Source organism: Bradyrhizobium sp. UNPA324, from assembly GCF_006658635.1.
Classification (GTDB): Bacteria; Pseudomonadota; Alphaproteobacteria; order Rhizobiales; family Xanthobacteraceae; genus Bradyrhizobium; species Bradyrhizobium nanningense.
Genome location: NZ_LFJD01000004.1, coordinates 6,145,640 through 6,203,310, shown reverse-complemented (window position 1 = coordinate 6,203,310; position 57,671 = coordinate 6,145,640). Strand labels below are relative to the sequence as shown.

At 64.4% G+C, this 57,671-nt stretch carries 48 protein-coding genes and 1 pseudogene (1 of these 49 cut by a window edge); 25 read left to right on the top strand and 24 right to left on the bottom strand.

What is annotated here, in order from left to right; all coding sequences use genetic code 11:
- From fliD to UNPA324_RS29655, 3 genes are all read left to right on the top strand, one after another.
- Nucleotides 1-1,010: the 3' portion of a flagellar filament capping protein FliD gene (gene fliD / locus UNPA324_RS29665; protein ID WP_181769562.1), read on the top strand. 673 nt of this gene lie to the left of the window's left edge; only the last 1,010 of its 1,683 coding nucleotides appear in the window; its start codon lies off the left edge, out of view; its stop codon occupies nt 1,008-1,010.
- Nucleotides 1,011-1,031: 21 nt separating this feature from the next.
- Entirely contained in the window at nt 1,032-1,460 is a 429-nt protein-coding gene (locus UNPA324_RS29660) for a flagellar export chaperone FliS (protein ID WP_128920171.1), read from the top strand.
- Between the two features lie 170 nt (nt 1,461-1,630).
- The gene (locus UNPA324_RS29655) at nt 1,631-1,903 is read left to right on the top strand and encodes a hypothetical protein (RefSeq protein WP_128920170.1); all 273 of its coding nucleotides are present in this window, start codon (nt 1,631-1,633) and stop codon (nt 1,901-1,903) included.
- A 313-nt stretch (nt 1,904-2,216) separates the two neighbouring features.
- Here the strand turns inward: UNPA324_RS29655 and UNPA324_RS36000 are convergent, their stop codons facing one another.
- Nucleotides 2,217-2,351 (bottom strand): hypothetical protein, encoded by a 135-nt coding sequence (locus tag UNPA324_RS36000; protein WP_283810280.1) that lies wholly within the window; start codon nt 2,349-2,351, stop codon nt 2,217-2,219.
- Between the two features lie 36 nt (nt 2,352-2,387).
- Here UNPA324_RS36000 and UNPA324_RS29650 point away from each other — a divergent pair, with 36 nt between their 5' ends.
- The 6 genes from UNPA324_RS29650 to UNPA324_RS29625 are packed head-to-tail and all read left to right on the top strand — an operon-like array spanning nt 2,388 to nt 7,841.
- The gene (locus tag UNPA324_RS29650) at nt 2,388-3,050 is read left to right on the top strand and encodes a flagellar hook assembly protein FlgD (RefSeq protein ID WP_128920169.1); all 663 of its coding nucleotides are present in this window, start codon (nt 2,388-2,390) and stop codon (nt 3,048-3,050) included.
- 31 nt (nt 3,051-3,081) lie between these two features.
- Complete coding sequence (gene flgE / locus UNPA324_RS29645) at nt 3,082-4,347, top strand: flagellar hook protein FlgE (RefSeq protein WP_128920168.1); 1,266 nt, start codon at nt 3,082-3,084, stop codon at nt 4,345-4,347.
- 3 nt (nt 4,348-4,350) lie between these two features.
- Entirely contained in the window at nt 4,351-4,611 is a 261-nt protein-coding gene (locus tag UNPA324_RS29640; protein WP_141937456.1) for a hypothetical protein, read from the top strand.
- A gap of 9 nt (nt 4,612-4,620) precedes the next feature.
- Entirely contained in the window at nt 4,621-5,118 is a 498-nt protein-coding gene (locus UNPA324_RS29635) for a flagellar protein FlgN (RefSeq protein ID WP_128920166.1), read from the top strand.
- A gap of 18 nt (nt 5,119-5,136) precedes the next feature.
- The gene (flgK, locus tag UNPA324_RS29630; RefSeq protein ID WP_141937454.1) at nt 5,137-6,912 is read left to right on the top strand and encodes a flagellar hook-associated protein FlgK; all 1,776 of its coding nucleotides are present in this window, start codon (nt 5,137-5,139) and stop codon (nt 6,910-6,912) included.
- A gap of 17 nt (nt 6,913-6,929) precedes the next feature.
- Entirely contained in the window at nt 6,930-7,841 is a 912-nt protein-coding gene (locus UNPA324_RS29625; RefSeq protein WP_141937452.1) for a flagellin, read from the top strand.
- A 1-nt stretch (nt 7,842) separates the two neighbouring features.
- Here UNPA324_RS29625 and UNPA324_RS29620 read toward each other — a convergent pair whose 3' ends face one another.
- Complete coding sequence (locus tag UNPA324_RS29620; RefSeq protein WP_141937450.1) at nt 7,843-9,423, bottom strand: AMP-binding protein; 1,581 nt, start codon at nt 9,421-9,423, stop codon at nt 7,843-7,845.
- A 33-nt stretch (nt 9,424-9,456) separates the two neighbouring features.
- A complete protein-coding gene (upp, locus tag UNPA324_RS29615; protein ID WP_128920162.1) occupies nt 9,457-10,092 on the bottom strand; it encodes a uracil phosphoribosyltransferase in 636 nt (211 codons plus the stop codon).
- 164 nt (nt 10,093-10,256) lie between these two features.
- On the opposite strand from upp, the gene UNPA324_RS35995 reads away from it, so the two are divergent.
- Entirely contained in the window at nt 10,257-10,379 is a 123-nt protein-coding gene (locus tag UNPA324_RS35995; protein WP_283810279.1) for a hypothetical protein, read from the top strand.
- Here the strand turns inward: UNPA324_RS35995 and UNPA324_RS35990 are convergent.
- The 3 genes from UNPA324_RS35990 to UNPA324_RS29595 are packed head-to-tail and all read right to left on the bottom strand — an operon-like array spanning nt 10,376 to nt 11,202.
- Nucleotides 10,376-10,504, bottom strand: a complete 129-nt coding sequence (locus UNPA324_RS35990; protein ID WP_283810278.1) for a hypothetical protein — start codon at nt 10,502-10,504, stop codon at nt 10,376-10,378. The genes UNPA324_RS35995 and UNPA324_RS35990 overlap by 4 nt on opposite strands.
- Nucleotides 10,505-10,519: 15 nt before the next feature.
- Nucleotides 10,520-10,711, bottom strand: coding sequence for a hypothetical protein (locus UNPA324_RS29600; RefSeq protein WP_128920161.1), 192 nt, complete (start codon nt 10,709-10,711; stop codon nt 10,520-10,522).
- Between the two features lie 23 nt (nt 10,712-10,734).
- Entirely contained in the window at nt 10,735-11,202 is a 468-nt protein-coding gene (locus tag UNPA324_RS29595) for a hypothetical protein (protein ID WP_128920160.1), read from the bottom strand.
- A gap of 332 nt (nt 11,203-11,534) precedes the next feature.
- Here UNPA324_RS29595 and UNPA324_RS35395 point away from each other — a divergent pair, with 332 nt between their 5' ends.
- The 7 genes from UNPA324_RS35395 (at nt 11,535) to UNPA324_RS29565 (ending at nt 19,986) form a co-directional block, all read left to right on the top strand.
- Complete coding sequence (locus tag UNPA324_RS35395) at nt 11,535-11,696, top strand: hypothetical protein (protein WP_181769561.1); 162 nt, start codon at nt 11,535-11,537, stop codon at nt 11,694-11,696.
- 11 nt (nt 11,697-11,707) lie between these two features.
- Complete coding sequence (locus UNPA324_RS29590) at nt 11,708-11,797, top strand: K(+)-transporting ATPase subunit F (protein ID WP_091879689.1); 90 nt, start codon at nt 11,708-11,710, stop codon at nt 11,795-11,797.
- A gap of 112 nt (nt 11,798-11,909) precedes the next feature.
- Nucleotides 11,910-13,613 carry a potassium-transporting ATPase subunit KdpA gene (gene kdpA / locus UNPA324_RS29585; protein WP_141937448.1) on the top strand — a complete coding sequence of 568 codons (1,704 nt, stop codon included), beginning with the start codon at nt 11,910-11,912 and terminating at the stop codon, nt 13,611-13,613.
- 18 nt (nt 13,614-13,631) lie between these two features.
- The gene (gene kdpB, locus UNPA324_RS29580; RefSeq protein ID WP_128920158.1) at nt 13,632-15,746 is read left to right on the top strand and encodes a potassium-transporting ATPase subunit KdpB; all 2,115 of its coding nucleotides are present in this window, start codon (nt 13,632-13,634) and stop codon (nt 15,744-15,746) included.
- 184 nt (nt 15,747-15,930) lie between these two features.
- Complete coding sequence (locus UNPA324_RS29575) at nt 15,931-16,536, top strand: K(+)-transporting ATPase subunit C (RefSeq protein WP_128920157.1); 606 nt, start codon at nt 15,931-15,933, stop codon at nt 16,534-16,536.
- Between the two features lie 40 nt (nt 16,537-16,576).
- Nucleotides 16,577-19,300 carry a DUF4118 domain-containing protein gene (locus tag UNPA324_RS29570; protein ID WP_128920156.1) on the top strand — a complete coding sequence of 908 codons (2,724 nt, stop codon included), beginning with the start codon at nt 16,577-16,579 and terminating at the stop codon, nt 19,298-19,300.
- On the top strand, nt 19,297-19,986 hold the full coding sequence (locus tag UNPA324_RS29565; protein WP_128920155.1) for a response regulator transcription factor: 690 nt from the start codon (nt 19,297-19,299) through the stop codon (nt 19,984-19,986). Before UNPA324_RS29570 ends, UNPA324_RS29565 begins: the two co-directional genes overlap by 4 nt.
- Before the next feature lie 98 nt (nt 19,987-20,084).
- On the opposite strand, the gene ku is transcribed toward UNPA324_RS29565, so the two are convergent.
- A complete protein-coding gene (ku, locus tag UNPA324_RS29560; protein WP_128920154.1) occupies nt 20,085-20,969 on the bottom strand; it encodes a non-homologous end joining protein Ku in 885 nt (294 codons plus the stop codon).
- A gap of 118 nt (nt 20,970-21,087) precedes the next feature.
- On the opposite strand from ku, the gene ligD reads away from it, so the two are divergent.
- Nucleotides 21,088-23,769 (top strand): DNA ligase D, encoded by a 2,682-nt coding sequence (gene ligD / locus UNPA324_RS29555; protein WP_128920153.1) that lies wholly within the window; start codon nt 21,088-21,090, stop codon nt 23,767-23,769.
- Nucleotides 23,770-23,888: 119 nt separating this feature from the next.
- Here ligD and UNPA324_RS29550 read toward each other — a convergent pair whose 3' ends face one another.
- Entirely contained in the window at nt 23,889-24,053 is a 165-nt protein-coding gene (locus UNPA324_RS29550) for a DUF3309 family protein (protein ID WP_106945843.1), read from the bottom strand.
- Between the two features lie 182 nt (nt 24,054-24,235).
- Here UNPA324_RS29550 and UNPA324_RS29545 point away from each other — a divergent pair, with 182 nt between their 5' ends.
- The gene (locus tag UNPA324_RS29545; RefSeq protein ID WP_128920152.1) at nt 24,236-24,553 is read left to right on the top strand and encodes a polyhydroxyalkanoic acid system family protein; all 318 of its coding nucleotides are present in this window, start codon (nt 24,236-24,238) and stop codon (nt 24,551-24,553) included.
- A 2-nt stretch (nt 24,554-24,555) separates the two neighbouring features.
- On the opposite strand, the gene treY is transcribed toward UNPA324_RS29545, so the two are convergent.
- From treY to UNPA324_RS29515, 6 genes are read right to left on the bottom strand one after another with little or no spacing between them, the layout of a single operon-like run.
- Nucleotides 24,556-27,342: a malto-oligosyltrehalose synthase gene (treY, locus tag UNPA324_RS29540; protein WP_141937446.1), complete on the bottom strand. Its 2,787-nt coding sequence runs from the start codon at nt 27,340-27,342 to the stop codon at nt 24,556-24,558.
- 1 nt (nt 27,343) lies between these two features.
- Nucleotides 27,344-29,095, bottom strand: coding sequence for a malto-oligosyltrehalose trehalohydrolase (treZ, locus tag UNPA324_RS29535; protein ID WP_141937443.1), 1,752 nt, complete (start codon nt 29,093-29,095; stop codon nt 27,344-27,346).
- Entirely contained in the window at nt 29,092-31,170 is a 2,079-nt protein-coding gene (gene glgX / locus UNPA324_RS29530; protein ID WP_128920149.1) for a glycogen debranching protein GlgX, read from the bottom strand. The genes treZ and glgX overlap by 4 nt, the downstream gene beginning before the upstream one ends.
- A gap of 3 nt (nt 31,171-31,173) precedes the next feature.
- Nucleotides 31,174-33,321 (bottom strand): 1,4-alpha-glucan branching protein GlgB, encoded by a 2,148-nt coding sequence (gene glgB, locus UNPA324_RS29525; protein WP_141937441.1) that lies wholly within the window; start codon nt 33,319-33,321, stop codon nt 31,174-31,176.
- Nucleotides 33,314-36,607 (bottom strand): maltose alpha-D-glucosyltransferase, encoded by a 3,294-nt coding sequence (gene treS, locus UNPA324_RS29520; RefSeq protein WP_141937439.1) that lies wholly within the window; start codon nt 36,605-36,607, stop codon nt 33,314-33,316. Before treS ends, glgB begins: the two co-directional genes overlap by 8 nt.
- 11 nt (nt 36,608-36,618) lie before the next feature.
- Nucleotides 36,619-38,565, bottom strand: coding sequence for a maltotransferase domain-containing protein (locus tag UNPA324_RS29515; RefSeq protein WP_141937437.1), 1,947 nt, complete (start codon nt 38,563-38,565; stop codon nt 36,619-36,621).
- 205 nt (nt 38,566-38,770) lie between these two features.
- Here UNPA324_RS29515 and malQ point away from each other — a divergent pair, with 205 nt between their 5' ends.
- Together malQ and UNPA324_RS29505 are read left to right on the top strand one after the other, a co-directional pair.
- Nucleotides 38,771-40,732 carry a 4-alpha-glucanotransferase gene (gene malQ / locus UNPA324_RS29510; RefSeq protein ID WP_141937436.1) on the top strand — a complete coding sequence of 654 codons (1,962 nt, stop codon included), beginning with the start codon at nt 38,771-38,773 and terminating at the stop codon, nt 40,730-40,732.
- A 30-nt stretch (nt 40,733-40,762) separates the two neighbouring features.
- Nucleotides 40,763-42,565, top strand: coding sequence for a glycoside hydrolase family 15 protein (locus UNPA324_RS29505; RefSeq protein WP_141937434.1), 1,803 nt, complete (start codon nt 40,763-40,765; stop codon nt 42,563-42,565).
- Nucleotides 42,566-42,767: 202 nt separating this feature from the next.
- Here UNPA324_RS29505 and UNPA324_RS29495 read toward each other — a convergent pair whose 3' ends face one another.
- From UNPA324_RS29495 to UNPA324_RS29470, 6 genes are read right to left on the bottom strand one after another with little or no spacing between them, the layout of a single operon-like run.
- Nucleotides 42,768-43,580: an HAD family hydrolase gene (locus UNPA324_RS29495; RefSeq protein ID WP_141937432.1), complete on the bottom strand. Its 813-nt coding sequence runs from the start codon at nt 43,578-43,580 to the stop codon at nt 42,768-42,770.
- A 22-nt stretch (nt 43,581-43,602) separates the two neighbouring features.
- Nucleotides 43,603-44,133, bottom strand: a complete 531-nt coding sequence (locus UNPA324_RS29490; RefSeq protein ID WP_141937430.1) for a gluconokinase — start codon at nt 44,131-44,133, stop codon at nt 43,603-43,605.
- Complete coding sequence (gene pgl, locus UNPA324_RS29485; RefSeq protein WP_181769686.1) at nt 44,120-44,869, bottom strand: 6-phosphogluconolactonase; 750 nt, start codon at nt 44,867-44,869, stop codon at nt 44,120-44,122. Before pgl ends, UNPA324_RS29490 begins: the two co-directional genes overlap by 14 nt.
- Nucleotides 44,869-46,380, bottom strand: coding sequence for a glucose-6-phosphate dehydrogenase (gene zwf, locus UNPA324_RS29480; RefSeq protein WP_128920140.1), 1,512 nt, complete (start codon nt 46,378-46,380; stop codon nt 44,869-44,871). Before zwf ends, pgl begins: the two co-directional genes overlap by 1 nt.
- A 27-nt stretch (nt 46,381-46,407) precedes the next feature.
- Nucleotides 46,408-47,406, bottom strand: a complete 999-nt coding sequence (gene gnd / locus UNPA324_RS29475; RefSeq protein WP_128920139.1) for a phosphogluconate dehydrogenase (NAD(+)-dependent, decarboxylating) — start codon at nt 47,404-47,406, stop codon at nt 46,408-46,410.
- Nucleotides 47,407-47,418: 12 nt separating this feature from the next.
- Complete coding sequence (locus UNPA324_RS29470; protein WP_141937426.1) at nt 47,419-50,268, bottom strand: bifunctional transaldolase/phosoglucose isomerase; 2,850 nt, start codon at nt 50,266-50,268, stop codon at nt 47,419-47,421.
- A gap of 217 nt (nt 50,269-50,485) precedes the next feature.
- Here UNPA324_RS29470 and UNPA324_RS35845 point away from each other — a divergent pair.
- From UNPA324_RS35845 to UNPA324_RS29450, 4 genes and pseudogenes are all read left to right on the top strand, one after another.
- Nucleotides 50,486-50,747 (top strand): annotated as a pseudogene (locus UNPA324_RS35845) (hypothetical protein); the annotation flags it as partial.
- Between the two features lie 296 nt (nt 50,748-51,043).
- On the top strand, nt 51,044-52,987 hold the full coding sequence (locus UNPA324_RS29460) for a PrkA family serine protein kinase (protein WP_128920137.1): 1,944 nt from the start codon (nt 51,044-51,046) through the stop codon (nt 52,985-52,987).
- Between the two features lie 30 nt (nt 52,988-53,017).
- A complete protein-coding gene (locus UNPA324_RS29455; RefSeq protein WP_181769685.1) occupies nt 53,018-54,295 on the top strand; it encodes a YeaH/YhbH family protein in 1,278 nt (425 codons plus the stop codon).
- A complete protein-coding gene (locus UNPA324_RS29450; RefSeq protein WP_128920135.1) occupies nt 54,292-55,830 on the top strand; it encodes a SpoVR family protein in 1,539 nt (512 codons plus the stop codon). Before UNPA324_RS29455 ends, UNPA324_RS29450 begins: the two co-directional genes overlap by 4 nt.
- A gap of 255 nt (nt 55,831-56,085) precedes the next feature.
- On the opposite strand, the gene UNPA324_RS29445 is transcribed toward UNPA324_RS29450, so the two are convergent.
- Genes UNPA324_RS29445 through UNPA324_RS29430 form a run of 4 tightly spaced genes read right to left on the bottom strand, consistent with a single transcriptional unit; the run spans nt 56,086 to nt 57,552 of the window.
- Entirely contained in the window at nt 56,086-56,529 is a 444-nt protein-coding gene (locus UNPA324_RS29445) for a DUF1801 domain-containing protein (RefSeq protein WP_128920134.1), read from the bottom strand.
- Nucleotides 56,526-56,750: a hypothetical protein gene (locus UNPA324_RS29440; protein ID WP_246667243.1), complete on the bottom strand. Its 225-nt coding sequence runs from the start codon at nt 56,748-56,750 to the stop codon at nt 56,526-56,528. The genes UNPA324_RS29445 and UNPA324_RS29440 overlap by 4 nt, the downstream gene beginning before the upstream one ends.
- 50 nt (nt 56,751-56,800) lie before the next feature.
- Nucleotides 56,801-57,232, bottom strand: a complete 432-nt coding sequence (locus tag UNPA324_RS29435; protein WP_141937422.1) for an SRPBCC family protein — start codon at nt 57,230-57,232, stop codon at nt 56,801-56,803.
- Entirely contained in the window at nt 57,229-57,552 is a 324-nt protein-coding gene (locus UNPA324_RS29430; RefSeq protein ID WP_128920132.1) for an ArsR/SmtB family transcription factor, read from the bottom strand. The genes UNPA324_RS29435 and UNPA324_RS29430 overlap by 4 nt, the downstream gene beginning before the upstream one ends.
- Nucleotides 57,553-57,671: the final 119 nt, after the last annotated feature.

Sequence of the window (57,671 nt, the reverse complement as noted above, 5' to 3'; positions counted from 1 at the left end):
ACATCATGAACCAACTGGGTGTGACCGACAGCTCGGGAAGCTTCTCCGACGTCATCCAGGAGGCGCAGTCGGCCGAATTTACGCTCGACGGCATCTCGATGACCCGCGATACCAACGACGTCACCGACGTGCTGACCGGGGTCACCTTCAGCCTGCTCCAGGCGACGCCGGACGGAACGTCGCTGAACATCAGCATCGAGACCGATACCAGCCAGATCCAATCGGCTCTGGAGACGTTCGTCACCAATTACAACGCCTTTCGCGACGAGGTCGTCGCCCAGCAGGCGACCGCAACCGACGGCACGGCGGATTCGAGCGCGGTCTTGTTTGGCGACGGAACGATGCGCAACATCATGGATGCGCTCCAGAATGCCCTGAACAGCACGGTCGGCGGCATGACCATGGCCGATCTCGGTCTGTCGTTCAACGAGAGCAACGAGCTGGAGCTCGACACCTCGACACTGTCGGACATCCTGAGCACGAATCTGAGCGGCGTGACCAAGCTGTTGTCGGCACAGACGACGACCTCGTCGAGCCAGCTCAGCGTCGTCAACACGGGGACGTCGCCGCAATCCTTCACCCTGGATCTGACGGTCGATTCCGACGGCAACCTCGCCTCGGCATCGGTCGGCGGCGATTCGACGCTGTTCACGGTCAGCGGTACCACGATCATCGGCGCCGCCGGTTCGATCTACGCCGGCATGGCCTTCACCTACAGCGGGTCGACCTCCCAATCGATCACCGTGACATCGACCTCGGGCATTGCGACGCAGCTCTACCAGATCGCGAAGGATTACTCGTCCTCGACCGGCGTGCTGCAGACGCTGATCACCAATCTGACGACGCGCGATGACGATCTTCAGCAGAAGGTCGACGACATCAACAGTGCGGCCGCGACGCTGCAGTCGCAGCTCCAGACCCAATATGCAAAGTACCAGGCGGCGATCGAGAGCGCCAACAGCACGCTGACCTACCTCAAGGCACTGCTGAACAGCTCCTCGAGCAATTGATCGTGTGAGACAGAGTGATCGATGATGCATAAACAGATGGCGTACATGGCCAACCAGGCCTATCGGGGCGCGGCAACGAGCGTGCCGCCACTCAAGGCGATTTCGATGCTGCTCGGCGGAGCGATCACCTTTCTCCATAAGTCGCTGGCCGCGCAGGAAGCGCGCCGCTTCGAGGAAGGGCACGAACACCTGATGAGGGCGACCGCAATCCTGCGCGGGCTGAGCCACAATCTCGACTTCGCCAAGGGCGGCGCGGTGGCGGAACAGGTGTTCCAGACCTACAACGCGATGATCCTGGCAAGCCTCAAGGCGTTCGGCCGCCCGCATGCGCGTGCGAGTTTCGGGCGTATCATCGCAGGGCTCGCCGAGCTTCGGGAGGCCTGGGAATTCGTCGACACGACGGCGCGTGGCGGGATGGCTGCGCGGGCCGATTCGGCGCGCAGGGGCTGAGGCGGTGGTTTCTCTCCGATGCGGGGAGGGCGGCCGACGACGTCTTCCGTCCGTTTCGTTGGTTTCCGTAGTGGTCCGGGCCCTTTTGGCGCCAAAGCGGGTCCGAAACCGGTTTCCGACGCACGCGCAATGCTTTATGACGGGCCGGACCAAGGCGGGACCGGCAGACGATGGACGTCACCGAGTTTGAGGAACTGATCGACCGGCTGGGCGAGGATCTCTCGCTCTGGCCCGACGATCGGCGTGCGCCCGCCGAAGAGCTGCTGGCATGCTCGCCCGCCGCGCAGGCCGTGCTGGACGAGGCGCGCACCTTGCGCCGTGCGCTCGCATCGCCGCCGGTCCGCGCACCCGCTGGCCTTGCCGACCGCATCGTCGCCGCTGCCGCCAAAATGAAGGGCGAGGCCGCCGAGCCCCGCACGGAAGGCGAGACGGCCGAGAGCTGACGGCTCTTACCGAGATCGTTGCTTCCTTCGCCTCGCCCCGCTTGCGGCGGGGCAATCGCACATGGGAGCGATCTCGCCTGTGGCCATCCTTCGAGACGCCCGCCGTTGGCGGGCCCTCAGGATGGGGACCGGGTGCGCGGCGCCAGTATCAGCGAGGACCAATGCTGCTGAGCCTCCTCCTGATGAGACCGCGAAGCGGTCGTCTCGAAGGACGAGGCGCGCGCTCATGTCGCGCTGAGCGCCATGTGCGATTGCCCTGCGCTTGCGGGGCGAGGGGAGTGCACTGCCGCCGCGGCTTCAAACCAGCTTCACATCATTGCTCTTGTCGTAGGTGCACGCGGCAGATTTTGCCGTGTCGAAAGCCGTTCTCGCGCGCGCGAATCGCCGCCTGAATCCGCGCGTCCAGCCGTTTCATCAGCACACAGATTTCAAGCGCGCCGACCAACATCAAGTCGCCGGCAGCGCAGGGAAGCCGGAGTTTCTGATGACCGTTTCCGCCACGAGTTCCGCGACGACTGCGACGATGACGTCATCGTCGAGCACGTCGTCCTCGTCGACACTGACGTCCAGCGACTTCCTGAACCTGCTGGTCAACGAGCTTCAGAACCAGGATCCGCTGAATGCGACTTCGACGACCGACCTCGTCAATCAGCTCACCTCCTACGCCAATTTCACCTCCCAGCAGTCAATCAACTCCAGTCTCACTTCGCTCGCGGGTTCGTTCTCGAGCCTCGTGACGCTCAACTCGGTGAACTATATCGGCCACACTGTCGAGGCGAAGACCGATACGTCAACCTTGAGCAACGGCTCGGCGACCTTCGGCTACTCGCTGTCATCGGCCGCCTCGAACGTCTCGGTCAGCATCTCGGATTCCTCCGGCAACGTTGTCTACACCGGCACCGGCACCGGAAATTCCGGCTCCAACAGCTTCACCTGGGACGGCAAGGACTCCAGCGGCAACCAGCTCTCGGATGGCGGCCAGTACACCATCTCGGTGACCGCGACCGATTCCGCCGGCAACTCGGTCCTCAATTACACGACCGTCACCGGCACGGTGACCGGCATCGACACCTCGACCTCCACGCCCTCGCTGACGGTGAACGGCGTCTCCGTCAGCGCCGCCAACATCCTCGGCGTCACGTCCTGATCTCTCGTCCCGATTTCCTTGGAGTTTCATCATGAGTCTCACCGGTGCATTGTCCTCGGCGATCTCGGCGCTGAGCGCCCAGAGCCAGTCCTTGTCGATGATCAGCGACAACATCGCCAACTCCGATACGACCGGCTACAAGACGACCTCGGGGATGTTCGACGCGCTGGTGACGGCCTCCAGCAACACGACATCTTACGCCTCGGGCGGCGTCACAGTTTCGGGCCGCGCCAACATCACCCAGCAGGGTCTGCTCGCGGCAACCTCCAACGCCACCGATGTCGCGATCCAGGGCTCGGGCTTCTTCGTGGTGACCGACGCCACGTCGGGCGGCACCGTCGCCTATAGCCGCAACGGCGCCTTCACGATCAACAATGCCGGCTATATCGAGAACAACGGTTACTACCTCGAGGGCTGGCGTACCGACGCGGACGGCAACGTCGTCGGCAGTGAATCGGCGAGCAATCTCGAAGCGATCAACACTCAGGTCGCCTCGACCAGCGGCAGCGCCACCACCAAGACCACGATCGCGGCGAACCTGCCGTCGGATGCCGCGACCGGCGATACCTATACCAGCTCGATGACGGTCTACGATTCGCTCGGTGCCGCGAACACGATGCAGATCACGTGGAGCAAGACCGGCACCAACACCTGGAGTGCCAGTTTCGCCAATCCGACGTCGGCCTCGGACACGACGACTGCGACCGGCACGGCTTCGGGCACGATCGACATCACCTTCAACAGCGACGGATCGCTCGCCAGCACGAGCCCGGATCCCGCGACCGTTGCCGTGACCGGCTGGACCGACGGCGCCGCCGACAGCGCGATCACACTCGATCTCGGCACCGTCGGAGGGACCGACGGCCTGACCCAATACGCCTCTGGTGAGACCACACCGTCGGTCAACGTCACCAGCATCGATTCGGACGGTCTATCCTATGGCAAGCTGTCCAGCATCTCGATCGGCAAGAACGGCGTCGTCGACGCCACCTATTCCAACGGCCAGACGATCGCGATCTACAAGATCGCGGTCGCGACCTTCGCCGATCCCAACGGGCTGGCCCCGTCCAGCAACGGCATTTATTCGGCGACAGTGACGTCAGGCAACGCTGCGTTACAGGCCTCCGGCGAGAATGGCGCGGGCACGATCTACGGCAGCGAGCTGGAGTCCTCGACCACCGACACCTCCAGCCAGTTCTCGAGCATGATCTCGGCGCAGCAGGCCTATTCCGCAGCGTCCCAGGTCATCTCCACCGTCAACAAGATGTACGACACCCTGATCTCGGCCATGAGGTGATCGATGCACGGTGAAAGCGCGAGCGCTGCCGGAGAAGCGTGGCTGCGCCGGTTGCGGCGGTTGGTGGCGCGAGCCGCAACGGTTGGGAGTAGCGACCGCAAGCAGCTGCTCGCGCTAATCGACGATTTCGAGATGGTCCGCCGCGGCCTCCTGCGCGAATGCGCGGAGATCGAAGGGCAGATGAAGCAGGCAACCGCCAGGACGACCGCGATCGGCGCCTATTTGCGCAGCTCACAGGCCGGCCGCGGCAAACCGCATAATTAGAAGAAGGCGATGACGATGACCGCAGCCCAGACCAAGAGCAAAGCCAAGAATCAGGCCAAGAATCCGGCCAAGAGCCAAGTCACCGGGACGAGCGATGCGCGGATCGAGTCGCTGATCACGCTGATCGATACGCTGACCGCGCTGGTCGCGGCGGAGAATGCAGAGCTCGCCAAGGGCCTGCCCGCCTCGCGCCTGAAACAGGTCGACGAGAAGAACCGCCTGGCGGAGATGTTCGAGCGCACGGTGGCCGAATGCGCGGCGGGCAACACGAGCCTGAACGTCAGGGACCGGATCCTGCGCGAACAGCTGCTGGAGCGGATTCTGAATCTGCGCGCCGCGATGGACGAGAACCTGCTGCGCCTGCGGGCAGCGATCGAGGCCAGCAACCGCCGGATCGAGGCCGTCATGCAGGCGATCCGCGAGCAGATCGCGGCGGTGTCGCCCTATGGCGCCTCCGGCCGGCTTGCCGCTCGCGCGGTTTCCAGCGGCACCAGCCGCAGCGCCTGACGAGCCGAGGAGCCAGCCGTGTCACTCGATATCGCGCGATCCATCGCCTTCAGCGGGCTATCGGCCACGTCCGTGCAGATCAGCGTGACGTCGTCGAACATCTCGAATGCCGACACGAGGGGCTATACCGCGAAGACCGCGAACCAGTCGAGCAGCGTGACCAACGGCGTCGGCACCGGCGTCACGGTGACGGGCATCACCTCGACCGTCGACAAGCTGCTGCTGAAATCGCTGATCGCCGCGACCTCAGAGCTCGGATCGGCCGATACCACGAATACCTACCTGACTTCGCTCGGAAACCTCTATGGCTCGACCAGCAGCAGTGACAGTTCGTCAACCGGCACCTCGCTCGCCAACAATATCGCCTCGCTCGAATCGGCGGTGTCGTCGCTGGCGAGCTCGCCGAGCAGCGCCTCGCTGCAGTCCAACGTCGTCAGCGCACTCGACGATGTCGCAAGCCAATTGCGGGAGACGTCGAGCGGCATCCAGAAGCTGCGCGCCGACGCCGACCAAGACATCTCGTCCGCGGTCGACGACGTCAATACCGACCTGCAGCAGATCTCGGATCTGAACGCCCAGATCAAGCAGACGGCGGCGGCGGGCCAGTCGACCGCGGACCTCGAGGACCAGCGCAACACCGCGCTGCAGGACCTCGCCTCGAAGATGAACATCAACTACTTCACCGCATCGAACGGCGATATCCAGATCTACACCAAGTCCGGCCAGGCGCTGGTCGACAGCTCCGCGCATACGATCAGCTATACGGCCGCTTCCAATGTGACGGCGTCGACGACGTACACTGCCGGTTCCTCGTCGAGCGGCGGCTTCAGCGCGATCACAGTGAACGGCGTCGACATCACCTCGCAGATATCGGGCGGAGACATCGGTGCGCTCATTACGCTCCGCGACGAGACGCTGCCGGACGCGCAGTCCCAGCTCGACCAGCTGGCCCAGCAGCTCGCATCAGTGATGAACAGCGTCTCGAACAGCGCGTCCGCGGTGCCGGCGCCGACGAGCCTCACCGGGACGACCAGCGTCAGCAGCGGCACGGCGCTGTCCGCCACCGGAACGGTGCGCATCGCCGTCACTGACCAGAGCGGCAATCTGGTCTCATACGGCGATCTCGACCTGTCGTCCTATTCCACGGTCGGCGATCTCGTCACCGCCATCAACGGCATTTCCGGATTGTCGGCATCGGTCGACGCAGATGGCCATCTCTCGATCGCGGCGACCGGCTCGGGCAATGGTGTCGCCGTCAACGAGATGACGAGCTCGGTCGGAGCTTTGGGCGAAGGGTTTTCGGACTATTTCGGTCTCAATGATCTCGTGACCGGAACGAGCGCGGCGGATATCGCGGTCAACGCCAAGATCCTGTCCGGGACGAACGAGATCCAGCTCGCGACGCTGGATTCCTCGTCGACCCTGGCCGTTGGCAGCAGCGTGCTGTCGTCCGGCTCGGCCGCAGTGGTCAACGCTTTCTACGATGCGCTGACGGGGTCTCGGACCTTCGCATCCACCGGCGGCCTTGCGGCCACCACCGGCTCCCTGGCCGACTATGCCTCGACCATCGTGTCGGACGTGGCCAGCAAGGCGTCGCATGCGTCTGCCACCTACACGGCGAAGGAAACCGCGCAGTCGACCTATGCCAGTTCGTTGTCCTCGCAATCCGGCGTCAACCTCGACGAGGAATCCGCCAAGCTCAGCACGCTTCAGAACAAGTACACGGCGGCGTCCGCGCTGATCCAGGCCATCAACACCATGTATTCGGCGCTGTTGTCCGCCGTTCAGTCGTAACGGCCGGAGGCACGCTCATGGTCGCGATGCGGGTCGCCACCTTCGCGCAGTCGAACAGGATGATCGCCGACGCGATGCGCGTGGAGTCGGTCATGGCCAACAAGCAGATCCAGGAATCGACGGGCGTGATCGCGACCGATTTCGGCGGTTACGGCTCGGACGCGCAGCATGTCGTCAACTTGCAGGTCTCGGTCACGCGCGCGCAGTCCTATGTCGATGCCGCGACGCTCGCCGACAGCAAGATCCAGGTGATGTATTCGGCCATCGGCTCGATGACCGACATTCTCACGCAGCTCCGGTCCCAGCTCAGCGCGGCCTCGACCGGCAGCTCGACCGAGACCAATTCGGTGATTACCACCGCCCAGCAGATGCTGCAGGAGATGGGCTCGCTGATGAACACGCAATATGACGGCCAGTACGTCTTTGCCGGCGGCAAGACCGATACGGCGCCGGTCGATCTGACCAGCTTCTCGTCCGGCGTGGGATCCACCACCGCGGCCGACACCAGCTACTACAAGGGAGACGACGAGATCGCCTCCGTCCGCGTTGCCTCGGACGAGACGGTATCGTACGGCGTCACCGCCGACAATTCGGCGTTCGAGGAGGTGATGCGCGTATTGAAGTTCGTCGCGAACAGCACCACGCTGTCGTCCTCGGACATTTCCAGCGCGCTCGATCTTGCCGGCACGGCACTCGACGACACCGCGGCGGTGCAAGCGAGGCTCTCGAACGCGGCATCCTCGATCGAGACGGCGAGCGCCCGCCAGACCGACTACAAGAGCTATGCCGAAACGCTGTCGAATGACCTCACCGGCGTCGACGTCGCCGCCATCACGGCACAGCTCTCGACTTACCAGGCGCAGCTCACCGCGTCCTACTCGGCCCTCGCCAAGATCCTGAGCATCAATCTCGCGAGCTACCTGAAATAGATCAGGCTATTTCGGCGGCGATCCGCTCCGTCGCCATCGCGCGCAGCCTTGCGCGCTGGATCTTCACGCCGTTGGCGCTATCGGTGACGGGAAAGGCGTCCACGAGATAGATTCGTGCCGGGACCTTGTAGCCGGCGAGCCGCTCGCGCAGATGCGCGATCAGCGTCTCCTGCATCGGCGGCTCCCTTGCCGGAATCACGAACGCCACGCAGCGCGTCTGGCCGTTCAGGTCGACCGCAACCACCTGGGCGTCGGCTACGCCGGCATAGGATTTGAGCTCGTCCTCGATCTCGCCGGGCGCGACGAGGAAACCGCCGAGCCGCATGGCATCGCCCGCGCGGGTCTCGTAGACGAAGGAACCGTCGCCGCGCAGCCGGCCGATATCGCCGGTGCGGAAGAACCCGTCCGCAGTGATCGCATCGCGCGTTGCATCCGGGTTGTGGAAATACCCGAGGAAGCGTGACGGCGCGCTGATCTCGATCTCGCCGGAGACGCCACTGGCTGCAAGCTCGCCGGTCTCGGTGTCGCGGACGCGCACTCTTGCGTCAGGTGACATCGGCCAGCCGCCGCCCTCGATACGATCGGCGAAGGCATCGGCAGGCTGCGCGATCGCGAACAGGGCTTGGACCTCGCTCGACCCATAGAGGCCGAACAGCGGCAGGCCGCGCGCCTCGGCTTCCGCGGCCAGCTCGCGCCAGCCGGGCTGGAACGCGGCGAAGCCGCAGACTTCCAGATGCGGGAACGGGCGCGGCGCATCGGTGAGGGCGAGAATGCGTCGGAACATCTCGTCGGAGCCGAAGGCGTGCGTGATCCTGTGCTCGCTGAGGATATTCAGCGCCGGTGCCGCCTCGAAGGCGTCGAGCACATGAACGGTCGCACCCGCCGCGACGAAGCCAAGCAGGCTCGTCATGCCAAAGGTGCCGCAGAACGGCAGCATGGCCAGCAGCGAATGACGATCCGGATCAAGTTGCAGCGCTCGGGCGACGGAGGTGGCGTGCGTGGTCAGCGTCCGCTGCGAATGCGCCACGAGCTTCGGCCCCTTGGTGGTGCCCGAGGTCGTGTAGAGCAGCACCGGCAGGTCGATGTCGTCCTGGGCCGGCGGGGCGGGAGGATAGAACCTGTCGAAGGCGTCGAAGCGCACGCAGGGCCAGTGCGCCGGGATCGCATCCGCGCCGACCACCGCGAGCCGTTGCAGTGCGGGGACTTCGTGCTTGGCGATGCCGTCGAGGATCGCCGCAAAATCGATCGAGCGGAATGCGGCCTCGACCACCATCAGCCTGGCGCCGGACAAACGAAGCAGATGCGCGACTTCGGCACTGCGGTAGCGCGTATTGACGGCGGCGACGATCGCACCACATCGGGCGGCGGCGAACAGCAGGGCGATCCATTCGATCCGGTTGACCAGCCAGACCGCGACCACGTCGCCCTGGCCGATGCCTTGCGCCGCGAGCCAGGCGGCGGTCTGCTCGATCTTTCTCTCGAATTCCGCGCGCGAGACCGGCGTGCCGTCGAATACGAAGGCGGGATCGGCGGCGGCCTCTGTCCGGAGCAGCGATTGCAGGGAAAACGCGTTGGCACTCATGGCTAGCGGAGTAACCCGATCGTGCAGACCTGTCTACTTGGTGCCGAACATCCGGTCGCCGGCATCGCCCAGGCCCGGCACGATGTAGCCGTGGTCGTTGAGCCGCTCGTCGATCGCGGCGGTCCAGATCGGCACGTCGGGATGCTCGGTCTGGAATTGCGCGATGCCCTCAGGCGCCGCCAGAAGGCAGACGAAGCGGATGTCGCGGGCGCCGCGGGCCTTGAGCAGGGAGGCGCCGGCACAGGCCGAGTTGCCGGTCGCCAGCATCGGGTCCATCAGGATCACGGTGCGGTCGGACAGGTCCTGCGGCGCCTTGAAGTAATATTCCACGGCTTGCAATGTGTCGGGGTCGCGGTAGAGCCCGATATGGGCGATGCGCGCCGAGGGCATCAGCGCCAGCATGCCGTCGAGGAAGCCGACGCCGGCGCGCAGGATCGGCGCCAGCGTGAGCTTCTTGCCGGCGATCTTGGGCGCCTGCATCGGCGCGATCGGCGTCTCGATCTCGACCAGCTCCAGCGGCAAATCGCGCGTCACCTCGTAAGCGAGCAGCATCCCGATCTCGTTCAGGATCTCGCGAAAGCTCTTGGTCGAGCGGTCCTTCTCCCGCATCAGGGAGAGCTTGTGCTGGACCAGGGGGTGGACGACGACGTTGACTTTGCCTGTGCTCATGAAACCGCTCTACACGTTTCCCCAGAATTGCGCCAGATCGGCGGGGCTTTTCGGAGGGGGCAGGTGGCCTCAACCGGGCATCGCCACTGCGCTGCGGGCGCGGTTGCTTGCGGCGTAGGCAGCCCTGGTCAATTCACGGTCGATCGCTGCGCGCATCGCTTGCCGTGCTCTGCAGGTCGGCGCTCCAGGGCGCCCTGATCCAGGCCCGCGTCGAGCGCAGCGGCCGGCCGATCGAGGTCGCGGCGGCGGAATTGGCGCGGCTGATCGAGAGGGAAGCGAGGAGCTAGGCGCCCAGCCCGCGCGCCACCAGCGTGATCACGAGCGTCAGGATCGCGCCCCAGATCAGGCCCAGCGTCATGGTCAGGATGGTCACGGTGACCACCTGCTCGAGATTTCCCTTGAAGAGCGGCATGCGGGCCAGTCCCCTTTAGGCGTGGAGATGCCAGAGATAGATGGCGGCTCTCAGCGCGATCAGGGCCGTGAGCACGCTGCCCATCGAGAGCACGGTCAGCCCATGCAGCGCGAGGCGCTTGAGCTGGGCCCTGCGCGGCTTCGATAGGCGTGGCTCGCGTTCGGTCCAGCGCAGCAATTGTTCAAAGCCATGTGTCAACGTCGGCATTTCTGGAATCCTTTCAGGTGGCCCTAGCCGAAATTGTCGCAGGCGAGCGGCTCGTAAAGCGGATCCGGCAGGGGGCGAACGGAAGGCACGCTCGGCCGCGTCGCGTCTACTGCCAATGCTCGGACCTCGACGAGGGCCGACAGCAGAGCCAGCGCGAGGTCGGCGTGGTGCGCTTCGACCGCGGCATCCAGCCACTCCGGCAGTTCGCGCTGGCGCGACAGCGCACAATGCCACTCGCCCTCGTCATAGGCGATGCGCCGGACCTGCCACATCGGCAGTTCGAGCTCCAGCAGGGCCAGCGCCGCGTCGGCCCAGCCTTCGGCATCGATCAGGCGCATGAGGCGTGAGGTGCGTTCGCTCTGGCCGAGCGAGTGGACGCGTCGGCAAGCCTTGTCGATGACGTCGAACATCAACGGGCGTGTCATCCCCGGGGCTGCGCGAAGCTGCTGTCTGAGGGAAGGCGGGTCGAGGCGTCGAAGAATGGCGGTCATGTCAGGCCTCCTGGAGATGGCGTCGGTCAGTCGGCCGGCATCGCCAGGATGGCCTCAAAGGCATTTGAAAACGAGAGGAGGATCGGACGAGAGATATAGGGATTTCATAAGTGTTGGGGTGGAGGAAAGTGAGGGGTGCGTCATCAGCCGCTGTCGTCCCGGACAAGCGCGCCTCAGCGCGCGCCGATCAGGGACGACAGCGTGGTTGCCTCGCGAGCATCGCCGCGAGCCTTTATGAGATTCCTATAACATCGCCGTGGCCCTCGTCTCGAAAACCTATGCCGGCGCTGGCACTTCAGCACGGTCAATAGTCCCGGCTGTTATCCGTGGAAATGCGTTCCACTTCCTTACGGGCGGGTCATCGAGAGAAAGTTGCGTCGGACTTAAGGGACGCAACGAGGAGCTATCCCATGATGGACATTCTGATGCTGGCGCTGGGCTTCGGCTTCTTCGCGCTTGCGATCGGCTACACCTACGCCTGCGAACGGCTGTGACGGAGCGGACCATGATCTTCGATTATGCGCTCGCCGGTGCCGTCTCGTTCGGCCTGCTGATGTATCTCACCTACGCGCTGCTGCGGCCCGAGCGGTTCTGACCGGTGCTGCTGCTTGTCGAATTGCTGCTGGCCGACGCCGTGCTCGTCGCCTGCTTGCTGACGGTGCTTCTGCCGCTCTTGCGCCGGGCACCAAGCCTGAAGGGTTAATTCCATGACTATGATCGGTTGGTTCCAGATCATTCTGTTCGGCGTCGTCATCGTTGCGCTGACCAAGCCGCTCGGCTGGTACATGACGCGGGTGTTTGGCGGCGAACGGACCTTCCTGTCGCCGCTGCTGCGCCCCATCGAGGCCGGCATCTATCGGATATCCGGCGTCGACGAGAGGCGCGAGCAGCACTGGCTGACCTACACAATCGCCGTGCTGCTGTTCCACGTCGGCGGCTTCCTCGTCATCTACGGCGTGATGCGGCTCCAGGCCGCGCTGCCGTTCAATCCGGCCGGGCAGGGCGCCGTTGCGGAAGATCTCTCCTTCAACACGGCAATGTCGTTCATCACTAACACCAACTGGCAGAACTACGGCGGCGAAAGCACGCTGTCCTATCTGACCCAGATGGTCGGCCTGACGCACCAGAACTTCCTGTCAGCCGCAACCGGCATCGCTCTGGCGATGGCACTGATCCGAGGTTTCTCGCGCGCCTCGATGCGCACTGTCGGCAATTTCTGGGTCGACGTCACGCGCTGCACGCTCTACGTACTGCTGCCGATTTGCGTCGTCTATACGCTGTTCCTGGTCTGGCAAGGCATGCCGCAGACGCTCGGGGACTATGTCGAGGCGACCACGCTCGAAGGCGCCAAGCAGACCATCGCGGTCGGCCCGGTCGCCTCCCAGGTCGCGATCAAGATGCTGGGCACCAATGGCGGCGGATTCTTCAACGCCAACGCCGCGCATCCCTTCGAAAATCCCACTGCGCTGTCGAATTTCGTGCAGATGCTGTCGATCTTCGCGCTTGGCGCCGCGCTCACCAACGTGTTCGGCCGCATGGTCGGCAACCAGCGCCAGGGCTGGGCTATCCTCTCCGTCATGGGCGTGCTGTTTCTGGCCGGCGTCGCCGTCACCTACTGGGCCGAAGCGAACGGCACCTCGACGCTCCAGGCGCTGGGCCTGAGCGGCGGCAACATGGAAGGCAAGGAGGTCCGCTTCGGCATCGTCGCGTCCTCGCTGTTCGCAGTGATCACCACCGCTGCCTCGTGCGGCGCCGTCAACGCCATGCATGACAGCTTCACCGCGCTCGGCGGCATGATCCCGCTGATCAACATCGAGCTCGGCGAGATCATCGTCGGCGGCGTCGGCGCCGGCATGTACGGCATGCTGCTGTTCGTCATCCTCGCGATCTTCGTCGCAGGCTTGATGGTCGGGCGCACCCCGGAATATGTCGGCAAGAAGATCGAGGCGCGCGAAGTCAAGATGGCGATGCTGGCCATCCTGGTTCTGCCGCTGATGATCCTCGGCTGGACCGCCGTCGCTGTGGTCTACCCGGCGGCGGTCGCCTCCATGGCCAATGCCGGACCGCACGGCTTCACCGAAGTGCTCTACGCCTACACTTCGGCGGCCGGCAACAACGGCTCCGCCTTCGCGGGCCTCACCGGCAACACCTTCTTCTACAACCTGACCCTCGCCAGCGCGATGTTCGTCGGCCGTTTCTTCATGATCGTCCCGGCCATGGCGATCGCGGGATCGCTCGCCGCCAAGAAGTCGATCCCGCCGTCCCTGGGTACGTTCCCGACCACCGGAGGCCTGTTCATCGGCCTAGTCGTCGGCGTCATCCTGATCATAGGCGGCCTGACCTTCTTCCCGGCACTCGCCCTCGGCCCGATCGTCGAGCATCTGGCGATGAACGCCGGCAACCTGTTCTGATTGTCTGGAGTGGCCTCCATGGATACGACCAAACTGCAAAAACGTGCTGCCGTCTCGGCAATGCTCGATCCCAAGATCGTGATGCCGGCGATCCGCGCTTCCTTCACCAAGCTCGATCCGCGGCTGATGATCAAGAACCCCGTGATGTTCGTGGTCGAGATCGTCGCTGCGCTGACCACCGTGATCTTCCTGCGCGACCTCGTCACCGGCGGCGCTGGCCTCGGTTTCACCTTCCAGATCATCGTCTGGCTCTGGTTCACGGTGCTGTTCGCCAATTTCGCCGAGGCGGTGGCCGAAGGCCGCGGCAAGGCGCAAGCCGAGACGCTGCGCAAGACCCGTACCGAGAGCCAGGCCAAGCTCCTGAGCGGCGCGGGCCGCGACTACAAGCTCGTGCCCGGCACGAGCCTGACGGTCGGCGATCTCGTGCTGGTCGAGGCAGGCGACACGATTCCCTCGGACGGTGAGGTGGTCGAGGGCGTCGCTTCGGTCAACGAGGCGGCCATCACCGGCGAGTCCGCCCCCGTCATCCGCGAGTCCGGCGGTGACCGTTCCGCGGTGACCGGAGGCACGCAGGTGCTGTCCGACTGGATTCGCGTCCGCATCACCGCGGCCCAGGGCTCGACCTTCATCGACCGCATGATCAAGCTGGTCGAGGGCGCCGAGCGGCAGAAGACGCCGAACGAGATCGCGCTCAACATCCTGCTCGCCGGCCTCACCATCATCTTCGTGTTCGCCACCGTCACCATCCCGAGCTACGCCGTCTATGCCGGCGGCTCGATCTCGGTGATTGTGCTGGTCGCGCTGTTCGTGACGCTGATCCCGACGACGATCGGCGCGCTGTTGTCCGCAATCGGCATCGCCGGCATGGACCGTCTGGTGCGTTTCAACGTGCTGGCGATGTCCGGCCGCGCCGTCGAGGCCGCCGGTGACGTCGACACTCTGCTGCTCGACAAGACCGGCACCATCACCCTCGGCAACCGGCAGGCCACCGCGTTCCGCCCGGTGCGCGGGGTGACCGAGCAGGAGCTCGCCGATGCCGCCCAGCTCGCCTCGCTCGCCGACGAGACGCCGGAAGGCCGCTCCATCGTCGTGCTGGCGAAGGAGAAACACGGCATCCGCGGCCGTGACATGGCCGAGCTCGGGGCGACCTTCATCCCATTCACGGCGCAGACCCGTATGAGCGGCGTCGATGCCGGCGGCTCGTCGGTGCGCAAAGGTGCGGTCGATGCCATGCTGAACTACATCGGCGGGGGCGCTCCGGCCGCTGTCGCTTCCGGCAACACCGCGCGGGCGATGCAGCCTGCCGCGCTTTCCGAGCTTGGCCGCGAGATCCAGGCCATTGCGGACGACGTGTCGAAGTCCGGCGGCACGCCGCTGGCTGTCGCCAGGGACGGCAAGCTGCTCGGGATCGTCCAGCTCAAGGACATCGTCAAGGGCGGCATTCGCGAGCGCTTCGCAGAGCTGCGCCGCATGGGCATCCGCACCATCATGATCACCGGCGACAACCCGATGACGGCGGCCGCGATCGCGGCGGAAGCCGGCGTCGACGATTTTCTGGCGCAGGCCACTCCCGAGGACAAGCTCAAGCTGATCCGCGACGAGCAGGCCAAGGGCAAGCTGGTGGCGATGTGCGGCGACGGCACCAACGACGCGCCTGCGCTGGCACAGGCCGACGTCGGTGTCGCCATGAACACCGGAACGCAAGCCGCCCGCGAGGCCGGCAATATGGTGGACCTCGACTCCAACCCGACCAAGCTGATCGAGGTCGTCGAGATCGGAAAACAGCTCTTGATGACGCGCGGTGCGCTGACGACCTTCTCGATCGCCAACGACGTCGCAAAATACTTTGCGATCATTCCCGCGATGTTTCTGGCGTTCTACCCCCAGCTCAACGTGCTCAACGTCATGAACCTGTCGAGCCCGCAAAGCGCCATCCTGTCGGCGATCATCTTCAACGCGCTTGTCATCATCGCTCTGATCCCGCTGGCGCTGAAGGGCGTCGCCTACCGCGCGGTCGGTGCCGGCGCACTGCTCCGGCGCAACCTCCTGATCTACGGGCTCGGCGGCATCGTCATTCCCTTCATCGGCATCAAGGCGATCGACCTCGTCGTTGTCGCCTTGCACCTGGCTTAACATGTCAACGCGAGCGACGAGGCGATCCTGCCAGACCCTCATCCTGAGGAGCGTGGAACGCGCGTCTCGAAGGATGAAGGCCCGGCTGGTGGCCTCGCCCTTCGAGACGCCGTGCAGGCGCGGCTCCTCAGGGTGATGGTCTGGCTTCCTCGCTCGCAATGACGGAAGACATAGGAGACCCAACATGTTCAGAGAAATTCGCCCCGCCATCGTCCTCCTGCTGGTGCTCACAGCCATCACCGGGCTCGCCTATCCGCTGGCGATGACGGCCATCGCCGAAGCGCTCTTTCCCGTGCAGGCGCAGGGCAGCCTGATCGGGAAGGACGGCAAGGTCGTCGGCTCCGCCCTGATCGGGCAGGAATTCAAGGATGACAAGTACTTCCACGGCCGCCCGTCGGCGACATCAGCGCCGGACCCGAGCGAGTCGACCAAGACGGTGCCGGCGCCCTACAACGCCGCCAATTCGGGCGGCTCCAATCTCGGCCCGACCAGCAAGGCTCTGGCCGACCGGCTGAAGGAGGACGTCGACAAGCTCAAGGCCGAAAACCCGAACGCCGACGTTCCGGTCGACCTCGTGACGACCTCGGCCAGCGGCCTCGATCCGAATATTTCGCCCGAAGCCGCGCAATTCCAGGTGCCGCGGGTGGCGAAGGCGCGGAATCTGCCGGAGGAAGCGGTCAAGCAGCTCGTTGCTGCGAACACCGAGGGTCGGCTGCTCGGCTTGCTCGGCGAACCCAGGGTTAACGTATTGGCACTGAATCTCGCGCTCGATCGGGCGGCGGCGAAGTAGCAGGCTAGGCCCGCAATGCACAGATGATTATATTGGGAGCATGGTCCGAGAGCGCCGCGATACCGAACAACGTCCGTCCCCGGAGGCGCTGCTGGAGGCAGCACGCCGGGAGGAGAGCGTCAGCGGCAAGCTGAAGATCTTCGTCGGCGCCGCGCCCGGCGTTGGCAAGACCTATGAGATGCTGCAAAGCGCCCACGCCAAGCGCAAGGCCGGTATCGATGTCGTGGTCGGCTTCGTCGAGACCCACGGCCGCGCCGAGACCGAGGCGCTGATGCGCGGGCTCGAAATGGTCCCGCGCAAGAGGCTCGATTACCGGGGCCAGATCGTCGAGGAGATGGATCTCGACGCCGTGATCGCGCGGCGGCCGCAAATCGCGCTGGTCGACGAGCTCGCTCACACCAACGCCGCCGGCAGCCGCCATCCCAAGCGTTATCTCGATGTCGAGGAACTGCTGTCCCACGGCATCGACGTCTACACCGCGGTCAACATCCAGCACATCGAGAGCCTGAACGACGTCGTCGCCCAGATCACCCATGTCCGGGTGCGCGAGACGGTGCCCGATTCCGTGTTCGATCGCGCCGATGCGATCGAGCTGATCGACCTCACGCCCGACGATCTGATTCAGCGCCTGAAGGAGGGCAAGGTCTATGTGCCGAGGCAGGCCGAGCGGGCGCTGGAGCACTATTTCTCACCGGGCAATCTCACCGCTTTGCGCGAGCTCGCCTTGCGGCGCACCGCCGAGCGGGTCGACGAGCAACTGCTCACCCACATGCAGGCGAATGCGATTCCCGGACCCTGGGCCGCGGGCGAGCGCATCCTGGTCTGCGTCAGCGAGGATCCGCGCGCGGCCGGCCTCGTGCGCTACACCAAGCGGCTGGCCGACCGGCTGCATGCGCCGTTCACCGCGCTCTCGATCGAGACGCGGCGCTCGCTCCAATTGACCGATGAGCAGCGCGATCGATTGGCCGATACGCTGCGGCTCGCGGAATCGCTCGGCGGCGAGGCGCTGACCATTCCCGCGGTCGGCCGTCGCATCGCCGACGACGTCGTCAATTTCGCCCAAGGCAACAACGTCACCCAGATCGTGATCGGCAAGTCGACCCGCTCGCGCTGGTTCGAATTGACGCGCGGCTCGGTCGTGCATGATCTGGTTCGCCGCGCGGGCAATATCAGCGTTCACGTCATCCCCGGCGACGAACCGCCGGCCGAGGATGCGGCCAAGACGGCGATACAGACCGCTGCGCGATCCGAGCCGTTCAATCCGCTGCCCTATGTCAAAACTCTCGGGATCGTGCTGATCGGGCTTGGTGCCGCCGAGTTGATCCGGCCCTATTTCGGCATCGAGAACGTCGATCTCGTGCTGCTGACCTCGGTCGTGGCAGTTGCGGTGCGCTATGGCCTGTGGCCATCGCTGCTGGCGACGGTCGCGGCGTCGCTCTGCTACAATTTCTTCTTCATCCCCCCGATCTACACTTTCACGATCACCGATCCGACCAACGTCGCCGCGTTCTTCTTGTTCATGGTGGTGGCCATGCTCGTCTCCAACGTCGCCGCGCGCGTGCGTATCCAGGCCGACGCCGCCATCGGCCGGATCAGGATGTCCGAGCAGCTCTACGCTTTCAGCCGCAAGCTCGCCGGCACCGCGACGCTCGACGACGTGCTGTGGGCGACGGCCTACCAGATCGCGTTGATGCTGAAGGTCCGCGTCGTGCTTCTGCTACCGGAAGAAGGCTTGCTCACGGTGAAATCCGGCTACCCGCCCGAAGACGATCTCGACCAGGCCGATCTCGCCGCGGCCAACTGGGCCTGGAGCAATGACCGCCCCGCCGGCCGTGGCTCGGATACGCTGCCGGGCGCAAAGCGGCTGTTCCTGCCGATGCGTACCGGCCGCGGCCCGATCGGGGTGATCGGCATCGACGATGATCGCACCGGGCCGCTGCTGACGCCGGACCAGCGCCGGCTGCTCGACGCGCTGGTCGACCAGGGCGCGCTGGCGATCGAGCGCGTGCTGCTGGTCGAGGACATGGACCGCGTCAAGCGCACCGTCGAATCCGAGCGGCTGCGTTCGGCGCTGCTGACCTCGATCTCGCACGATTTGAAGACGCCGCTCGCCTCGGTGCTGGGAGCAGCCTCGACCCTGCGCGATCTCGCCCCGGCCTTGGCCGACACGGAGAAGCGCGACCTGCTCGCCACCGTCATCGACGAATCCGAACGGCTCAACCGCTTCATCGCCAATCTGCTCGACATGACCAAGCTCGAATCCGGCGCCATCGTCCCCAACACGGCGCTGCACGATCTCGGCGAGATCGTGGGCAGCGCGCTGCGGCGCGCTAGCAAAATCCTTGGCGGCCACAGGGTCGAGCTGGTGCTGGCCGCCGATCTGCCGATGCTCCAGCTCGATGCCGTGTTGTTCGAGCAGGTGCTGTTCAACCTGCTCGACAACGCCGCCAAATATTCGCCGCCCGACACGACGGTCTCGATCCGCAGCCGGCGCGACGGCGATCATGTCCTGCTTGAGATCGTGGACGAGGGAGCCGGGATTCCGCCTGAGGAGCTCGAGAGCGTGTTCGACAAGTTCTACCGCGTGCAGAAGGGCGATCATGTCCGCCCCGGCACCGGGCTCGGCCTCGCCATCTCCCGCGGCTTCGTCGAGGCGATGCGCGGTACGATCTCGGCCGCCAACCGCAGCGACCGGCGCGGCGCTGTCCTCACCGTCCGTCTTCCCGTTCCGGCAGAGAGCCGCACATTGGATACCGCCGCATGAACGCTGCGCCGATCAAGGTCCTGGTCATCGACGACGAGCCGCCGATCCGCAAATTGCTGCGGATGGGGCTGACGACGCAAGGCTACGAAATCCTGGAAGCGTCGAACGGCAAGATCGCGCTGGAGAAGCTTGAGGAAGCGCCGGCGCTGATCATTCTCGATCTCGGCCTGCCCGACATTCAGGGGCACGAATTGCTGCGCACCATCCGCGCCCGCAACGAGGGGGTGCCGATCGTGGTGCTGTCGAGCCGCGGCGACGAAGCCGGCAAGGTGCAGGCGCTCGATCTCGGCGCCGACGATTATCTGACCAAGCCGTTCGGTATGGACGAGCTTTTGGCCCGCCTGCGCGCCGCGCTGCGCCACCAGCTCCAGGTCAAGGGCGAGCGTCCGGTGTTCCGCACCGGAGATCTCTCGGTCGATCTCGTGCGCCGCATCGTCAAGGTCGGCGAGCGCGAGGTGAAGCTGTCGCCAAAGGAATACGATCTTCTGCGCGTGCTGGTGCAGCACGCCGGCAAGGTGCTCACGCACCGGTTCCTGCTCAAGGAGCTCTGGGACGAATTGACCGACGCGCAATACTTACGCGTCTATGTCCGCCAGCTCCGCCAGAAAATCGAGGCCGATCCGGAGCGACCGCAATACGTGCTGACCGAGACGGGGATCGGGTACCGGTTGAAAGCGGGGGATTGATCCCCACTGTCATTCCGGGGCGATGCGAAGCATCGAACCCGGAACCTCGAGATTCCGGGGTTCGCCTCTTCGAGGCGCCCGGAATGACGGTGGGGTTGCTACCCCGCCTTCCTGTGCCGCGCCGTCGACCGGTGCGTTTTCCTCGCCACGCGCTGCCGCCCGGTCGCACGCCGCGCGTGCGACTTCGCTGCCGCCTTCTTCCCGCCACGCCCTTTCAGGCTCTGCTTCAACGCGTCCATCAGGCTGACGACATTGCTCGGCCGCTCCTCGGGCTCCGGCAGCTCGATTGTCTTGCCGCTGGCCTTGCGCTTCACCAGCGCCTTCAGCGCCGTTTCATAGTCGTCCTTGAACTTGCCGGGATCGAAATGCGCCGCCTTTGTCCGCAGGATGTGGCCGGCGAGCTCGACCATGTCCTTGGTGATCTTCGGGCTCTTGATGTCGTCGAAGAACTGGTCCTCCTCGCGCAGCTCGTAAGGAAAGCGTAGCGTGGTGCCGAGCAGGCCCTTGCCGAGCGGTTCGATCGCGATGATATGCTCGCGGTTGGTGAGCACGATCTTGGCGAGCGCGACGCGGTCCTGGTCCTTCATGGCGTCGCGGATCACCGCGAAGGCGTCGACCGCGGCCTTGCCGTCGGGCGCGATGTAATAGGGATGGTTGAGGTAGCGCTGGTCGATCTCCTCGCTCGGCACGAAGCTCTCGATGTCGATGGTGTGGTTGCTCTCGATCTGGACCGCCTCGAGCTCCTCCGGCTCGATCTCGACATATTTGCCCTTGCGTAGTTCGTAGCCGCGGCCCTTCTGGTCACTCTCGACGACGGCGCCGGTCTCGGAATCGATCATCTGCTGCTTGAGCCGGTTGCCGGTCTCGCGGTTGATCAGGTGAAACCGCGTCTTCTCGGCCGCCGTGGTCGCCGGATAAAGCACGACCGGGCAACTGACCAGCGACAGCTTCAACGTTCCCTTCCAATAGGCGCGCGGGGCCATTCCATTCTCCAGCGTTTTCAAGGTATTTTGGAACCCCAACCCTGCCACAGGGTTTTGGTTCCGGATGGGACTTTGGCCGTGTTAGGCTTGAATCCCCGAAAGAGAAGCGGGACCGGTCGTGCTGCAAAAACTCTCCACTTACCGACAGAAGCGTGACTTCGAGAAGACACCCGAGCCATCGGGCAAGACCGCGGTAGCGCCATCGAAGCAGCGGCGCTTCGTGATCCAGAAACACGATGCGTCACGGTTGCACTACGACCTCCGGCTGGAATTCGACGGCGTGTTCAAGTCCTGGGCCGTAACGAAGGGGCCCTCGCTCGATCCCCATGACAAGCGCCTGGCGGTCGAGGTGGAGGATCATCCGCTCGATTACGGCGATTTCGAAGGCACGATTCCGGAAGGACAGTATGGCGGCGGCACCGTGATGCTGTGGGACCGCGGCACCTGGGAATCGGACGATCCGGAAGCCGGCTTTAGGAAGGGCGATCTGAAGTTCACCCTGCACGGCGACAAGCTGCACGGCAGCTGGGTGCTGGTGCGGATGCGCAACCGCGGTGGCGAAAAGCGCACCAACTGGCTGCTGATCAAGCATCGCGACGAATATGTCCGCGAGGGCAAGGACAACGACATTCTCGACGAGGACAAGTCGGTCGCCTCCGGCCGTGCGATGGAGCAGATCGCCGAAGGCAAGGGCCGCGCGCCAAAGCCGTTCATGCTGGCGAAGGGCGCCAAGGCCAAAGCTGACGCCGTCTGGCAATCCAACCGTGCCGAGGAAGCGAAGGGTCGTACGGTCAAGCCGGCACCGCGCACGGCGTTGAAGGCCGACAAGATCCCCAAGACCAAGGCGGCGAAGAAGAAAGCCACGACAGCCACCAGCGCGAAGAAGGTCGCGGAGATGCCGGACTTCGTGGCGCCGCAACTCTGCACGCTGGTCGAGCGGCCGCCGGCTGGAGAGGGCTGGTGCCACGAGATCAAGTTCGATGGCTACCGCGTGCAGCTCCGGGTCGAGGACGGCGAGGTGGTGCTGAAGACGCGCAAGGGTCTCGACTGGACCGGCAAGTTCGGCGCCATCGCCAAGGAGGCGGCCGCGCTGCCGGACGTGATGATCGACGGCGAGATCGTTGCGCTCGACCACAATGGTGCACCGAATTTCTCCTCGCTTCAGGCTGCGCTATCCGATGGCAAGACCGAAGAGCTGATCTTCTTTGCCTTCGACCTGCTATTCGCGGAGGGCCGGGATTACCGGCGGCTGCCGCTCGGCGAGCGCAAGGCGCAGCTGAAGCAGCTGCTGGAAGCCCGCAAGCGGAAGTCGACCCAGATCCGCTATGTCGAGCATTTCGAGAGCGGCGGCGATGCCGTGCTGCAATCGGCCTGCAAGCTCGAGCTCGAAGGCGTCGTGTCGAAGAAGCTGGATGCGCCGTATCGTTCGGGGCGCACCGAGAGCTGGGTCAAGTCGAAATGTCGCGCCGGCCACGAAGTGGTGATCGGCGGCTACAAGACCACCAACGGCAAATTCCGCTCGCTGATGGCCGGCGTGCAGCGCGGCGATCATCTCGCCTTCGTCGGCATGGTCGGCACCGGCTTCGGCGCCGACAAGGTCAAGCGCATCATGCCGTCGTTGAAAGCGATGGCGGCCAAGGAAAGCCCCTTCGGCGGCAAGAATGCTCCGAAGAAGACGCGCGAGGTGCACTGGCTGAAGCCGGAGCTCGTCGCCGAGATCGAGTTCGCCGGGTTCACCGCCGACGGCAATATCCGCCAGGCCGCGTTCAAGGGGCTGCGGCAGGACAAGCCGGCCGAGGAGGTGGAGGCGGAGACGCCTGTCGATACCGAGCTTGCCAAACCTATAGCCGGGAAGCGAGCTGCCAAGACAGCCAAGCGGTCCAAGGACGCCGGCACCGCGGAGGTGATGGGTGTCGTCATCTCCAAGCCGGACAAGGAGCTATGGCCGGACGACGGCGATGGCGCTCCGGTCACCAAGCTCGATCTCGCGCGCTATCTCGAAGCCGTCGGCGAGTGGATGATCGTGCATCTCAAGGGGCGGCCATGCTCGCTGATCCGCGCTCCCGAGGGCATCAAGGGCGAATGCTTCTTCCAGCGTCATGCCATGCAGGGGACGTCGAACCTTCTGGAGCTGGCGCGGGTCTCCGGCGACCGCAAGCCGTATCTGCAGATCGATCGGATCGAAGGGCTCGCGGCCGTGGCGCAGATCGGCGGCGTCGAGCTGCATCCCTGGAATTGCGCGCCCTTTGCCTATGATACGCCGGGCCGGCTGGTGTTCGATCTCGACCCGGCGCCGGATGTCGCGTTTGCCGACGTGGTCGAGGCGGCCAAGGAGATGCGGCAGCGGCTGGCCGACATCGGCATGGAGAGCTTCTGCAAGACCACCGGCGGCAAGGGCCTGCATGTGGTGGTGCCGCTGCTTCACGGCGCGCGCGACAAGGTGAGCTGGAAGGAGGCCAAGGCCTTTGCGCAGGGCGTCTGCCAGTGGATGGCCGACGACGATCCCGAGCGCTATCTGCTCAACATGTCGAAGAAGCTACGCGAGGGAAAGATCTTCCTCGACTATCTCCGCAACGACCGGATGTCGACGGCGGTGGCGCCGCTGTCGCCGCGGGCGCGCGCAGGTGCCACGGTCTCGATGCCGCTGACCTGGGCGCAGGTGAAGAGCGATCTCGACCCGAAGCGCTATACGCTGCGGACCGTGCCGGGCTTGCTCGCGAGATCGAAAGCGTGGGAGGGTTATGATGATGCCGCCGCGTCGATCAAGGCGGCGATGAAGAAACTGGCGGGGAAGAAGTAGAGTGGGTTAGCTCAGCGACGACGCGAAACGCCGTAGCTGAGCGTAACCCACCTCGTTCGCCTAAGTGGAGCAAAGAGGTGGGTTACGCCTTGCGGCTAACCACCCTACAAGCCCTCGTCCTAAATTCGCCCGAGCAGAAGCAGGATCAGCAGGATGACGATGATGAGTCCGAGGCCGCCGCCGCCATAATAGCCGGTGCCGTAGAACGGGCCGCCGCCGATGCCGCTGAAGCCGCCAAGCAGGGCGATGACGAGAATGATCAGAATGATCGTACCGATTGACATGCGAATCTCCTCCAGCCCTTCGTTGAAAGGGTCGTTGCAACCTGTCCCGTTGTGCGGGGGGCAACTTGCCGCAGATTGTAAAGTTCCCGCATTGAAACACGGCTGGCGGATCAACATGCATGGAACCTTTATGCGCGCAGCCGGCATCACTATGTGAGGATCAGTCATATAGGGCAGGGGCCATGTCAGCACCGCTTGTCGTTTCCATTCCGCATCGTCTCGGCCGCGAGGAGGCGGTGCGCCGGCTCAAGACCGGACTGGGCTGCGCGGCGGCCAGCATTCCCGTGATGCAGGTCGAGGAGGAGCGCTGGACCGGCGACAACATGGCCTTTCGCATTCGCGCGCTCGGGCAGGTCGCGACGGGCCAGGTCGATGTCGGCGACGATCAAGTTCGGGTCGAGGTGGTGCTGCCCTGGCTGTTGCAGCGCTTCGCCGAGATGGCGCAGGCCACGATCAAGAAGCGCGGGCAGCTGCTGCTGACCAAGGACCACGGAAAGTAATCTCAGGCGCGTACGCGCGGCCGCGCGGGCCTGATGGCGCTTGCCGTGCGGGCTTCGATGACGAACGCGGGACAATCACGGAAGGCCTGCGCGAGCGGCAAAACGCCACCGGCAAGGCCGGGCGTGGTGTAGCCGGTCAGGTCGATGGTGGCGTCAAAGCCCTCCGGCGCGGGCCATTCCCGGCCAGCTTGCGTGAACGGCGCGAAGTGACGCCCGGCCACGACGATCGCCGCAGCACGGCCGTGGCGACGGGCGAAGGCAATGACATGGTCGGCATGTGTGCCGTGCACCGCCAGCGGCTGGTAGTCGCCTTGAGCGAAGACGTCGGCGAGCTCGTTGCGCAGCTTGAGAAGACGCCGTGTCCAGGCCAGCTTGATCAGGCCGTCCGGCCAGCTCTTGATCAAGCCGTTCCAGTCCGGATCGGCCAGCGATTTCAGCGCCGTATGCCGGCCGCCGAAATCCACCGGGCGGCGGTTATCGGGGTCGACCAGCGACAGGTCCCAGAACTCGGTGCCCTGGTAGAAGTCGGGCACGCCGGGCAGCGTCGCCTTGAGGGTGAGCTGGCTCAGCGAACTCAACATGCCGAGCAGTGCGACGCGGCGGGCCAGCGTTTGCAGCGCCTCCAGGAATTCGCCGGACTGTACGGGATCGAGGATCTTGTCGATGAAGCTCTTGACGCCGTTCTCATAGGCTTCATGCGGGTTGAGCCAGCTGGTCTCTTCCTTGCCTTCGCGCGCCGCCTTCAACGCGTAGGCCTGGATGCGCTCGACGAAGCCGGCATCGATCGTCTCCACCAGCGGCCAGGCGCCGAGCAGCGCCTGATACAGCATGTATTCGAATGTCGCCGATGGCGCGCGGAAATTGCCCTGGAGCGTGAGGTGCGGCGCGTTCAATACCTTCCAGCGAGAAACCGCGCTGGTCCATTCGCCGGGAATCTCGCTGAGCGCCGCGATCCGCGCGCGGGCATCCTCGCCGCGCTTGGTGTCATGCGTGGCGGTTGCCGTCATTCCTTGCGGCCATTCCTTGGCCCGGGCCTGCATGGTCTCGTGGAAAGCGGGAACGGTGAGGCCGGTGCTGGCGGGATCGCCGCCGACCTCGTTCAGCGCGAGCAGTCGGTGGAATTGATAGAACGCGGTGTCCTCCAGCGACTTCGCCATCATCGGCCCGGTGAATTGTTGCACCTTCAGCGCAAAGCGGCGCACGCGCGGGGCGCTGTGCGGAGGGCGGCCGGGCTTGAGCAGATCCATGGTCAGGGCGTCGCGCAGGAAGTCGAAGATGCCGTCGTCCGCGGCGAACCATTCCGCGCGGGCTCGCGCGATGGTGTCGTCGATCAGCTTGCGGTCGGGGGCCGTCGGCCCGCTGTTGGTCAGATAAGTGCGGTACACCGGGAAATGCAGCACATAGAGCTCCAGCGCCTGCCGCAGGCTGTCGGCGGAGAAATCCCGGGTCGAGTAATGCCCGTTGGCGATGCGCGCGAGCAGGCGCGTCAGCACGGTGAATTCGCTGGTGAGCAGCGTCTCCAGCACGCGCCGCTTGGCGTCCTTGACGTAAGGCGCAAGCCGCGGCGGCCGGTTGCTGATCTGCCGCCAGGTCTCGTCCAGCGCCGCTAATCCCTTGGCGTCGACCAGCACCTGGGTGACGACGTTCATCCATTCATAGCCGGTGGTGCCCTGAACGCCGGCGAAGTGCGGCAGGCGTTCGTGCTCGCACAGGATCTTCTCGATCACCGTGTAGAACGGCTTGGTGTTGCCCTGCGCGTCGCGCACCAGGCGGCGCAGGCGCTGGCAATATTGCGCTGGATCGCGCAGGCCGTCGATGTGATCGAGCCGGATGCCCTGCAGCTTGCCGTTGGCGATGAGCTGCTTCACCAGTCGGTGCGTGGCCGCGAAGGTGCTCGCGTCCTCGACGCGCAGACCCGCAAGCCCGTTGACGTCGAAGAAGCGGCGATAGTTGATATCGCTGGAGGCGAGCCGCCAATGGCCGAGCTTGTAATTCTGCCGCTCGAGGAGATGATGGAGCGCCAGCGTCTGCGCGGGGCGATCCTTGTCGGCGCGATAAGCGGCAAGACCGCGTGCGATGATCTCAGCGCCACCTGCGATCTCCCTGAGCTCGGTCTTGAACGCGGGGGCTTCCTTGCGGCTGGGGCGGCGCAGTCCGGTGTAGCGCGCCACAAGCGAGAGCAGGCGTTGGCCGGCCTCCGTCTCGGCGGCATCGGCTTCCTTCACGGTCATGCGCAATATCTCGCCATAGCGCTCTGGCGCGATCGGCAAGCGATGCTCGAAATACCAGGCGGAGAAGCTGCCCTGATCCGGATCGTAGCGCAGCTCGATTTCTCCGTTCTCCAGTGCTTCGCCATAGGACTTGCCGAGGATCGGCAGCAGCACGCCGCCGCGGGCGCGGTAGGGCAGCAGGTCCCAGTCGATGTCGAAGGAGATCGCGTGCGGTGAGGCCTGGCCCCATTCGAGCACGTCGAGCCACCAGGGATTGTCGGCGAAATGCACGCCGACGTGGTTCGGCACGAAATCGATGATGAGGCCGAGATCGTGCGCCGCGAGCGAGTCGCTCAGCCGTGTGAAGCCGGCTTCGCCGCCGAGATCCGGATTGAACTGGCTGTGATCGACGGTGTCGTAGCCATGGGTCGAGCCCTTGCGCGCCTTCATCACCGGCGAAGCGTAGAGATGCGTGATCCCCAGCGCCTTGAGGTAAGGCACCACGGCGGCGGCCTTGTCGAAGTCGAAATCCGCGGTGAGCTGGAGCCGGTAGGTCGCGAGCGGAATGTCGGGAGGCATCCTAACCTCCGAGGCGCCAGACCACCGACCAGGGCGGAAGCCGGTCGCCGGTCTCGCCACCCCAGATTGGCGTCCCCGCGCTGACATTGGGCATGATCTCGTGGTCGGAGAGATTGGCGGTCAGGCGCAGCGCCGTGCCGTCGCCCAACCGCCAATGGGCGGTGAGCAGGCCGTTGTCGGCTGCCTCGGTCTCGCCGAAGCTCGCGCCCCTCAGCCGCGGCATGATCTCCTTGCGGCGGAGCGCGAGCAGTTCGCGCACCAGCGCGAGCCGTGCGTCCTGCAGCGGCGTGCGGCCGGTCCAATCGAGCACCGCTGATTGCAGCGTTGCGGGATCGAGCGGGTCGGGCACTTCATCGCCGTACTTCTCGTAGGCCCAGGCATATTCCTGCTTGCGTCCGTTGCGGACGGCGTCGGCGAGCCCGCCTTGGAAATCGCAGAAGAACGGGAAGGGCACCGTCGAGCCCCATTCCTCGCCCTGAAACAGCATCGGCACCATCGGCGCCAGCAGGGTCACCGCAAGTGCAGCTTCGATCTGCTGCGGCGATGCCAGGCTTTCGAGCCGGTCGCCGAGCGGACGGTTGCCGATCTGGTCGTGGTTTTGCAGGAAATTGACGAAGGTCGCCGGCGGCAACTGACCGCTCGGTTCGCCGCGCGGTTTCTTGCCCCAGAACTCCGAAACCTCGCCCTGGTAGACGAAGCCGGATGCCAGCGCGCGCGCTAGATCGAGGCGCGGCGTCTGATAATCCGCGTAGTATCCGGCGAGCTCGCCGGTCAGCATCACGTGCCAGACGTGGTGATAATCGTCGTTCCACTGTCCGCGGTATTTGCCGTTCGGCGGCTCCTGCGCGGCGTCGAGCAGGCTGGCGCGATTGTCGCCGTTCTCCAGCACGAGATGGATGTGGCGTCCTGTCGCCTTGGCGAGCTCGCCGGCGGCGACGCTGAGATCCTGCAGCATCGACTGCTCGCCGGGCACCGCCATGATGTGATTGGCGGCATCCAGCCGCAATCCGTCGAAACGATAGTCGCTGAGCCAGGACAGCGCATTCTCGACCGCGAACGCGCGCACCTGCGGCACGCGATAATCGATCGCGCTACCCCAGGGCGTGTGCGCATCGGTGAAGAAGGCCGGCGCATAACGGCCGAGGTAATTCCCCTCGGGGCCGAAATGATTGTAGACGACGTCGAGGAAGACCATCAGCCCGCGCAGATGCGCCTCGTCGATCAGGGTCTTCAGATCTTCCGGGCGGCCATAGGCGCTATCGGGCGCATACCACAGCACGCCGTCATAGCCCCAGCCGCGGCGTCCAGCGAAATCGGCCAGCGGCATCAGCTCCAGCGCGGTGATGCCGGTTGCGGCGAGATGATCGAGCTTGTCGATCATGGCGCGGTAAGTGCCCTTCGGCGTGAAGGTGCCGACATGGGTCTCGATCAGCACCGTCTCTTCCCAGGGGCGGCCGCGCCAATCGCGCGCCCGCCATGAAATGGCGTCGTGATCGATCACCTCGCTCGGGCCGAACACATCCTCGGGCTGGAAAGCCGAAGCCGGATCCGGCACGTCGATCTCGTCGTCGATCCTGAACTTGTAGGGGCTGCCGGCGGAGAGGCCGGCAATGTCGGCCACATACCAGCCATCCTGCCGGCGCTGCATCGCGTGTCTTCGGTCGAGCAAGAGGTCGACACGGCGCGCGGCAGGCGCCCACAGGCGGAACGACACGCCGTCCTTCGTCGGCTTCGCCCCGAAGGATGGCCTCATAGCGCCCCCGCGAAGGCGAGCACGGAGCGCGGCGGCGCCTTGCTGTCGCTTCCGGGCGGGAAGTCGATCGTATTCAGCTTGGCATCCGTCGTGTTCAGGATCTGCTGCCAGCTCTTGTATTCGGTCATTTTGGGCAATTTGAATGCGATCTCTTCGGGGGCGGCGTTCAGTACGATAAAGATCGCGGCCCCACCCGGTTCCATCGGCCCCATCACATAGGAGAGGAATCTTCCCTCCGGGAATTTCCAGTCGTTCTCCGTCATCTCGTCGCCGGCAGGCGTCAGCCACAATGCGCCGTAGGAAACACCGTCCGCGGGGCGACCGTCGAGCCAGCGATGGCTGCGAAGCTGCGAGAACCGGCGGCGGATGTCGGCGAGATGGGCGACGAAATCGACCATGTCGTCGCCCTCCTTGCCCAGATTGTCCCAGCCGACCCAGCCGATCTCGTTGTCCTGGCAATAGGCGTTGTTGTTGCCCGATTGAGAGTTGCCGACCTCGTCGCCGGCGAGGATCAGCGGAACGCCCTGCGCCAGCATCAGGCAGGCCAGCACGTTCTTGCGAAGCTGGCGGCGCAGGCCAAGGATTTGAGGATCGTCGGTCGGCCCCTCCACACCGCAATTGTTGCTGTGGTTGTCGTTGGAGCCGTCGCGGTTGTCCTCGCCGTTGGCCTCGTTGTGCTTCTCGTTGTAGCTGAAGAGGTCGGCGAGCGTGAAGCCGTCGTGGACGGTGATGTGGTTGATGCTGGCGCGCGGCCGCCGTCCGTCGTGGTTGAACAGGTCGGACGACGCTGTCATCCGGCTGGAGATGTCGCCGATCAGGCTGCCTTCGCCGCTCCAGTAGCGGCGCATGGCGCTACGATAGCGATCATTCCATTCCGACCATTGCGAGGGGAATGCGCCGACCTGGTAGCCGCCGAGGCCGAGATCCCAGGGCTCGGCGACGAGCTTGACGGTCGCCAGCACCGGATCCTGCCGGATCGCCGTCAGGAACGAGATGCCGCGATCGAAGCCGTTGGGGCCGCGCGCCAGCGTGGTGGCGAGATCGAAGCGGAAGCCGTCGACATGGCAGACCTCGACCCAGTAGCGAAGTGAATCCATCACCATCTGCAGCACGCGCGGATGGGTCAGGTCCACCGACGAGCCGCAGCCGGTGAAGTCGTCGTAAAAGCGCGGGTTCTCGCGGTTCAGCCAGTAATAGGAGGCGTTGTCGATGCCGCGGTAGCACAGCGTCGGGCCGAGATGATTGCCCTCGGCGGTGTGATTGTAGACGACGTCCAGCATCACCTCGATGCCGGCATCGTGCAGGCGCGCCACCGTGGTGCGGAAGGAATCGAGCGCATTATCCTGGGCGTAGCGCGACTCGGGCGCAAAGAAGGACAGCGTGTTGTAGCCCCAGTAATTGGCGAGCTTCTTCTCCACCAGGATGCGGTCGTCGACGAAGCTGTGCACCGGCAGCAGCTCGACCGTGGTGACGCCAAGCTTCTTCAGATGCTCGATCACCGCCGGCGAGGACAGCCCGCCATAGGTGCCGCGCAAATTCGGCGGCACGTCGTCGCGCTTCTGCGTCAAACCCTTGACGTGAGCCTCGTAGATGATCGTGTCTTCCCATGGGATGTTGGGACGGATCTCGCGGCGGCCCCAGTTGAAGGTCTCGTCGACCACGACGGCCTTGGGCATGCCTCGCGCGTTGTCGCGCCGGTCAAAGGACAGATCCTCGCGCGGGCTCCCGGTGCGGTAGGCAAAGTGCGCATCGCTCCAGACCAGCCGTCCGGCGAGCCGCTTTGCATAGGGATCGAGCAGCAGCTTGTTGGCGTTGAAGCGATGGCCCTGCTCGGGCTCATATGGACCGTGCACGCGATAACCGTAGAGCTGCCCGGGCGAGACGTCGTTGAGATAGCCGTGCCAGACATCCTCGGTCTTTTCAGGCAGCTCGATGCGCTCGAGCTCGCGGCGGCCTTGCGCATCGAACAGGCAGAGCTCGACCTTCTGTGCGTTGGCGGAGAACAGCGCGAAATTGGTGCCGCGTCCGTCCCAGCTTGCGCCGAGGCGTGCGGGCGATCCAGCAGTCAGGCGCATGTGTCAGCTTTCCGGAACGAGGAAGATCGCGGCGAGCGGCGGAATGGTGAGGCGGAGCTCGGGCGCCTTGCCTTCAACGGCATGAACCTCGCCGATGTTCCCGACATTGCTGCCGCCATAATGGGCGGAGTCCGAATTGAACACTTCCTTCCACTTGCCGGCAAAGGGCACGCGAACGCGATAGTTGCGGTAGACGTTGGGAGAGAAGTTGATGATGACGAGACACCGCGCGTGCTCGTCAAATCCCTTGCGCAGCCAGGCGAACACGTTGCGGTTGGCGTCATCCGTGATCAGCCATTCGAAGCCGGCCTGGTCGCAGTCCATCTGGTGCAGCGCCGGCACCGCGCGATAGAGCCGGTTGAGGTCGCGGATCAGCGCCTGGATGCCGGAATGGGATTTGTATTCGAGCAGGTGCCAATCTAGCGACTGGTCGTGATTCCATTCGCTGCTCTGCGCGATTTCCGCGCCCATGAACAACAGCTTCTTGCCTGGATGGCCGAACATGAAGCTGTAATAGGCGCGCAAATTCGCAAAGCGCTGCCACTCGTCACCAGGCATGCGGCCGAGAATCGAGCGCTTGCCGTGCACGACCTCGTCATGGGACAGCGGCAGGATGAAGTTTTCCGAGAACGCGTAGTGCAAGCCGAACAGAATCTCGCCGTGATGGTATTTGCGGTGGATCGGATCCTTGCTGATGTAGTTCAGCGTGTCGTGCATCCAGCCCATGTTCCACTTGTAGCCGAAGCCGAGCCCGCCGAATTCGACCGGGCGCGAGACCTGCGGCCAGGCCGTGGACTCTTCGGCGGCCGTGGTCGCCTGCGGGAAGCGGGCGAACACCTCGGTGTTGAAGCGGCGCAGGAAGTTGATCGCCTCGATGTTTTCGCGGCCGCCATACTGGTTCGGGATCCACGCGCCGGGTGGCCGGCTGTAATCGAGATAGAGCATGGACGCGACGGCGTCGACACGCAGCCCGTCGATGGCATAGCGTTCCATCCAGAACAGCGCGTTCGAAACTAGGAAGTTCGTCACTTCGGTGCGGCCGTAATTGTAGATCAGCGTGCCCCAGTCGAGGTGGCGGCCCTGGAGCGGGTTGGCGTGCTCGTACAGCGCGGTGCCGTCGAAGCTGCCGAGCCCGTGCGGATCGTCGGGGAAGTGACCCGGCACCCAATCGAGCAGCACGCCGACGCCCTCGCGGTGGCAGGCATCGACGAGGGCGGCGAAATCCTCAGGGGTCCCGAAGCGGCTGGTCGGCGCATAGAGGCCGGTCGGCTGATAACCCCACGAGCCATCGAAAGGATGCTCGCTCACGGGCAGGAATTCCAGATGGGTGAAGCCCATGTCGCGGGCGTAGGCGGGCAACTGCTCGGCCAGCTCGCGATAGGTCAGCCATTCATCGCCGTTCTTGCGCCGCCAGGAGCCGAGATGGACCTCGTAGATCGACATCGGTGCCGACAGCGCGTTGATGCCATCTGGCGCCGGGTGCGGCCGCGGCAGGTGCGCCTCGTCGAACACGATCGAGGCCGTCTTCGGACGCATTTCGCTGGCGAAGGCCATCGGGTCGGATTTCAGCGGCAACAGATGGCCGTGCGGTCCGATGATCTCGAACTTGTAGTGATCGCCAGCCTTGGCATGCGGGATGAACAATTCCCAATAACCGGCGCCGCGCACCCGCATGGGATGACGCCGCCCGTCCCAGAAATTGAAATCGCCGACCACGGAAACGCGCCGTGCATTCGGCGCCAGCACCACGAAGCCGATGCCGTCGATGCCCTCGAGCCGCATCGGATGGGCGCCGAGCTTGTCATAGAGCCGTTGGTGAGTGCCTTCGCCGAGCAGATAGAGGTCGAAATCGGTCAGGATCGGCGGAAAGCGGTAGGCGTCCTCGAATTCGACGACACTGTTGCCGAATTTCGCGCGCAACTGGTAACGCTTCGAGCCGTTGGACAGGGCGCCGATGAACAGCCCGGCATCGTGCACGCGGTCGAGCGGCGCGACTTCGCCATGTTCGCCGACCGCCTCGACATTAGAGGCCTCGGGCAGAAACGCGCGCACCACGCTTTTACCACCCTCGGGATGCAGCCCGAGATAGTGGAAGGGGTCGGAATGGCGGCCCTCGATGATCGCATAGGCCTCGGCAGGCAGTTTAGGCATGGGCTTCGCTCTCGGTACTGGACAGAATGCGAAGCAGTCCGGTCAGCGGCGCATGCAGCCCCTCAGGCCGGTGGGACAGCTCGTACTCTACGTCATTGAAGGCTTGATCAAGCAGGAAGAACCGTAGCAGTCCCTTGTTGGATTGCCGATCTTCCGGCCACAGCCGCTGATCGGTCATGGCTTCGCGGTAGGCGGACAGGAAGGTTGCGGTGGCGCGCTCGCGCCATTCGCCGAGCGCGGTCGCGAGCCGGTCCTGCTCCTCGGAGGCACCCGTGAGTGCGCGATTGAGGGCGGCATTGACCGAAACATGAATCGAATGGATCAGGCCAGCGACATCACGGGCGGCAGGCGCCTTGCGCCGCTTGGCAGCCAAGGGCACACGCGGATCACCGTCGAAGTCGATGATGAAGATATCGTCCTTCACGATCAGAGTTTGCCCGAGCCGGAAGTCGCCATGATGACGGATGTTCAACCCACCAATCTCGGATGGCAAGAGCCCATTCAGATGGTCGGAGAGGAGCGCACGCGCCTCCGTGAGCCGATCGACCAGCGGCCGGTCCGCCTCCCGTAGGCCCTCGCGGCTGTCGGCCAGCCTTTCGAAAACCCGCTCGGCGCGCGCCTTGAGGTCGGATACAAGCCGCTTGACGTATGCGGAGTCGATCGGCTCCGGAGCGAGATCGGCCGGCTCTGCCGCGGCCAGAGCGACATGCAGTTCACCGAGCCGCCGGCCGATTTGCGCGACGAAGTGCAGATAAAGCGCTTGCTCCTGGGTCTCGCGCAGCGCTTCGTCGATCGGCACGACGCGTTGGTCGTCGATATAGCGATCGAGATAGCCCGTGGTCACGGTCCAGCCGTCGCCCTGGTTCTCGACATAGGCGTGCAGCACGCCGAGCGCGCTGCGCTGATCGCCCTCGACCAGCTCGACGCTGCCGAGCAGCGCCGGCGTGTTGGGGAAGCGCGCGACCTCGGTGAGATAATGGCCGATCTCGATCTCGGGGCTGACACCGCTTTCGAGACGGCGGTAGATCTTGGCGACGTACTGGTTGTCGACCAGAGCGGTGCTGTTCGACTGCTCGATCGCGCGGATGCGCTCGGGCTCCTTGATGGTGTAATCGGCGAACCGGCTGGTCGCGTTGAACTCGAGCCGCAGATTGTTCTCCTCCACGACCAAGTTCTGCGACAGGTTGCGCAGGAACAGGCCGATGAAGATCTGGTCGGTCGCGACGTCGAGCAGCGTGCCCTCGCGCGCGCCTTGGCGCACGGCGGCGAGCGCCTTCGGGTTGAAGCGCTCGCGGTCGAAGCGGACCCATTCGATCTGCATGGGCAGCACGTAGCGCGACGCGGCGTCCTGGTCCGTCCCCTCGAAGAACGCGATCCAGGGCCTGTTGTCGCCGATGTCGCAGAACGGCACGGCCGAAGTCAGCATGGTCTTGATCTGCTTGGGATTGTGCTCGGGATACCACCGCGTCCGTGACAGGAATCCCGGCAGCACGTCGCGCTCGAAGACGCCGCGCTCGCGGGCCAGCGACACCCAGTTGGAATTCACCGGCACCACCAGCGTCTCGAATTCCGGCACCGCGCGCGGCGTCACCGGCTCGGACTTGTCGCGCTCCTGAAGCTGGAACCAGTAGAAGCCGTAGGGCCCCAGCGTGATCATGTAGGGAAGTTCGCCGATCGCCGGGAAGCGGGTGCGGCCGAGCATCTCCTGCGGGATGCGGTCCTTCCAGGGCGACAAATCGAGCTCGGTGGCTTGCGCGGCGCGCGACAAATTGGCGACGCAGAGGATCACCTCGTCGCGATATTGCCGGACATAGGCGAGCACGGCGCGGTTGGCCGGGCGGATGAAGGTCATGGTGCCGCGGCCGAAGGCGAGCGTCGACTTGCGGACTGAGATCAGCCGCTTGGTGGCGCTGAGCAGCGACGACAGGCTGCGCGACTGCGCCTCCACGTTGACCGATTCGTAGCCGTAGACCGGGTCCATGATCAGCGGCGCGTAGAGCCGCGCCGGGTCGCAGCGCGAGAAGCCGCCGTTGCGGTCCGGGCTCCATTGCATCGGCGTGCGCACGCCGTTGCGGTCGCCGAGATAGATGTTGTCGCCCATCCCGATCTCGTCGCCGTAATAGATGATCGGTGTGCCGGGGAAGGACAGCAGCAGCGAGTTCATCAACTCGATCTTGCGCCGGTCATTGTCCATCAGCGGCGCAAGGCGCCTGCGGATGCCGACATTGATGCGGGCGCGGGGATCGTTGGCGTAGGTGGTCCAGAGATAGTCGCGTTCGACGTCGGTCACCATCTCCAGCGTCAGCTCGTCATGATTGCGCAGGAACAGCGCCCATTGGCAGCTCGCCGGAATGTCCGGCGTCTGACGCAAGATATCGGTGATCGGAAAGCGATCCTCCTGTGCGATCGCCATGTAGATGCGCGGCATCAGCGGGAAGTGATAGGCCATGTGGCACTCGTCGCCACGGCCGAAATATTCCTGCACGTCCTCCGGCCATTGATTGGCCTCGGCCAGCAGCAGCTTGCCCTTGGAGTAGGAATCGAGCTCCTGGCGCAGCCGCTTGATGATCGCATGCGTCTCGGGAAGATTCTCGTTCGAGGTGCCCTCGCGTTCGCAGAGATAGGGAATGGCATCCAGCCGGAAGCCGTCGACGCCGGCGTCGAGCCAGCGCTTCATCACCTGGATGAGCGCACTAACCACACGCGGATTGTCGAAATTGAGGTCCGGCTGGTGCGAGAAGAACCGGTGCCAGTAGAACGCGCCGGCCTCGTGATCCCAGGTCCAGTTCGACTTTTCCGTGTCGGTGAAGATGATGCGCGTGCCCTGGTATTTCTGGTCGGTGTCGCTCCAGACATACCAGTTGCGGGCGCTCGAGCCGGGATGGCTGCGGCGCGCGCGCTTGAACCATTTGTGCTGGTCCGAGGTGTGGTTGACGACGAGCTCGGTGATGACGCGCAAGCCCCGCTTCTGCGCTTCCTGGATGAAGCGCTTGAAGTCCTTCATGGTCCCGAAATCGGGATTGACGGAGCCGTAGTCGGCGATGTCGTAGCCGTCGTCGCGGCCGGGCGAGGGATAGAACGGCAACAGCCACAGCGCGGTGACGCCGAGCTCCTGCAGATAGGGCAGCTTCTCGGTCAGTCCGGCGAAGTCGCCGATGCCGTCATTGTTGCTGTCGGCGAAAGCCTTGACGTGCAGCTGATAGATGATGGCGTCCTTGTACCAGAGCTCGTCCACGATCTCGGCAGCCTCGGCCTTCTTGGTGTCCACGGAAGATAGAACGTTCATGGCGTGCCCCTTTACGCCAGGCAGCGGAACAAGAGCGCCGGATCGCGGTCGGGGTCGATACGCAACCTGATCCCGCCCCATTCGATGCGGGACTGTTCGCCGGTGAGGAGATCTTCGAGTGTCGTCACATGGTGTCGCTGCCCGCCGGCGTCAACGGTGACGTCGCCGAGCGGCAGCCAGCATTCGCGCCACTTGCCCGAGACTGCGATCACGACGACAACGGTGTTGGCGGGCTCAGCCGCCTCCTTGACGAAGGCAATGGTCTCGCTGTCTTCGACACCCAGAAACCGCAAATTCGCCGTTTGCTGGAGCGCGGCATTGTCGTTGCGGATGCGGTTGAGTTCGGCAATGTAGGACTTGATGTTGCCGGGCTGGTCCCAGTCGCGCTGCTTGATCTGGTACTTCTCGGAATCGAGATATTCCTCGCGGCCGGGCACCGCCGCGTGTTCGAGTAGCTCGAACCCGCTGTAAACGCCGTAGCTGCCCGACAACGTCGCCGCCAGCGCAACGCGCGACTTGAACGCCCAGGCTTCTCCGCTCTGGAGATGATAGGGCAGCAGGTCGGGCGTGTTGACGAACAGGTTCGGACGATAGAAGTCGCGCTCGGGATAGCGCGTCAGCTCGCCGAGATATTGCTCCAGCTCCCATTTCGAGGTGCGCCAGGCGAAATAGGTGAAGGACTGCGCAAAGCCGAGCTTGGCGAGGCCCTTCATCAGCTTTGGCCGCGCAAACGTCTTGGAGAACAGAATCACTTGCGGATGCCGGCGGCGGATGTCGCGGATCAGCCAGTCCCAGAAGGCAAGCGGTGCGGTGTCGTGATTGTCGATGGCGAATATGGTGACGCCCTGATCGATCCAGAACAGCATGGCGTCGCGAAAGGCGTTCCACAGGCCGGTGCGGTCGACCGAGGCGAAATCGGGAATCACGATGTCCGAATAGGGGCCCACCGCCGTCCGCACCGAGCGGTCCGGCCGCCATTTGAACCATTCCGGATGCTGCGTCAGCCAGGGATGGTCCGGCGAGCATTGCACGGCGAAGTCGAGCGCGAGCTCGAGGTCGTACTCGAGACAGGTCGCGACCAGGGCGCGAAAGTCCTCGATGGTGCCGAGCTCGGGATGCAGCGCATCGTGGCCGCCCTCGGTGGCTCCGATCGCGTAGGGCGAGCCGGGTTCGCCTTCGGTTGCCGCCGGCGCATTGTTGCGGCCTTTGCGGCGGCTGCGGCCGATCGGGTGGATCGGTGTGAAATAGAGCACGTCAAAACCCATCGCCGCGATGTCGGGCACGCGCGCGATGCAGTCGCGGAGCGTGCCGTGCCGGCCGGGGATCCGGCTCTGGCTGCGCGGCATCAGCTGGTACCAGGCGCCAAACCGCGCTCTGTCGCGGTCGACGGTCAGCGGGAAGGATTGTGAGCGGGTCAGGTCGGGCCGGGACTGACTCTCGGCCATGGCATCGCCGAGCTCGGTCGCAAGCAGCGAGGTGACATCGCCGGTTTGAAGATAATCCTCGCATTGTCTGACAATGATTGCCGCGGCGGCCTGCCGCGCCCCATGCGCCTTGGTCAGGAGGCCGGCACCCTCGATGGCGTCGAGGCTGACATCGGCGCCGGTTCGCTGCTTGCGCGCGACCGCGTGGGACCAAGTGGCGAACTCGTCGGTCCAGGCCTCGATCGCATAGACATATTGGCCGGGCTCCGCGGGCGTGAAAGCGCCGGACCAGCGGTCATTGCTGTGATGGATCATCGGCTCACGCCGCCAGTCCCGGTCCTGCTCGGGACGCCAGAGCAGCGCGGCCCCGACCACGGCGTCGCCATCGCGGTAAACATCGGCCCACACCTCGACGCGGTCGCCTGCGATCCGCTTCACGGCGAAGCGGCCGCAATCGATCGCGGGATAGACGTCTTCGATGAGGAAAGCGCTGCCGGCTGCGGCACTTTCGACAGTTTGAATTGTCTTGTTCACGGTGATGCCATTGACAAGAAAGCAGGGGCCCGTTTCCCTTGTCGGGAACCTACGCTTGATACCTATATAGAAAGCCGTTTGTGTGTCATTAGTTCCCCCTGGGAACGGCAGGCAGGGTTTGTGAGTTGACCCAGACTAACGTCCTCCGCTGCCTCATTAAAATCGATGCCCCCGGCAAAAGGGTGGCCTGCAAGCTGCGTGCCGTATGGATCTCTTAGCCCAAGCCCGGATCAAGGGCGTTCAATCCGAATTCATTGACGCGCTCGGAAAGCTGCGGGTCACCGACCCCGTGGCCCTGAAGTCCATCCTCGACGCCCTGCCGGAGAAGCGGGTTTACCGCTTCGTCAACGGGCCGATTGTGGTTCGCGCGCTCGGACATCCGCGCACGGAATTGGCGGCCATCGGCGCGCCGCCGCTGCAATGGAAATTGACCGCAAACGGCAAAAGGATCGCCCAAGGCGAGACACGCGAGCCCGTGATCGCCTGGCCTGCCGGCCTGCCGCTCGGTTATCACCGGTTGACGCTGACCGATGCCGAAGGTGTGACGGAAGAGGTGCCGATGATCGTGGCGCCCGAGCGGGCCTTCGGCGGCGATTTCGACCGCGGCTGGCTGCTCGCGGTGCAGCTCTACAGCGTCCGTTCGGACCGCAATTGGGGCATCGGCGACTTCACCGACCTCGCCGATCTTGTCCGGCTCGCCAAGCAACTCGGGGCCGACGGCGTCGGGCTCAATCCGCTGCACGTTCTGTTCGACGATCACCCGTCCGATTGCAGTCCGTATTCGCCGAACAGCCGGCTGTTCCTCAATCCGCTCTATATCGACGTCGAGGCCATTCCCGAATTCTCGGCCGATCTCGTGCCCGACGCGGCCGCGACCGCCGCCCGTCTGCGGGAAGGAGATCGCGTGCATTACGCCGACATGGCGGCGTTGAAATGGCTGGCCTTGCGCGCCGCGTTCAACAGCTTCGTGAGGAGCGCGAGCGAAGCGCGCCGCAAGGCGTTCGACAGCTTCCGCGCCGCCCGCGCACCGTTGTTGTCGCGCTTTGCCTGCTTCGAGGTGCTGCGCCATCGCTTCGCCGCGCCGTGGTGGGAATGGCCGGCGGAATGGCGGCAACCGGACGAGGCCAAGTGCGCCGAGCTGCGCAATGGACCCAACAAGCGCGAGGTCGAATTCGTCGAATTCGCGCAATGGACGGCGGACAGCCAGCTGCATGCCGCCAAGGAGCTCGCCGGCCAGCTCGGCATGCGGGTCGGGCTCTATCTCGACGTCGCCGTCGGCGTGCAGTCCAACGGCTTCGATGCCTGGAACGAGCAGATGGCGATCTCCCGCCATCTCGCCGTCGGCGCGCCGCCCGACGTGCTCAACACCATCGGCCAGGACTGGGGTCTTGCGGGCTTCAATGCCGGCGGCCTGGAAGCGCAATCCTTCGTGCCATTCGCCGACATGCTCGCGGCCTCGATGCGCCACGCCGGCGCGATCAGGCTCGATCACGTGCTCGGCCTGAAGCGGCTCTATCTGGTGCCGCGCGGCTTCAAGCCGGACAACGGCGCCTATGTGCAGATGCCGTTCGAGGCGCTGCTCGGCGTCGTGGCACGCGAGAGCGCGGCCCACAAATGCATCGTGATCGGCGAGGACCTCGGCACCGTGCCGGAAGGCTTCCGTGAGATGATGCAGGATTTCGGCATCTGGTCCTATCTCGTCATGATGTTCGAGCGGGACGAAGCCGGCCATTTCCGCAACGTCGATCATTACCGGCCCAATGCGCTGGTCACGCTGAACACGCATGATCTGTCGACCTATGCCGGCTGGCGCTCCTTCGGCGACCTCAAGATGAAGCGCTCGCTCGGGCTCGACCCCGGCGAGAACGATCAGGCGCGCTGGGATGCGCTCGGCCGGCTCGACGAGATTTTGCGCCAGAACGGCATCAAGGCCAACGACCTCTATTCGGTGCTCGCCTTCCTGTCCCGCACGCCGTCGCGATTGCTCGCGGTGTCGATGGAGGATCTGCTCGGCGTGATCGACCAGCCCAACATTCCCGGCACGATCGATGAGCATCCAAACTGGCGCCAGCGTCTTCCCGTCGCGCTCGACAAGATCGCCGCCAAGGTTGACCTCACGGCCTTGCGAGCGGCAACGCGGGAACGTTCATTGAACGGCGGGAGTTGATCGGCCGGGGCATCTCAGGCTCGCACGACATTGTCTCAGAGGATCGAGGACTATGCGCTGATCGGCGATTGCGAGACCGCTGCGCTGGTGGGGCGCAACGGCTCGATCGATTGGCTGTGCTGGCCGGCCTTCGATTCCGACGCCTGCTTTGCCGCCATCCTCGGCACCAACAAGAACGGGCGCTGGCTGATCGCTCCTAGCGAGGACGTCACGAAGACATCGCGACGTTATCTCGGCGACACCCTCATCCTCGAAACGCGTTTCGAGACGAAGGGCGGCACGATTGCGCTGATCGACTTCATGCCGCCGCGCGGCAAGGCGTCCGACATCGTGCGGCTGGTGCGCGGCATCAAGGGCACGGTGAAGATGCGGATGGAGCTCGTGATCCGCTTCGGCTTCGGCACCGACATTCCCTGGGTGCGGCGCATCGACCATTCCCTGATGGCAATCGCCGGCCAGGACATGACGGTGCTGCGCACGCCGGTGAAGACCCGCGGCGAGGATCTTACCACGGTCTCCGACTTCGAGGTGAGGGACGGCGAGACCGTACCCTTCGTGCTGACCTATGGTCCCTCGCATCTGCCGCCGCCCAAGCCGATCGATCCGGAAATTGCGCTCAAGCAGACCGAGACATTCTGGCTGGATTGGTGCCGCCATTGCACCCGCGACGGGGACTATCACGACCCCATCATGCGCTCACTGATCACGCTGAAGGCGCTGACGTTCGGCCCTACCGGTGGCATCGTCGCGGCGCCCACCACCTCATTGCCGGAGAGGCTCGGCGGCAGCAGGAATTGGGACTACCGCTTCTGCTGGCTGCGCGATGCCACCTTCACGCTGCTGGCGCTGATGAATTCGGGCTACACCGAGGAAGCCCTGGCGTGGCACAATTGGCTGCTGCGCGCCGCCGCCGGCTCACCGGCGAACATGCAGATCATGTACGGCATCTGGGGCCAGCGGCGGCTGCTGGAATGGGAGGCCGGCTGGCTCGACGGCTATGAAGGCGCCAAGCCGGTGCGCGTCGGCAATGCCGCGCATGCGCAGCTTCAGCTCGACGTCTATGGCGAATTGATCGACGCCTTCCATCAGTCGCGCATGGCCAAGCTCAAGCTCGACGATGAAACGACATGGGCGCTGGAATGCGCCGTGCTCAACCATCTCGCCGAGGTCTGGGACCGGCCCGATCACGGCATCTGGGAGCGCCGCGGCCAGCCCAAGCACTACGTCTTCTCCAAGGTGATGACCTGGGTCGCCTTCGACCGCGGCATCAAGAGCGCCGAGACCTTCGGCTTCAAGGCGCCGCTGTTGCACTGGCGTACCTTGCGTGAGGCGATTCATCGCGATGTCTGCAACAGGGGATTTGACGCCGAGGAAAATGCCTTTGTCGAATCCTATGGCTCGAAACTGCTCGATGCCAGCGTGCTGCTGCTGCCGGCCGTCGGTTTTCTGCCGCCACAAGATCCGCGTATTCGCGGAACCATCGCGGCGGTCGAGACACGCCTGATACGCGACGGCTTCGTGCTGAGGCACGATCCGCGTGAATTGCCCGCGGGACAGCAGCCGCTCGAAGGCGCGTTCCTGGCCTGCACATTGTGGCTGGCCGATGCCCACGTGCTGTCGGGCGATCTCGACAAGGCGCAACGCTTGCTCGACCGTGTGGCCGGCATCGCGAACGACGTCGGTCTGCTGGCCGAGGAATACGATACAGTCGCCCGGCGCCAGACCGGAAATTTCCCGCAGGCGCTGACCCACATCGCGCTGATCAACACCGCGCACAATCTGTCGGCGGCAAGGCAGAAGAGCGAGAAGCCGGCGATGCAGCGGTCGAAGTAGTCAACATGGCTAGTCGCGACTGTATCCAGAGCGGAGGTGCGCCCCCTCCCCCGCTTGCGGCGGAGGGTTGGGGAGAGGGTGTCTCCGCGCAGGGATTGTTGATAATAACTGAGGACGTCCCTGCGCGACGAGAGCTCTCACCCGCCGCTGCGCGGCGACCTCTCCCGCAAGCGAGAGAGGTTAAGAGAGCCCGCGGCCCAGCTCAGCCCACCCCATTTCGCTTCAGGATCATCTCCATCGCCTCGGCAAAACCGTCCTGCTCATTGGTCGCGGTGACGTGAGTGGCCTGGTCCTTGACGTTGTCGGCGGCGTTGCCCATGGCGATCGAGACACCGCTGACGGCGAACATCGAAAGGTCGTTCTGCATGTCGCCGATGGTGGCGACGGCACTGGTCGCAATGTCGAGGCGCTTGGCCATCGCCTCGACGAACGTGCCCTTGTTGAAACCCGGCGGGGTGATGTCGAGATAATAGGTTTGCGAACGCACCGCAGTGGCTTCGCTGCCGAGCGCCTGCTGCATCGCCTTTTCGCAAGCCTCGAGGCGGGCGGCGTCGGCGCTGGCGCCGACGATCTTGCAGGCGCTTGCGAGGTAGGGCGAGAAATCCGTCACGATGGTCGGGTCGGATCGGATCGTGTGCTGCTCATGCGCGACGTATCTTCCGCTTGGGTTGTCGATCAGCCATTTGTCGGCGGTGAAGAGCCAGATGTCGGCGCCGAACGCGCGAAGGATCTGCAAGGACTGCTCGGCCGCGCTCGCGGGGATCAGATGCTGCTCAACCGGCCGCATCTCGGGGTCGACGATCGAGGAGCCGTTGAACGGACCGACGGGAAGCCAGAGCGCCAGCGGCTCGATCAAGAAGCGCATGCCGATCGCGGGACGGCTGGACGTGATGGTGAAGCCGATGCCGGCCTTGTGCAGCCGCTGCACGGCAGTTCTGGCACGCTCGGTCAGGGTTTTGTCCTTGGTCAGCAGCGTGCCGTCGACGTCGGACACCACGAGTGAGATTTGCGTCATGACAGGACCTAACGTTTTTGCCTCAGCGCTTCGCCCTGCCGAGCTTCAGCTGCCGCACGATGCCGTCCACGATCGCCTCGACGGTTTCGTCGATCGAAACGGTGATGACGTGCTCTCCCGCCTCCGGCGGCTCCAGCGTGTCGAACTGGCTCGTCAGCAGCCCGGGCGGCATGAAATGGCCTTTGCGGTGAGCGAGCCGCTCGGCGATCAGCTCCTTGGTGCCTTTCAGGAAGACGAAGCGGACATCGTCGCGCCCGCGCAGCAGTACGTCACGATAGGTGTGCTTCAGCGCCGAGCAGGCGATGATGATGTGCTCGCCACGTCCGCAGACGCGCCCGATCTCGTCGGCGATGGCGTTGAGCCAGGGCCAGCGGTCCTCGTCGGTGAGCGGATGGCCGGTCCGCATCTTCGCGACATTGCTGGCGGGATGAAAGCTGTCGCCGTCCTCGAAGCGCCAGCCGAGCCGCTGGCCGAGGGCTTCCGCGATCGTGCTCTTACCCGACCCCGACACGCCCATCACGATCAATGCACAAGGTGCTTCAACGCCAGCCACGAATGCCCTCCGGAAGCGCGGCTTGGTCTACCAGCCAGACGGTCTCACCCTTCGAGCGCGCGCGTAACGCCGGCAGAGTCTCGCCATTGAGGAGGCGCGTCAAGATCGGTTGCTTGTCGTGCCCGGCGATCTCGAACAGCATTTCGCGGCAGGACGCCAAAGCGGGCAGGGTGAGCGAGACCCGCGGCACGAAAGGCGCGACATTGGCCTTGGGCACTCCAACGACCCAGCGCTCGGTCTCCTCGATCTCCGGGAAGCCGGGAAACAGCGAAGCGGTGTGGCCGTCCGGTCCCGCGCCCATCAGGACCATGTCGAACAGCGGCCGCGACGGATCGAGGCTTTCAGAGCCGTAGAAGGCATGCAGCTCGCGCGCATAGGCTTCGGCGCTCTCCTCGGGAGTTTCAGTCCCGGTCGGAATCGGGTGAATGTGGCTCGAGGCTGCATTGCCATCGAGAAACGTCGCGCGCGCGACCGCCATGTTGTTGAGGGGATCGCTCTCGGGGACAAAGCGCTCGTCGCCGATGAACCAGTGCACGCGCTCCCACGGAATCCTGCCGCGCCAAGCCTCGCTGCCGAGCAATTGATAGAGCTTCTTCGGGCTGGAGCCGCCGGTGAGGCAGATCGCGATGCGGCCTGGATTGGCCGCGATCCGTGCCATCACCCGTTCGGCCGCGGCCCGCGCCAGAGCTTCGGCGTCGGCCTCGACGATCAGCTTCGGCTGGCCCGCCACGGCCATCACGAAAACTTCCGCCAGCTTCGCCCGTCGCGCCGCAGCAGCTCGTCGGCGCATTTCGGGCCGTCGCTGCCGGCTTCATAGGTCTCGATGCCGTTGGTGCCCGCGCCTTTCCAGGCGTCCAGGAACGGCTGCACCGCCTGCCATCCGGCCTCGATGCCATCTGCGCGCTGGAACAGGATGTTGTCGCCGATCATGCAGTCGTAGATCAACGTTTCATAGCCGGTCGAGGGATCGGCCCGGAAATAGTCGCCGTAGCGAAACTTCATCTCGACACCGTCGATGGTGACGCTCGGCCCCGGGATCTTGGCGTTGAACTGAAGCTCGATGGTCTCGGTCGGCGCGATGCCGATGGTCAGGAAGTTCTGCGACAGGCGGTCGATCGTCGTGCCCGAGAACATCGAGAGCGGGGCCTGCTTGAATTTGATCGCAACTTCCGTGCGCTTGTGGGCCAGTGCCTTGCCGGTGCGTAAGTAGAACGGCACGCCGGCCCAGCGCCAATTGTCGATCATGAGTTTCAGTGCGACGTAAGTCTCGGTGGTGCTGCCGGGCTTGACGTCCTCGGTCTTGCGATAGTCCGGGATCTCCTCGTCGCCGATGTGCCCCGCGAGATATTGCGCGCGCACCGAATTCCTTAAGGCTTCCTCCAGGCTCGGCTGCTGAATCGAGGTGAGCACTTCGGCCTTCTCGGAGCGCACGGAATGCGCATCGAAACGCGCCGGCGGCTCCATCGCGACCAGCGACATCAGCTGGAATAGATGGTTCGGCACCATGTCGCGCAGCGCGCCGGTCGCATCGTAGAAGCCGCCACGATGTCCGACGCCGAGCTTCTCCTCCACCGTGATCTGGATGTGGTCGATGTGGTTGCGATTCCAGATCGGCTCGAACATGCCGTTGGCAAAGCGCAGCACCAGGATGTTCTGCACCGTCTCCTTGCCGAGATAGTGATCGATCCGGTAGACTTGGTGCTCGTCCATGATCTTCAAGAGCTCGGCGTTCAGCGCGCGCGCCGTGACGAGATCGGTGCCGAACGGCTTTTCGATCACCAGCCGGCGCCAGACGCCGTTCTCCTTCATCATGCCGGTGCGGCCGAGCTCGCGCGCGGTCGGTGCGAACGCGGCTGGCGGGGTCGCCAGATAAAACAGGCGATTGCCGCCGGTGCCTTGCGCGCATTCCAGCGAATCCAGATGCTCGCGCAGGCGATCGAACGAGGGCGGGTCCTTTGCGTCGGCTTCGACGAAGGTCACGCATTCCAGCAGCTTCTTGGCGATGTCGTCGTCCACGGGCCGCGTCGCGAACTGGCGCAAGCCCTTCATCAGGCTGTCGCGCAGCTCATTATCCGATTGGCCCTTGCGGGCCACGCCGACGACGCAAAACTTTTCCGGCAGCAAATGCTCGGCAGCGAGATTGTAGAGCGACGGCATCACGAGGCGGTGAGTAAGATCACCGGTGACACCAAAAATGACGAAGGCGCAATTTTCCGGCTTGGGCTTGGCTTGCGGGTCTTTTGTCACGAACGGTTGGCCTTCGCTTGTTACGTCTTACTTTGGCTTCGAAGCATCCGGCTGCTTCGGCTCCTTGTGGCCGCCGAACCCCGCACGCATCGCCGAGAGAATTTTTTCGGCGAAGGTGTGTTCCTTGCGGGAACGGAAACGTGTGTAGAGCGCGGCGGTCAGGACCTCGGCCGGTACGGCCTCGTCGATCGCGGCATTCACGGTCCAGCGTCCTTCGCCGGAATCCTCGACGAAGCCGGAATATTCCGACAGCTGCGGGCTGTCGGCGAGCGCGGTCGAGGTGAGGTCGAGCAGCCATGACGGGATCACGCTGCCGCGTCGCCACACTTCCGCGATGTCGGCGAGATCGAAATCGTAGCGATGATCCGCCGGCAGGGCCTCGATGTTGGCGTTCTTGAGGATGTCGAACCCTTCGGCATAGGCCTGCATCAGGCCGTATTCGATGCCGTTGTGGATCATCTTGACGAAGTGGCCGGCGCCGACGGGGCCGGCATGGATGTAGCCCTGCTCAATGCGGGGATCGCGGCCCTCGCGTCCCTCCGTGCGCGGAATGTCGCCGGCGCCGGGGGCGAGCGCGGCGAAGATCGGATCGAGCCGGTCGACCACCTGCTTCTCGCCACCGATCATCATGCAATAGCCGCGGTCGAGGCCCCAGACGCCGCCTGAGGTGCCGACGTCGACATAGTGGATGCCGCGGGCCTTCAGCGCTTTGCCGCGGCGGACGTCGTCCTGCCAGAAGGTGTTGCCGCCGTCGATGATGACGTCGCCTTCCTGCATCACGCCGGCGATCGTGTCGATCGTCGTCTCGGTGATGTGGCCGGCCGGCAGCATCACCCAGGCGGTGCGCGGCCGCTCGAGTTTCGAGATGAAGTCCTCGAGCGTCGCGGAGCCGACCGCGCCGTCGGCGGCAAGGCCAGCTACGGCCTTGGCGTCCTTGTCGTAGACCACGGTGGAATGTCCCTGGCGCATCAGGCGGCGAACGATGTTGCCGCCCATCCGGCCGAGGCCGATCATGCCGAGTTGCATTGGCAATCTTCCTTAGTTCAGCGCGTCGTTGAGCGCCGCGTTGAGTGCAGCAAGACCCTTCTTGAGCCCGCCCTTCAGGTGCACGCGCAGGGCGCGCCGGCCGCGTTCGGTGAGCACGTCGAAATCGCCGCGCGCCTGTGCCGCCTTGATCACGCCGAAGCTGGCCTTCTGGCCCGGCACCTTGAGGTCCTTGGCATCGTCGGCGGTGATCTGGAGGAACACGCCGCTGTCGGGGCCGCCCTTGTAGGCCTGTCCGGTCGAGTGCAGGAAGCGCGGTCCGAACTCGGCGCAGGTCGCAACATGCCGCTTCTCGCGCACCTCGAGCCGCATGGCCTGGAATGCATCGATCGTCGCCTTGTCGCGCGCGATGTAGCCGAGCAGGGCGACATAGTCGCCATGGCCCGACCGGGAGAGATGGGCCTTGAGCCAGGAGGTGAGGTCGCCGTTGGCGCCGGCGGCGCGCAACGCCGTGGCGTTGGCCTCGTCGGTGTAGAGATCGGCCTCGTCGGTGCTGACGACCGGTTGCTCTTTGGGCAGCGCGCCGGTCTTCTCGAACGAGGCCGTCAGCTCGCGGGTCTTGATCTTGGCCGCCTCCACGTCCGGCTGGTCGAACGGGTTGATGCCGAGGATGGAGCCCGCCACAGCGGTTGCCATCTCGAAGCGGAAGAATTCCTGGCCGAGATGGTCGATCGACTTCATGACGATGCGCACCACGGGATGGCCGGCAGCCTCGATCGCGGCGAGCTTGGAATCGTGGGCGGCGTCGGCTTCGCCTTCGATGCGGATGTCGATAAAGAACCGGTCGTTGCCGTAGACCGAGGGATCGCCCAGCGGCTCGCCCTCGATCGGGATCAGGCCCTTGCCTTCCTTACCCGTCGATTCCGCGATGAGCTGTTCGGCCCAGGCGCCGAAATCGGCAATCTTCTCCGACGCCAGGATCGTCACCTTGTCGCGGCCTTCGAGGCCGGCGAGCCCCATGGCAAGGCCGAGCTGCACGCCGGGGTTTTCGCTCGGCGGCACGTCCGGCCCGCAGGAGCGGGCCATGGAGAGCGCATGCTTGACGAAGGTCTTGACGTCGATGCCGGCGGTTGCCGCCGGCACTAGGCCGAACGGCGACAGCACCGAATAGCGGCCGCCGATCGATGGTTCGCCATGGAAGATGCGGGCGTAGTGGAGGCTCTTGGCCGCCTTCTCCAGCGACGAGCCGGGATCGGTCACCGCGATGAAGCGGTGGCCGGTCTTCACCTTCGCACCGACCGCCTTGGCAACCTGCTCATGGAAATAGTCCTTCATCGCGTTCGGCTCGGTGGTGCCGCCGGACTTGCTCGAGACGATGAACACTGTGCTCGCGATGTCGATCTTCGCCTCCATTGCGCGCACCTGCGCCGGATCGGTGGAATCCAGCACATGCAGCTTCGGGAAGCCGGGCTTCTTCCCGAACGTCTCGGCCAGCACCTCGGGGCCGAGGCTCGATCCGCCCATGCCGAGCACGACGGCGTCGGAGAATTTCTGGCCCTTCACGCGGCCGGCATAATCCTCGTAATCGGCAATGTCGGCCTTGGTCGCGCTGTCCAGCCAGCCGAGCCATTTGTCCTCGTCGGCACCGGTCCAGACCGACTTGTCGCGCCGCCACAGCCTGCGGATCTTGGCGGACGCCCGCCATTCCTCTGTGCTCTTGGCCACCGCCTTGCCGAGGCCGTCGCCGAGCGAGAGAAGCTGCCGATCCAGCGCGGGTGCGAGCACGGTGGCGCGCTTGTGGGCGACGGCGCCGTAGAGCTTGTCGGCGGCGTCGGCGAACAGCTTGACGCCGTCCTTGACGAGGTCCTCGGTGATGGCGTCGAGCGAGATGCCGGAGCGCTCCAGCTCTTCCAGCACACGGCGAGCGTCGTCGACGTTCTCCTCCAGGCTGTCCCGCAGCTTGCCGTGGTCGCGGAACGCCTCCAGCGTCGCCGGCGGCATCGTATTGATGGTGTCGGGGCCGATCAGCTCCTCGACATAGAGGACGTCGCTGTAATCCTTGTTCTTGGTGCCGGTCGAGGCCCACAGCATGCGCTGCGGCTTGGCGCCCTTGGCGGCGAGCTTGTCCCAGCGGGGACCCGAGAACAGGCGCTTGTAGTCCTGGTAGGCAACCTTGGCGTTGGCGATCGCGACCTTGCCTTTCAGCGCGGCGAGCCGCTCCTTTTCGGATGGGTCGTTGGCGCGGGCGATCTTTTCGTCGAGCTGCTTGTCGACCACGGAATCGATGCGGCTGACGAAGAAGCTCGCCACGCTCGCGACATGCGAGGGGTCGTCGCCGCCGGCGACGTATTTTTCGAGACCGGCGATGTAGGCTTCCGCCACCTGGAGGTAGACCGCCCTGGAGAACAGCAGCGTGATGTTGATGCTGATGCCGTCACCGATCAGCGTCTCGATCGCCGGCAGGCCTTCCGGCGTCGCCGGCACCTTCACCATCAGGTTCTTGCGACCAACATCCTTCCAGAGCCGCCGTGCTTCAGTGATCGTGCCTGATGTGTCCATGGCGAGATAAGGCGAGACCTCCAGGCTGACATAGCCGTCGCCTCCCTTGAGACGGTCATAGACCGGGCGGAGCACGTCGGCGGCATTCTGGATGTCCTCGACCGCGACGGCCTCGAACAAATCGGCCACGGTCCGGTCGCCGCGCTTCAGCGCCTTGCCGATCGGAGCATCGTATTCGTCCGAGCTGCCGATCGCCTTCTCGAAGATCGAGGGATTGGAGGTGACGCCCTTGACGCCGTCGGTGTCGATCAGCCGCTTCAGGTCGCCCTTGGCGATGAAGCCGCGGGCCAGGAAGTCCAGCCAGACGGCTTGTCCGTGCTTTTCCAGTTCTTTGACGGGATTCATGATGCTTATTTATCTCCAAGCCTGCGGGCGAGGGGTTTCCGCGCCGGTCCTGCCGCGCTATCCTCTAGCGTACATGCACCCGGGAGGGAACCAATCAAGGGTACAGGCGTCATACCCTCCAGTGTAACTCCGTCGCGATCATGGCGATCCGGGCGGCGGTAGCGGTTGTTGCGTAGAAAGTCGTCGGCCGAATGGGATATGCCGGCGTCGTGGTGTCCGGCTGATCTGGATGCTCCCCACCGCGCGGGGCCCCGTGGTCGTCGTCAATCCCTTCGGCATCCGCGATCCCCGCATCGGCGATGAATTTCTGCCGTGGGATTCGATTGCGGGAATTTCCGCTGAAGAGTGCGGACTTGCAGCGGCACCTGCGTGCTTGCCGCGACGCGCACGCGACCAGCACGCCGCGCACCGCATTGCAGCAGGAAGATGAACGCGGCCCCCAACGCGGCGCTCGAGGCTTCGCCGTACAAGCGTCATAAGATCGCCGCTCCCGGATCGCTATGCTGCAACGCCGGATGAACGCATCTCCGGTAATGCCCGGATGTTGCGACCAAGTGACATTTCCTGGAAATGAGCCAATATAGACAGAGATTCGCACAAATTACAGGCATGTGCCTGTTCGTAACTCAACGAGTGCCTACGTTGTGCGTTGCGTCGTGTCGGCACCAGGGTGTCCAATGATGGTCATGTGCTCACGCTGATTCGAACGGCCTGAGGAACGGTCCGGTAACTGCTTTCGTTTCAGCTTGTAGCGGAACTCACGCGGAGAGGGATCATGTACAACGATTCTCTATTCAACGCTTTCGCTCGGTCGTTCGAGGCGAGAAGCCAGCACGACATGTCGATGGCGGAATATCTGGAATCGTGTCGAAGCGATCCCATGAAATACGCGAACGCGGCCGAACGACTGCTAGCAGCGATCGGTGAACCTCAGACGATTGACACGGCCAAGGACCCACGCCTTGGCCGTATTTTTTTGAACCGCACGATCCGGACCTATCCGGCCTTCGCCGGCTTCTACGGCATGGAAGAAACCATCGAGCGAATCGTTGGTTTCTTCCGTCATGCGGCGCAGGGCCTGGAGGAGCGCAAGCAGATCCTCTACCTGCTCGGACCGGTCGGCGGCGGCAAGTCTTCGCTCGCCGAGCGGCTGAAGTCGCTGATGGAAGTGCATCCGATCTACGTGCTTAAGGCCGGCGATGAACTCTCGCCCGTGTTCGAAAGCCCGCTCAGTCTGTTCGATCCAGATAACCTCGGACCGATGCTGGAAGAGAAGTACGGCATTCCGCGCCGGCGTCTCACCGGGCTGATGAGCCCGTGGTGCTACAAGCGGCTCGAAGCCTTCGGCGGCGATATCTCTCAATTCCGCGTCGCCAAGATTCAGCCGTCGCGGCTGCGCCAGATCGCAGTCTCCAAGACCGAGCCCGGTGACGAGAACAACCAGGATATCTCCTCGCTGGTCGGCAAGGTCGACATCCGCAAGCTCGAGACCTACGCGCAGAACGATCCCGACGCCTACAGCTATTCCGGCGGCCTCAACCGCGCCAACCAGGGCGTGCTCGAGTTCGTCGAGATGTTCAAGGCGCCGATCAAGATGCTGCACCCGCTGCTGACCGCGACGCAGGAAGGCAATTACATCGGCACCGAGAACATCGGGGCGATCCCGTTCACCGGCGTGATCCTGGCGCACTCCAACGAAGCCGAGTGGGCGAGCTTCAAGGCGAACAAGAACAACGAAGCCTTCATCGACCGCATCTGCGTGATCAAGGTGCCGTACTGCCTGCGCGTCACCGAAGAGCAGAAGATCTACGAGAAGCTGATCCAGGGCTCCGAGCTCGCCTCGGCGCCTTGCGCGCCCTCGACGCTGGAGACGCTGGCGCGGTTCTCGGTGATGTCGCGCCTGCGCAAGCACGAGAACTCGACCCTGTTCGGCAAGATGCGGGTCTACGACGGCGAGAGCCTGAAGGAATCCGACCCGAAGGCGCGCAGCGTCCAGGAATATCGCGATGCCGCCGGCGTCGACGAAGGCATGGACGGCGTCTCCACCCGCTTCGCCTTCAAGATCCTGGCTGCGACCTTCAACCACGATCCGCAGGAGGTCGCCGCCGACGCCGTGCATCTGATGTACGCGCTGGAGCAGGCGATCCGCCGCGAGCAACTTCCGGAGGAGACCGAGAAACGTTATCTCGAATTCATCAAGGCGGATCTCGCCCCGCGCTATGCCGAGTTCATCGGCAACGAGATCCAGAAGGCCTATCTGGAATCCTACTCGGATTACGGCCAGAACCTGTTCGATCGCTACGTCGACTATGCCGACGCCTGGATCGAGGACCAGGACTTCAAGGATCCCGACACCGGCCAGCTGCTCGATCGCGAGCTTTTGAACCAAGAGCTGACGAAAATCGAGAAGCCGGCCGGCATCGCCAACCCCAAGGACTTCCGCAACGAGGTCGTCAAATTCTCGTTACGGTCGCGGGCCCAGAATGGTGGCAAAAATCCGACCTGGACCTCCTACGAGAAGATTCGCGACGTGATCGAAAAGAGGATATTCTCGCAAGTCGAGGATCTGCTTCCGGTCATCTCCTTCGGGTCGAAGAAGGACGGCGAGACGGAGAAGAAGCACGGCGAGTTCGTCGCACGCATGGTGGAGCGTGGCTACACCGAGCGTCAGGTTCGCCGGCTCGTCGAATGGTATATGCGCGTGAAGCAGGCCGGTTGAGGCGGATGGGAGGCGAATGGTAAAGTGCCCATTCACATTATTGACAGGCGCCTGAATCCAGGCGGCAAGAGTCTTGAGAACCGCCAGCGGTTCTTGCGTCGGGCCAAATCCCTGGTGCAGGGCGCCGTCAAGAAGACCTCGCAGGAACGCGACATCAAGGACGTCCTGGAGGGCGGCGAGGTCACGATCCCGCTCGACGGCATGCACGAGCCGCGCTTTCGCCGCGAAGGCGGGACGCGCGACATGGTGCTGCCCGGCAACAAGAAGTTCGTCGAGGGCGACTATCTCCAGCGCTCCGGCCAGGGCAGCGCCAAGGATTCCGGCCCGGGCGAAGGCGACAGCGAGGACGCGTTCCGCTTCGTGCTCTCCCGCGACGAATTCGTCGATCTGTTCCTGGACGATCTCGAGCTGCCTGATCTCGCCAAGCGCAAGATCGCGCAGACCGAGAGCGAGGGCATCCAGCGCGCCGGCTACACCACCTCGGGCTCGCCCGCCAACATCTCGGTGAGCCGGACGGTGAAGCTCGCGCTGGCGCGCCGCATCGCGCTCAAGCGTCCCCGCAAGGAGGAGATCGAAGAGCTGGAAGCTGCGGTCGCCGCCTGCACCGACGAGGACGAGCGTGAGGTGCTGCTCGCCCAGCTCGAAAAGCTCAAGGCGAAGTCCAAGCGCATTCCCTTCATCGACCCGCTCGACATCCGCTACCGTCGCTTCGAGACGGTGCCGCGGCCGGTGGCGCAGGCGGTGATGTTCTGCCTGATGGACGTCTCGGGCTCGATGTCCGAGCACATGAAGGATCTCGCCAAGCGCTTCTACATGCTGCTCTACGTGTTCCTGAAGCGCCGCTACAAGCACGTCGAGATCGTCTTCATCCGCCACACCGACCGCGCCGAGGAGGTCGACGAGCAGACTTTCTTCTACGGCCCGGCCTCGGGCGGCACGCTGGTCTCCAGCGCGCTCCAGGCGATGCACGAGATCGTGCGCGAGCGCTTCAATCCGTCGGACTGGAATATCTACGCCGCGCAGGCCTCCGATGGCGACAATTCCTATTCCGACGGCGAACTGACGGGCATGCTGCTGACCGACAAGATCCTGCCGATCTGCCAGTTCTTTGCCTATCTCGAGGTCGGGGAGTCCGGCGGCAGCGCCTTCGATCTCTCCGACTCCTCGCTCTGGACACTCTATGAGCGCCTGCGCAACAGCGGCGCACCGCTCTCGATGCGCAAGGTCTCGGAACGCAGCGAGATCTTTCCGGTGTTCCACGATTTGTTTCAGCGTCGCGAAACTGCCCAGGAGAAAGCCGCTCCATGACGGAACGATTGTTCGAAGGCGCGGATTGGGATTTCCACACCTTGCAGCGCATCACCGATGCCTGCGAGGAGGTGGCGCTGAAGGATCTCGGGCTCGACGTCTATCCGAACCAGATCGAGGTGATCACCGCCGAGCAGATGCTGGATGCGTATTCGTCGGTCGGCATGCCGCTGTTCTACAAGCACTGGTCGTTCGGCAAGCATTTCGCGTTCCACGAGGCCTCTTATCGCAAGGGCCTGATGGGGCTCGCCTATGAGATCGTGATCAACTCCTCGCCCTGCATCTCCTATCTGATGGAGGAGAACACGGCGACGATGCAGACCCTGGTGATCGCGCACGCCGCCTTCGGCCACAACCACTTCTTCAAGAACAATTATCTGTTCAAGCAGTGGACCGACGCCGACGGTATCCTGGATTATCTCGACTTCGCCAAGAACTACGTCATGCAATGCGAGGAGCGCTACGGCCGCATCGAGGTCGAGCGCACGCTGGATGCCGCGCACGCGCTGATGTCGCACGGCATCGATCGCTATCCCGGCAAGAAGAAGCTCGATCTGCGCGCCGAGGAGAAGCGGGCAGGGCGCCGCCGCCAGCACGAGGAAGAGGTCTTCAACGACCTCTGGCGCACCGTGCCCAAGGGGGCATCGAAGAGCCGGTCTGCGCTCAGCATCGAACGCCGCCGCAAGCTGCTCGGGCTGCCGCAGGAGAATTTGCTCTACTTCCTGGAGAAGAGCGCGCCGCGCCTGGCGCCGTGGCAGCGCGAGCTGCTCCGCATCGTCCGCCACATCGCGCAATATTTCTACCCGCAGAGCCAGACCAAGGTGATGAACGAGGGGACGGCGACCTACGTCCATTATCGCATCATGACCCAGCTGCATCAGCAGGGTCGCATCACCGACGGCAACTTCCTCGAATTCCTGGGCTCGCACACCAATGTGGTGTTTCAGCCCGAGTTCGACGATCCGCGCTTCTCCGGCTTCAACCCCTACGCGCTCGGCTTTGCCGTGATGCAGGACATCGAGCGTATCGTCACCAGGCCGGGGGACGAGGACCGCGAATGGTTCCCCGACATCGCCGGCAAGAATGACGTGATGGGCGTGCTGCGCGACGTCTGGGCCAATTATCGCGATGAAAGCTTCATCGCGCAGTTCCTGAGTCCCAAATTGATGCGGCACTTCCGCATGTTCCACCTGCACGACGATCCCGAGGAGCGCGCCGGCATCCGGGTTGACGCCATCCACGACGACCGCGGCTTCCGCCGAGTCCGCCGCGAACTGGCACGGCAGCATGATGTCGGCTACATCGACGCCAATATCGAGGTGGTCGACGTCGATCTCTCCGGCGACCGCCGCCTGATTCTGCATCACCACGTCATCAAGGGCTCGCAGCTCAACGAGACCGATGCCAAGCGAGTGCTACAGCACCTCGCCGATCTCTGGACCTACGACGTCGCGCTGATCGAGGTCGACGCCAACGACAAGGTCCTGCGCGAATACGTCGTGAGCCCGCGCCCGATCCCGGCCGCTGTGGCGTGAGGCTGTCGTCTACGCTTGGCCCATGATGGGTGAGCCTCAGTTCGCGCTCCGATGAAGGTGCGCCCCCTCCCCACTTGCGGGGGAGGGCTGGGAGAGGGTGTCTCCGCAGTGGGACTCCCCCAGAGGAGAGAGCCCTCTGCCGGCGCGCGGGACGATGCTTCGCATCGCCCGAAACGCGCCGACCTCTCCCGCAAGCGGGAGAGGTTGCAGCCAGCCGCGGTTGGCAAAAGTGATCAACGTGAACGCCTGGCGCTTCTATCCCGATCGCTTCGCCGGCTTCTTCTTCGCCTTGCTCGCATTCAGCTCCACCGCCGCGCGGATCAGCGCCTTCAACGCCTTCTCGTCGATCTTTTCGCCCTCGCGAATATCGATCGCGCGTCGCACGTTGCCGTCGAGGCTGGAATTGAACAGGCCTGAGGGGTCGTCGAGTGCCGCGCCCTTGGCAAAGGTCAGCTTCACCACTTCCTTGTAGGTCTCGCCGGTGCAGATGATGCCGTCGTGCTCCCAGACGGGAACGCCGCGCCATTTCCACTCCTCGACGACATCGGGATCGGCCTGCTTGATCAGGGCGCGGATCCGCGCAAGCATCTGGCCGCGCCAGTCGGCGAGTTCCTTGATCCTGCCGTCGATCAGTTTCGAGGCTGAAGCCGCGCCCGTTTCCTTCGCGCTGCTCGTCTTCGCCGCCACCGCCTTCTTCACGACCTGGCCTCACCGCGCGCGTCACGACGCTGGCCGAGATAAGGCAGTGCGAACAGATAGAGCCCGGTCGCGAGCAGTGGGATCAGCGGCACGAGCGCCAGAAAACCGATCCACGCGGCCTGGAGCTGCATGGTCATGGCGACGATATTGGCGATCACCGCGAGGGTGAAGGCGATGGATAGCCAGCGATGGATCTGCCGAATCCACATATTCCCGTTCAATGAAACCTCCCTTGAACTCATCGGATAATTGTCAGGCTGCGGCGGGGAATCTAGCCCGCCCGCGCCAGCACCTCGTCCAGCTTGTTGAAGAACTGCTTCCAGCCGGCATGTGCGCCGCCAAAAGCCTGCTTCTGCGTCGGGCTGAAGCCCGCCTGCTCGACGCGCAGATGCGTGCCCGCGCTGGTCGGCGTGAGCGTGAAGGTCACGACGCTTCTGAGGTCGAAGGCCGCGTCCTCATGCGAGAAATTCCAGGTGTAGGCGAGCGTCTTCTGCGGCTCGATGGTGAGCACCTCGCAGTCCAGCACGCCGCCCCATTCGCCGCGCAGATTGAAGCGATGGCCGACGGATGGCTTGAAGTCATTCTTCATCAGCCATTCCTCGATCAGATGCGGCTGCGTCAGCGCGCGCCAGAGCCGCTCGGCGGGAAAAGCAAATTCGCGCTCGACGATGACGGCGCGCGTCTGGCTCGAGGTCTCAGTCATTGGTCCATCCTCTTCAGGAGATCGTCGAGTGCGTCGAACCGCCTCTGCCAGAAGGAAGCCATCTGGCTGGTCCAGTCGATCAGCGGATCGAGCGCGCCGGGCTGCGCGCTGTAATGGGTCTGGCGTCCCTCATGGCGGTCGCGCACGAGGCCGGCCTGCTTCAGCGCGCCGAGATGCTTGGAGACCGCCGGCTGCGAAACGCCGGATCGCACCGTCAGCGCCCCGACCGTCTGCTCGCCCTCACGGCACAGCCGCTCGAAGATCGCCCGCCTCGTGGGGTCGGCGAGCGTCCTGAACAGGAGATCGGGGGCGGGCGACATGGGAAATCCATAACCTGGGAGTTATGGGTTAATTCATAACCACAGAGTTATGGGTAAGTCAAGCGGCTGCAGGGACGTGGGACGAGGCGCGCACCCTCCGCCGTCATTGCGAGGAGCTC

Bases quoted from the DNA above. Each gene is read 5' to 3' on its own strand.
- UNPA324_RS29660 (WP_128920171.1), top strand. From the start codon at position 1,032: ATGATGCATAAACAGATGGCGTACATGGCCAACCAGGCCTATCGGGGC.
- UNPA324_RS29655 (WP_128920170.1), top strand. From the start codon at position 1,631: ATGGACGTCACCGAGTTTGAGGAACTGATCGACCGGCTGGGCGAGGAT.
- UNPA324_RS36000 (WP_283810280.1), bottom strand. From the start codon at position 2,351: ATGTTGGTCGGCGCGCTTGAAATCTGTGTGCTGATGAAACGGCTGGAC.
- UNPA324_RS29650 (WP_128920169.1), top strand. From the start codon at position 2,388: ATGACCGTTTCCGCCACGAGTTCCGCGACGACTGCGACGATGACGTCA.
- flgE (WP_128920168.1), top strand. From the start codon at position 3,082: ATGAGTCTCACCGGTGCATTGTCCTCGGCGATCTCGGCGCTGAGCGCC.
- UNPA324_RS29640 (WP_141937456.1), top strand. From the start codon at position 4,351: ATGCACGGTGAAAGCGCGAGCGCTGCCGGAGAAGCGTGGCTGCGCCGG.
- UNPA324_RS29635 (WP_128920166.1), top strand. From the start codon at position 4,621: ATGACGATGACCGCAGCCCAGACCAAGAGCAAAGCCAAGAATCAGGCC.
- UNPA324_RS29625 (WP_141937452.1), top strand. From the start codon at position 6,930: ATGGTCGCGATGCGGGTCGCCACCTTCGCGCAGTCGAACAGGATGATC.
- UNPA324_RS29620 (WP_141937450.1), bottom strand. From the start codon at position 9,423: ATGAGTGCCAACGCGTTTTCCCTGCAATCGCTGCTCCGGACAGAGGCC.
- upp (WP_128920162.1), bottom strand. From the start codon at position 10,092: ATGAGCACAGGCAAAGTCAACGTCGTCGTCCACCCCCTGGTCCAGCAC.
- UNPA324_RS35990 (WP_283810278.1), bottom strand. From the start codon at position 10,504: ATGCCGCTCTTCAAGGGAAATCTCGAGCAGGTGGTCACCGTGACCATC.
- UNPA324_RS29600 (WP_128920161.1), bottom strand. From the start codon at position 10,711: ATGCCGACGTTGACACATGGCTTTGAACAATTGCTGCGCTGGACCGAA.
- UNPA324_RS29595 (WP_128920160.1), bottom strand. From the start codon at position 11,202: ATGACCGCCATTCTTCGACGCCTCGACCCGCCTTCCCTCAGACAGCAG.
- UNPA324_RS35395 (WP_181769561.1), top strand. From the start codon at position 11,535: ATGCGTTCCACTTCCTTACGGGCGGGTCATCGAGAGAAAGTTGCGTCG.
- UNPA324_RS29590 (WP_091879689.1), top strand. From the start codon at position 11,708: ATGATCTTCGATTATGCGCTCGCCGGTGCCGTCTCGTTCGGCCTGCTG.
- kdpA (WP_141937448.1), top strand. From the start codon at position 11,910: ATGACTATGATCGGTTGGTTCCAGATCATTCTGTTCGGCGTCGTCATC.
- kdpB (WP_128920158.1), top strand. From the start codon at position 13,632: ATGGATACGACCAAACTGCAAAAACGTGCTGCCGTCTCGGCAATGCTC.
- UNPA324_RS29575 (WP_128920157.1), top strand. From the start codon at position 15,931: ATGTTCAGAGAAATTCGCCCCGCCATCGTCCTCCTGCTGGTGCTCACA.
- UNPA324_RS29570 (WP_128920156.1), top strand. From the start codon at position 16,577: ATGGTCCGAGAGCGCCGCGATACCGAACAACGTCCGTCCCCGGAGGCG.
- UNPA324_RS29565 (WP_128920155.1), top strand. From the start codon at position 19,297: ATGAACGCTGCGCCGATCAAGGTCCTGGTCATCGACGACGAGCCGCCG.
- ku (WP_128920154.1), bottom strand. From the start codon at position 20,969: ATGGCCCCGCGCGCCTATTGGAAGGGAACGTTGAAGCTGTCGCTGGTC.
- UNPA324_RS29550 (WP_106945843.1), bottom strand. From the start codon at position 24,053: ATGTCAATCGGTACGATCATTCTGATCATTCTCGTCATCGCCCTGCTT.
- UNPA324_RS29545 (WP_128920152.1), top strand. From the start codon at position 24,236: ATGTCAGCACCGCTTGTCGTTTCCATTCCGCATCGTCTCGGCCGCGAG.
- treY (WP_141937446.1), bottom strand. From the start codon at position 27,342: ATGCCTCCCGACATTCCGCTCGCGACCTACCGGCTCCAGCTCACCGCG.
- treZ (WP_141937443.1), bottom strand. From the start codon at position 29,095: ATGAGGCCATCCTTCGGGGCGAAGCCGACGAAGGACGGCGTGTCGTTC.
- glgX (WP_128920149.1), bottom strand. From the start codon at position 31,170: ATGCGCCTGACTGCTGGATCGCCCGCACGCCTCGGCGCAAGCTGGGAC.
- glgB (WP_141937441.1), bottom strand. From the start codon at position 33,321: ATGCCTAAACTGCCTGCCGAGGCCTATGCGATCATCGAGGGCCGCCAT.
- treS (WP_141937439.1), bottom strand. From the start codon at position 36,607: ATGAACGTTCTATCTTCCGTGGACACCAAGAAGGCCGAGGCTGCCGAG.
- malQ (WP_141937436.1), top strand. From the start codon at position 38,771: ATGGATCTCTTAGCCCAAGCCCGGATCAAGGGCGTTCAATCCGAATTC.
- UNPA324_RS29495 (WP_141937432.1), bottom strand. From the start codon at position 43,580: ATGACGCAAATCTCACTCGTGGTGTCCGACGTCGACGGCACGCTGCTG.
- pgl (WP_181769686.1), bottom strand. From the start codon at position 44,869: ATGGCCGTGGCGGGCCAGCCGAAGCTGATCGTCGAGGCCGACGCCGAA.
- gnd (WP_128920139.1), bottom strand. From the start codon at position 47,406: ATGCAACTCGGCATGATCGGCCTCGGCCGGATGGGCGGCAACATCGTT.
- UNPA324_RS29470 (WP_141937426.1), bottom strand. From the start codon at position 50,268: ATGAATCCCGTCAAAGAACTGGAAAAGCACGGACAAGCCGTCTGGCTG.
- UNPA324_RS29460 (WP_128920137.1), top strand. From the start codon at position 51,044: ATGTACAACGATTCTCTATTCAACGCTTTCGCTCGGTCGTTCGAGGCG.
- UNPA324_RS29450 (WP_128920135.1), top strand. From the start codon at position 54,292: ATGACGGAACGATTGTTCGAAGGCGCGGATTGGGATTTCCACACCTTG.
- UNPA324_RS29435 (WP_141937422.1), bottom strand. From the start codon at position 57,232: ATGACTGAGACCTCGAGCCAGACGCGCGCCGTCATCGTCGAGCGCGAA.
- UNPA324_RS29430 (WP_128920132.1), bottom strand. From the start codon at position 57,552: ATGTCGCCCGCCCCCGATCTCCTGTTCAGGACGCTCGCCGACCCCACG.